53 protein-coding genes and 1 pseudogene are annotated in these 40652 nt (G+C 51.4%); 49 read left to right on the top strand and 5 right to left on the bottom strand.

All coding sequences use genetic code 11. The features are described 5' to 3' along the window. The first annotated feature begins 158 nt into the window (after positions 1–158). The 22 genes and pseudogenes from F556_RS0131780 to F556_RS0131680 all read left to right on the top strand — a co-directional run bounded on the left by F556_RS0131780 (position 159) and on the right by F556_RS0131680 (position 14328). Entirely contained in the window at positions 159–473 is a 315-nt protein-coding gene (locus F556_RS0131780) for a hypothetical protein (protein WP_425414025.1), read from the top strand. 81 nt (positions 474–554) lie between these two features. Continuing rightward, positions 555–812, top strand: coding sequence for an AbrB/MazE/SpoVT family DNA-binding domain-containing protein (locus F556_RS0131775; RefSeq protein ID WP_020621058.1), 258 nt, complete (start codon positions 555–557; stop codon positions 810–812). 526 nt (positions 813–1338) lie between these two features. Beyond that, a complete protein-coding gene (locus tag F556_RS0131770) occupies positions 1339–1734 on the top strand; it encodes a hypothetical protein (protein ID WP_020621057.1) in 396 nt (131 codons plus the stop codon). After that, the gene (locus F556_RS0131765) at positions 1731–2066 is read left to right on the top strand and encodes a hypothetical protein (RefSeq protein WP_020621056.1); all 336 of its coding nucleotides are present in this window, start codon (positions 1731–1733) and stop codon (positions 2064–2066) included. The genes F556_RS0131770 and F556_RS0131765 overlap by 4 nt, the downstream gene beginning before the upstream one ends. Further along, the gene (locus F556_RS0131760) at positions 2063–4036 is read left to right on the top strand and encodes an AAA family ATPase (RefSeq protein ID WP_020621055.1); all 1974 of its coding nucleotides are present in this window, start codon (positions 2063–2065) and stop codon (positions 4034–4036) included. Before F556_RS0131765 ends, F556_RS0131760 begins: the two co-directional genes overlap by 4 nt. Beyond that, entirely contained in the window at positions 4036–4314 is a 279-nt protein-coding gene (locus F556_RS0131755) for a hypothetical protein (RefSeq protein ID WP_020621054.1), read from the top strand. The genes F556_RS0131760 and F556_RS0131755 overlap by 1 nt, the downstream gene beginning before the upstream one ends. After that, positions 4311–5390, top strand: coding sequence for a recombinase RecT (locus F556_RS0131750; protein WP_020621053.1), 1080 nt, complete (start codon positions 4311–4313; stop codon positions 5388–5390). The genes F556_RS0131755 and F556_RS0131750 overlap by 4 nt, the downstream gene beginning before the upstream one ends. After that, positions 5387–6094, top strand: coding sequence for an MBL fold metallo-hydrolase (locus F556_RS0131745; RefSeq protein WP_020621052.1), 708 nt, complete (start codon positions 5387–5389; stop codon positions 6092–6094). Before F556_RS0131750 ends, F556_RS0131745 begins: the two co-directional genes overlap by 4 nt. Then, positions 6091–6306 carry a hypothetical protein gene (locus tag F556_RS0131740; protein WP_020621051.1) on the top strand — a complete coding sequence of 72 codons (216 nt, stop codon included), beginning with the start codon at positions 6091–6093 and terminating at the stop codon, positions 6304–6306. Before F556_RS0131745 ends, F556_RS0131740 begins: the two co-directional genes overlap by 4 nt. After that, on the top strand, positions 6299–6907 hold the full coding sequence (locus F556_RS0131735) for a 3'-5' exonuclease (protein WP_020621050.1): 609 nt from the start codon (positions 6299–6301) through the stop codon (positions 6905–6907). The genes F556_RS0131740 and F556_RS0131735 overlap by 8 nt, the downstream gene beginning before the upstream one ends. Positions 6908–7071: 164 nt before the next feature. Next, positions 7072–7338, top strand: coding sequence for a hypothetical protein (locus F556_RS0131730; RefSeq protein WP_020621049.1), 267 nt, complete (start codon positions 7072–7074; stop codon positions 7336–7338). Positions 7339–7360: 22 nt separating this feature from the next. Continuing rightward, a complete protein-coding gene (locus F556_RS36820; RefSeq protein ID WP_020621048.1) occupies positions 7361–8257 on the top strand; it encodes a helix-turn-helix domain-containing protein in 897 nt (298 codons plus the stop codon). Continuing rightward, a complete protein-coding gene (locus tag F556_RS0131720; RefSeq protein ID WP_020621047.1) occupies positions 8244–8597 on the top strand; it encodes a hypothetical protein in 354 nt (117 codons plus the stop codon). The genes F556_RS36820 and F556_RS0131720 overlap by 14 nt, the downstream gene beginning before the upstream one ends. Beyond that, entirely contained in the window at positions 8584–10020 is a 1437-nt protein-coding gene (gene dnaB / locus F556_RS0131715; protein WP_020621046.1) for a replicative DNA helicase, read from the top strand. Before F556_RS0131720 ends, dnaB begins: the two co-directional genes overlap by 14 nt. After that, positions 10020–10181, top strand: coding sequence for a hypothetical protein (locus tag F556_RS38210; protein ID WP_020621045.1), 162 nt, complete (start codon positions 10020–10022; stop codon positions 10179–10181). Before dnaB ends, F556_RS38210 begins: the two co-directional genes overlap by 1 nt. Then, complete coding sequence (locus F556_RS0131705) at positions 10162–10689, top strand: crossover junction endodeoxyribonuclease RuvC (RefSeq protein ID WP_020621044.1); 528 nt, start codon at positions 10162–10164, stop codon at positions 10687–10689. The genes F556_RS38210 and F556_RS0131705 overlap by 20 nt, the downstream gene beginning before the upstream one ends. A 5-nt stretch (positions 10690–10694) precedes the next feature. Further along, entirely contained in the window at positions 10695–11762 is a 1068-nt protein-coding gene (locus tag F556_RS36815) for a hypothetical protein (protein ID WP_020621043.1), read from the top strand. A 57-nt stretch (positions 11763–11819) separates the two neighbouring features. Further along, positions 11820–11990, top strand: a pseudogene (locus tag F556_RS39320) (zinc-finger domain-containing protein); the annotation flags it as partial. 279 nt (positions 11991–12269) lie between these two features. Then, positions 12270–13136, top strand: coding sequence for a hypothetical protein (locus F556_RS0131695; protein WP_245583179.1), 867 nt, complete (start codon positions 12270–12272; stop codon positions 13134–13136). Then, positions 13136–13366 carry a hypothetical protein gene (locus F556_RS0131690; RefSeq protein WP_020621041.1) on the top strand — a complete coding sequence of 77 codons (231 nt, stop codon included), beginning with the start codon at positions 13136–13138 and terminating at the stop codon, positions 13364–13366. Before F556_RS0131695 ends, F556_RS0131690 begins: the two co-directional genes overlap by 1 nt. 2 nt (positions 13367–13368) lie before the next feature. Then, positions 13369–13962: an HNH endonuclease signature motif containing protein gene (locus tag F556_RS0131685; RefSeq protein ID WP_020621040.1), complete on the top strand. Its 594-nt coding sequence runs from the start codon at positions 13369–13371 to the stop codon at positions 13960–13962. An 18-nt stretch (positions 13963–13980) separates the two neighbouring features. Next, on the top strand, positions 13981–14328 hold the full coding sequence (locus F556_RS0131680) for a hypothetical protein (protein ID WP_020621039.1): 348 nt from the start codon (positions 13981–13983) through the stop codon (positions 14326–14328). A 253-nt stretch (positions 14329–14581) separates the two neighbouring features. Here F556_RS0131680 and F556_RS0131675 read toward each other — a convergent pair whose 3' ends face one another. Together F556_RS0131675 and F556_RS0131670 are read right to left on the bottom strand one after the other, a co-directional pair. Then, positions 14582–15031, bottom strand: coding sequence for an RlpA-like double-psi beta-barrel domain-containing protein (locus F556_RS0131675; RefSeq protein WP_020621038.1), 450 nt, complete (start codon positions 15029–15031; stop codon positions 14582–14584). Between the two features lie 46 nt (positions 15032–15077). After that, the gene (locus F556_RS0131670; protein ID WP_157273037.1) at positions 15078–15647 is read right to left on the bottom strand and encodes a hypothetical protein; all 570 of its coding nucleotides are present in this window, start codon (positions 15645–15647) and stop codon (positions 15078–15080) included. 354 nt (positions 15648–16001) lie between these two features. Between F556_RS0131670 and F556_RS0131665 the strand changes: the two genes are divergently transcribed. From F556_RS0131665 to F556_RS0131660, 3 genes are all read left to right on the top strand, one after another. After that, a complete protein-coding gene (locus tag F556_RS0131665; protein WP_020621036.1) occupies positions 16002–16439 on the top strand; it encodes an ArpU family phage packaging/lysis transcriptional regulator in 438 nt (145 codons plus the stop codon). Between the two features lie 254 nt (positions 16440–16693). Beyond that, entirely contained in the window at positions 16694–17278 is a 585-nt protein-coding gene (locus F556_RS38205; RefSeq protein WP_157273036.1) for a zinc metalloprotease, read from the top strand. Between the two features lie 18 nt (positions 17279–17296). Further along, a complete protein-coding gene (locus F556_RS0131660; RefSeq protein WP_020621035.1) occupies positions 17297–17866 on the top strand; it encodes a hypothetical protein in 570 nt (189 codons plus the stop codon). A 395-nt stretch (positions 17867–18261) separates the two neighbouring features. Here F556_RS0131660 and F556_RS0131655 read toward each other — a convergent pair whose 3' ends face one another. Together F556_RS0131655 and F556_RS0131645 are read right to left on the bottom strand one after the other, a co-directional pair. After that, complete coding sequence (locus tag F556_RS0131655; RefSeq protein ID WP_020621034.1) at positions 18262–19476, bottom strand: AlbA family DNA-binding domain-containing protein; 1215 nt, start codon at positions 19474–19476, stop codon at positions 18262–18264. Positions 19477–19695: 219 nt separating this feature from the next. Then, on the bottom strand, positions 19696–19893 hold the full coding sequence (locus tag F556_RS0131645; protein ID WP_020621032.1) for a hypothetical protein: 198 nt from the start codon (positions 19891–19893) through the stop codon (positions 19696–19698). Positions 19894–20219: 326 nt separating this feature from the next. Between F556_RS0131645 and F556_RS0131635 the strand changes: the two genes are divergently transcribed. The 5 genes from F556_RS0131635 to F556_RS35830 all read left to right on the top strand — a co-directional run bounded on the left by F556_RS0131635 (position 20220) and on the right by F556_RS35830 (position 23572). Then, a complete protein-coding gene (locus F556_RS0131635) occupies positions 20220–20717 on the top strand; it encodes a YfbU family protein (RefSeq protein WP_020621030.1) in 498 nt (165 codons plus the stop codon). A 196-nt stretch (positions 20718–20913) separates the two neighbouring features. Continuing rightward, positions 20914–21447 (top strand): ParB N-terminal domain-containing protein, encoded by a 534-nt coding sequence (locus tag F556_RS0131630; protein WP_020621029.1) that lies wholly within the window; start codon positions 20914–20916, stop codon positions 21445–21447. Next, positions 21444–22478, top strand: coding sequence for a DNA cytosine methyltransferase (locus tag F556_RS0131625; RefSeq protein WP_020621028.1), 1035 nt, complete (start codon positions 21444–21446; stop codon positions 22476–22478). Before F556_RS0131630 ends, F556_RS0131625 begins: the two co-directional genes overlap by 4 nt. 131 nt (positions 22479–22609) lie before the next feature. After that, positions 22610–22822 carry a hypothetical protein gene (locus F556_RS0131620; protein ID WP_020621027.1) on the top strand — a complete coding sequence of 71 codons (213 nt, stop codon included), beginning with the start codon at positions 22610–22612 and terminating at the stop codon, positions 22820–22822. Positions 22823–23047: 225 nt separating this feature from the next. After that, positions 23048–23572 carry a hypothetical protein gene (locus F556_RS35830; RefSeq protein ID WP_020621026.1) on the top strand — a complete coding sequence of 175 codons (525 nt, stop codon included), beginning with the start codon at positions 23048–23050 and terminating at the stop codon, positions 23570–23572. On the opposite strand, the gene F556_RS0131610 is transcribed toward F556_RS35830, so the two are convergent. Beyond that, positions 23569–24132, bottom strand: a complete 564-nt coding sequence (locus F556_RS0131610; protein ID WP_020621025.1) for a hypothetical protein — start codon at positions 24130–24132, stop codon at positions 23569–23571. The two genes, F556_RS35830 and F556_RS0131610, sit on opposite strands and share 4 nt — an antisense overlap. A 417-nt stretch (positions 24133–24549) precedes the next feature. On the opposite strand from F556_RS0131610, the gene F556_RS0131605 reads away from it, so the two are divergent. The 19 genes from F556_RS0131605 to F556_RS0131515 all read left to right on the top strand — a co-directional run. Further along, positions 24550–25164 carry a hypothetical protein gene (locus F556_RS0131605; protein ID WP_020621024.1) on the top strand — a complete coding sequence of 205 codons (615 nt, stop codon included), beginning with the start codon at positions 24550–24552 and terminating at the stop codon, positions 25162–25164. 137 nt (positions 25165–25301) lie between these two features. Continuing rightward, positions 25302–25802 (top strand): hypothetical protein, encoded by a 501-nt coding sequence (locus F556_RS0131600; RefSeq protein ID WP_020621023.1) that lies wholly within the window; start codon positions 25302–25304, stop codon positions 25800–25802. Between the two features lie 35 nt (positions 25803–25837). After that, entirely contained in the window at positions 25838–27631 is a 1794-nt protein-coding gene (locus tag F556_RS0131595; protein ID WP_245583178.1) for a phage terminase large subunit family protein, read from the top strand. A gap of 6 nt (positions 27632–27637) precedes the next feature. After that, on the top strand, positions 27638–27913 hold the full coding sequence (locus F556_RS35825; protein WP_157273035.1) for a DUF6148 family protein: 276 nt from the start codon (positions 27638–27640) through the stop codon (positions 27911–27913). A gap of 17 nt (positions 27914–27930) precedes the next feature. Beyond that, positions 27931–29586: a phage portal protein gene (locus F556_RS0131585; protein ID WP_020621020.1), complete on the top strand. Its 1656-nt coding sequence runs from the start codon at positions 27931–27933 to the stop codon at positions 29584–29586. Next, positions 29564–30688, top strand: coding sequence for a head maturation protease, ClpP-related (locus tag F556_RS35820; RefSeq protein ID WP_020621019.1), 1125 nt, complete (start codon positions 29564–29566; stop codon positions 30686–30688). The genes F556_RS0131585 and F556_RS35820 overlap by 23 nt, the downstream gene beginning before the upstream one ends. Positions 30689–30691: 3 nt before the next feature. Continuing rightward, positions 30692–31066, top strand: a complete 375-nt coding sequence (locus F556_RS35815) for a head decoration protein (protein ID WP_020621018.1) — start codon at positions 30692–30694, stop codon at positions 31064–31066. 15 nt (positions 31067–31081) lie between these two features. Beyond that, complete coding sequence (locus F556_RS0131570) at positions 31082–32227, top strand: major capsid protein (protein WP_020621017.1); 1146 nt, start codon at positions 31082–31084, stop codon at positions 32225–32227. 10 nt (positions 32228–32237) lie between these two features. Next, on the top strand, positions 32238–32567 hold the full coding sequence (locus tag F556_RS0131565; RefSeq protein ID WP_020621016.1) for a hypothetical protein: 330 nt from the start codon (positions 32238–32240) through the stop codon (positions 32565–32567). Continuing rightward, the gene (locus F556_RS0131560; RefSeq protein WP_020621015.1) at positions 32557–32871 is read left to right on the top strand and encodes a hypothetical protein; all 315 of its coding nucleotides are present in this window, start codon (positions 32557–32559) and stop codon (positions 32869–32871) included. Before F556_RS0131565 ends, F556_RS0131560 begins: the two co-directional genes overlap by 11 nt. Continuing rightward, entirely contained in the window at positions 32868–33431 is a 564-nt protein-coding gene (locus F556_RS35810) for a phage tail protein (RefSeq protein ID WP_020621014.1), read from the top strand. Before F556_RS0131560 ends, F556_RS35810 begins: the two co-directional genes overlap by 4 nt. Positions 33432–33433: 2 nt before the next feature. Beyond that, on the top strand, positions 33434–33964 hold the full coding sequence (locus F556_RS0131550) for a hypothetical protein (RefSeq protein WP_020621013.1): 531 nt from the start codon (positions 33434–33436) through the stop codon (positions 33962–33964). Next, positions 33942–34319, top strand: coding sequence for a hypothetical protein (locus F556_RS36810; RefSeq protein WP_020621012.1), 378 nt, complete (start codon positions 33942–33944; stop codon positions 34317–34319). Before F556_RS0131550 ends, F556_RS36810 begins: the two co-directional genes overlap by 23 nt. Continuing rightward, positions 34319–35761, top strand: a complete 1443-nt coding sequence (locus tag F556_RS0131540; RefSeq protein ID WP_020621011.1) for a phage tail sheath family protein — start codon at positions 34319–34321, stop codon at positions 35759–35761. The genes F556_RS36810 and F556_RS0131540 overlap by 1 nt, the downstream gene beginning before the upstream one ends. 16 nt (positions 35762–35777) lie before the next feature. After that, the gene (locus F556_RS0131535; protein WP_020621010.1) at positions 35778–36293 is read left to right on the top strand and encodes a phage major tail tube protein; all 516 of its coding nucleotides are present in this window, start codon (positions 35778–35780) and stop codon (positions 36291–36293) included. Between the two features lie 14 nt (positions 36294–36307). Further along, on the top strand, positions 36308–36640 hold the full coding sequence (locus F556_RS0131530) for a phage tail assembly protein (protein ID WP_020621009.1): 333 nt from the start codon (positions 36308–36310) through the stop codon (positions 36638–36640). A gap of 303 nt (positions 36641–36943) precedes the next feature. Continuing rightward, the gene (locus F556_RS0131525) at positions 36944–39934 is read left to right on the top strand and encodes a phage tail tape measure protein (RefSeq protein WP_245583177.1); all 2991 of its coding nucleotides are present in this window, start codon (positions 36944–36946) and stop codon (positions 39932–39934) included. After that, on the top strand, positions 39927–40133 hold the full coding sequence (locus tag F556_RS0131520) for a tail protein X (protein WP_020621007.1): 207 nt from the start codon (positions 39927–39929) through the stop codon (positions 40131–40133). Before F556_RS0131525 ends, F556_RS0131520 begins: the two co-directional genes overlap by 8 nt. Further along, positions 40133–40652: phage late control D family protein (locus tag F556_RS0131515; RefSeq protein WP_020621006.1), on the top strand; the 520-nt coding region annotated here is incomplete at its 3' end. The genes F556_RS0131520 and F556_RS0131515, both read left to right, overlap by 1 nt.

The raw sequence follows: 40652 nt of genomic DNA, 5'->3' as shown, positions 1-40652 counted from the left end.
GAGGGCAAGGTCGAGCTGACGGATAACGGATATCAGCTGACGGAGCGGGGGCGGGCGGCAGTGATGCCGGAGCTCAGGCGATACGAGCACCGCCCGGCCATGGCCATGATGATTGAGCTGCACGTACTTAACCAGCATCAGCATTCAGTGTGGTAGCTATGATAGATGATCGGGTGCTGGACAGGCTAGGAGATTACTTTGTCACTCATCGCGTGGGTGCTTGCTATCGGTTGACATTCGGCCAATTCGTAGAGATGGAGCAGGCTGGCACTTGGCAGCCGCACATGGGCAACAAACACTATGATTTTGAGGCAGCACGCCAGCGGATCGGCGAGCTGACGGCTCTTTACCGGAGCGCGGCCAGGCTTGGCGATAAGGATGCGCAGCAGGAACTGAGAACGTTGGTGGCAGAGATCGAGCGTGAGATCGCGGATGCACATGCTTCCGCAGACAGCAAAATAGCCGTCGGCTAGGACGGCTAAATCAAGGACTTACAAAATTTGATTGCTCCTATGATACCACGCGGCGTGGGGGAGCACAAGGGAGAACTGAATATGAAAGCAACTGGTATAGTTCGCAAAATCGATGAGCTGGGTCGTGTGGTCATCCCGAAAGAGATTCGTCGTTCTTTTAACATTGCTGAAGGAGACCCGATTGAGTTTTTTGTCGATGGGGATCAGAGAATCATCCTTAAGAAGTATCAGCCCGGCTGCGTCATCACCGGAAGCCTGGAGGACCTGGTCAGCTTTGGTGGCAAGATGTACAGCCGCGATGCGATCCGGCAGCTTGCTAGGGCAGCCGCTGAGTCCTGACCGCCTGACGAGTCCGCAGCGGAGCGGACGAAACGCCGGGAGGCGTCGCGGGTAACCGCCGTGGCTTTGGCCACGTTGCTCTTTGAAAATTGAATAGGCTCTATGAGTGGTGGCGGAAAAGGGATCGCAACGCCTGTGCGGTAGAAGTAGGGTGCAAATCCCGGCGTTTAAGTTGCTGGCCTGAGCCTGCTATAAAATCCAATTCGGCTTTGCGGTGAAGTCTGGTCCGGGCATTGAGCCTACCGGCGACCAACGAACAACTACGTGCAAACCGTAGCGGGGTGCAAATCCCCGCCCACTCAACTACATAAGGGAGGAGGATGGAGTTTGGGTGAAGCAGCTGATGCAGTGTTGGAAGGACTGTTTTGCCAGTGCTGCGGGGAACTGATTGACGGCGATGAGCCGGGATACCCCCGGAACTGTGATGATTGTTGAAATAAAAAATAGCCCTTCGCGAGAGGGCTACTTTAAACCATGAACTGCTCCTAGCATACCACGGTATGCCTAGGGCGACAAGGAGGAACCCATGTTTAGAGAATTGCTAGAAGCACTTCAGCCAACAAGAACGGTAGTTCTTTGCAAGATCGAGGAGCCGGTGCTGTCACAGCTGCGCATGCTGGGGAAGGGTCTCATGTTAAATGAGCTAAACTCAAAGGCTGCAGTAGCGGAACATATGTTCAAGATGATTGAAATCGCTGATGCTGATCAACTGTTTAAGGACGGTGATTCGTTTTACAAATCGTTGAAGGTTCCATATTTCACAAGCCCAAGGGGAAAAGAGTTGCTAGAAGAGAACGAGCGACTTACTAAGGAAAGGCAGCAGAAGATGGAGGCGTATCTGCACAGCAAGGATATCTCTCCAGGCCGTGAAGTCACTTTTAATCTTCAGGCTGGTCAGCTCACCGAGGAGGTGCCCCGATGACCATGACCAAGAATGAGCTTGTCGCGAGACTGTTGTCGTTGCCGGATGAAATCGAAACTGCTCAGGTGGATGTTCTGGCTATGCATCAACAGGTGCTTGAAGCTAAGGATCTGCTTCAAGAAAAAGAAGATTCATTGCTCCTTCATAACAAACTGGATGGAAAAAATGCTGAGACCAGGGCAGCACAGGCACGACAATTCACTGGCCACGAGAGGGAATTGCTTTCCGGCTGTGAGCTGCAGTTGAAAAACACTGTATCCCGTCTTGAGCGCCTGCAGATCCAGTTTAAGGCATACCGGGCAGTTGCTGGCCTTATCCAGGTGACGCCATGAAGCAAATCGTACTGGAGCGCTTGACGCTTCGAAATTTTAAGGGATTCCGAGAGCTCGTCGTTACGACGGGCGCCTCGGATCTTGACGTTTACGGGGATAACGCCACTGGCAAGACGACCATCTTCGATGCCTTCACTTGGTCACTTTTTGGCAAGGATAGCCTGAATCGAGCTGACTTTGAAATTCAGGAGCTGGACGAGATCGGCCGTATCCGGCAGCGAAAACTGGAGCACGAGGTCGAGTGTGTTCTAACAGTCGACGGGCGACCGAAGACCTTCCGGCGAGTCTTCAAGGAGAAATGGGTCAAGAAGCGTGGATCCATCAAGGCCACCTATAGTGGCCACGAGACAATTTACCATCTCGACGGCGTGCCGGTCAATAAAAGCGAGTATGAGGCTGAGGTGACCTCCATCATTCCGGAGGAGTTGTTTAAACTCATCACCAACCCATCATATTTCAACGAGGTCCTTAGAAAAGACGACCGTCGCCGGATCCTCATGGAGATCTGCGGGGAGATCCCCGACGTCGAGATTCTGCACAGTAAAAAGGAGCTGCAGCCGCTCGAGAAGATCCTGCAAGAGCGGTCGGTCGAGGATCATAAAAAGATCGTCGCCGCCGCCCTTAAGCGGATAAATGGAGAGATCGAACAGATCCCAATCCGGATCAGCGAAGCTCAGCGTAGCGTGCCTAATGTGTCTGAGCTGAGTGAGGAACTGCTGCAGGAGGACATCGCGTCCCTGCGCGGCCAGGTCACGGAGCGTCAATTGGAGCTGATGGCCGTCCAATCAGGTGGCCGCGTCCAGGAGCTGAAGCACCAATGGACCCAATTGGATGGGCAGATGGTCGATATCAAACGTCGCCTGCAGTCGGATGTGCTCGATGAGATTGCCAAGCAGCGCGATCATGTCGCTGTCCTGCACCGCCAGCTCGATGAGCTTCGGCGGTCAGCGGATGACCGTCAGTACAAGATCCGAACAAACGAGCAGCGCATCACTGCTCTGGATGCGGAGCGCAAGCAGTTGGCCGATCAGTTTGCAGCTGTCAAAGCAGAGCCCTTTGAGCATACCGAGAGCGACAGCTGCGCGGCCTGCGGACAGCTGTTGCCAGAGGACCTCCGACAGGAGGCACATGCCAAGGCGCTGGCAGAGGCCAACCGTCGCAAGGCAGAGCGGCTGACGAGCATCCAGTCCCGGGGTCGTGCAGTCAAGACGGAGGCGGATCGGTTGAGCGAGGAGGTCATCCAGCACAGGGAGGAGTTACAGGCCAACACGGCCAAGGTCCAGCCCCTACAGGAGCAGGCTAAGGCGGCGGAAGTCGAGCTCGAGCGCCTGCGCGGTGGTGTCCAGGATCCAAACAAGGATCCAGAGTACCGCCGGCTGTCCGCAGAGGCCGATGGTATCGCCGCTCAGATCAAGGGGCTGCGGGAGAGCACTCGGCAGGAGCAAGAAAGACTGCAAGGCGTCATCGACAACCTGCAGGCCGAGATTCAGACGTATGAGGCCGACCTGGCCAAGTTCGAACAGGCGGCCAAGCAGCTGGAGCGGATCGCCGAGCTCGAGGAGCAGGAGACGAAGCTGGCTGCCGAGTACGAGCGCCAGCAGCATGAGCTGTTTCTAGCAGAGGAGTTTATCCGGACGAAGGTCAGCCTGCTGCAGTCCCGCATCGATTCCAAGTTCCGTTTGGCTCGGTTCCGGCTGTTTGAGGAACAGATCAACGGCGGGATCAAAGAGGTCTGCGACACGCTGTATAAGGGCGTGCCGTACGATGGCGGGCTGAACAAAGCTGCCCAGAACAATGTCGGTATCGATATCATCAACACACTTTGTGAGCATTACGGGGTCACGGCACCGATCTTTGTAGACAACGCCGAGTCTGTTACCAAACTGCAACCTACAGACTCGCAGGTCGTGCGCTTAATTGTTTCAGAGGACGACAAAAGGCTCCGTTTCATCAGCAGGGAGGCGATCTAATGAAATGTCCACAATGTAGTAACACCGAGATCCAGAGCACGGATAAGTTTTGTAAGGTTTGCGGTCTTAAATTTGGTGAACCACTGACTTGCATCGGATGTGATAAGCATCCGGACGAGATCGAGGAGTACATTGAGGCGGCTGAGCTTAACGACATGACCCCCGTTGAATACGTGCTGGAGGAGGAAGGTACGTACAACGGGTTTGAGCCGGAACGCTTTTACTGCACAGAGTGCTACATCAAAGCGGGCATGCCGCTGAATGGAGGCCAAGAATGAGCGAAGAAGAGAAGCAACAGCAGCAGTATAAGGCTCTCGCTAAGAAGGAACTGACCCAATCAGAGCGCTTCATGAATATGGTTGTGGCGCAGTTCTCGGCGGGCGTGAGTGAAGTGGCTTTGACTCAGTTCCAGAAACGCCTGGCTCAGAATTACTTTATCTCCCTGGACTCCACGCTCAGAGCCGCGGAGGAGAAGCGACTTGCAAAGTCGGAGAGAAACCGAGATGCGACTCCGGTGACCTGGCAGAACATCAACATGGAGAAACTGGCCCGGGATGTTGTGACCTACGCGCGAGTAGGCTTCGATCCTGCCCAGAAGAACCATATCAACATGGTTCCCTTTAAAAATAAAAGAACCGGCCAATATGATATTGGTTTTGTCGAGGGCTACCGCGGCATGGAGCTCAAGGCGGTCAAATATGGTCTGGATGTTCCAGACAAAGTGATAGTCGAGTTGGTTTACTCGACGGACAAGTTCTTCCCCATCAAGCGCGACGCTCGAAACGAGGTTGAGGGCTATCATTTTGAAATCACTAACGCATTCAAACGCGGTGAGATAGTTGGCGGGTTCTATTATCACTCATTTTCACAGGCGCCACACAAAAACAAGCTGGTCATGCTTAGCATCGAGGAAATCCTTAAGCGACGACCCAAACATGCGTCCCCTGAGTTTTGGGGCGGTGAAAAGGACGTTTGGGAGAAGGACGAAGATACCGGAAGAAACAAGAAGACGGGCAAGGAGAAGGTAGAGGGCTGGTACGATCAGATGTGCTTGAAGACGGTAATTCGGGCTGCCTACAACGATATCACGATTGACAGCCAGAAGATTGATGACGATTACCTCCGCCTGAGCCAGCTTGAGCAGGAGTACAACATCCAGTCCGTAGAGGACGAGATCGGAGAGAATGGCAACCGGCAGCGGATTGATATCACGCCGGAGGGTGAGGACGATGACCCGGAACCCGCGTCCGATCCGGAGCCGCCGCCAGCATCCGATAAAGGCAGCGATCAGAAGAAGCCCGCAGCAGATGCGCCGCCACCAAATCCGGATGAAATGGATCTCGACTTCGAGTGATTGAGATCCTGCCACTGGGAAGCAGCAGCGCCGGCAATGCCTACCGAATCACGGACGGGCATACCACGCTGCTCCTGGAGGCTGGGTTGCCGTATAAGGAGCTGCAGCGGGCGCTCTCCTTCCAGGTGACCCAGCTTGCCGGTTGCCTGGTTACACATGATCACGGCGATCACAGCAAGGCCATCAAGGACCTGATGCGAGCAGGCGTCCGGATTTATACCGGACAAGGGACAGCGGACGCCCTGGGGCTGTCCAGTCATCGGCTGCATACCGTGCAGGCTCACAAGTCATTTCGAATCGGCACCTGGACGATCCTGCCGTTTGACGTGGAGCATGATGCGGCGGAGCCCCTGGGCTTCCTGCTGGCCAACCGTGACGGGGACAAGCTGCTCTTTTTGACGGACAGCTATTACTGCCGATACCGGTTCGGTGGCCTGACTCACTTGATGGTCGAGTGCAATTACGCCCTGGACATCGTCCAGGAGCGTGTCGAGGCTGGCCAGCTCCATCCGGCGCAGATGCACCGGCTGCTCCGATCGCACTTTGGCTTGGATCACGTAAAGGATTTTCTACGAGCCAACGACGTATCTAAGGTCCAAGAGATATGGCTGCTGCATCTTTCGGACGGCAACAGCGACGAGGAGCGTTTCCGGCGCGAGGTGCAGGAGGTCACCGGGGCAGTGGTCCGGGTGGCCAAGCGATGACAGAGCCAATTTATGACGAGTTCGGTGTGCCGCTGACTCGCTCCGGCGTGAGCGAGCGGATTTGGGCGCTGTACCACACCGACCCAGAGGCGTTTAAGCGCGAGGTCAAAGAGTACTTTGCACGTGGTTACGAGGGCTGGAGCGTACGCAAGGCAAATTACCAGCAGCGCATCATATGGCTGCGAGACGATAGGAGTCGATCCAATGCTTGATGATATTACTGTTTTTGATTTTGAGACTACGGGCCTTAACCCTGCTACTGACCGCGTCATTGAGTTGGCAGCGATCCGCTGCATCGATGGCCAGATCGTAAGCCAATTTCAAACGCTCGTACAGTTCGACGGCGAGCTACCGGCCAAGATTACTGAGATTACGGGCCTGACAAATGCGGACGTGGCCGAGGGGATGCCGGAGGATCTGGCATTCAAGATTCTGCGCAACCTGGCCAAGGGTAGCCTGCTGGTTGCGCATAACGCGACCTTCGACATGGCGTTCCTCCATTACTGGCTGCAACGTTCCGGTCGTCCAACCTTCAGCAATCATTTTATTGATACCTGTACGATCGCGCGTGACCGGCACACTTTCCCGCACAAGTTGACAGACATGACCGAGCGCTACGGCATTACGCTCACTGGGGCGCACCGAGCGCTCAATGACGTCATCGGTGCCTGGGAGCTGCTCAAGGCTATGCACGAGAGAGAGCCGGTTGATGAGTGGGTTAACAAGCTGGCCTATGTCAGCAAGTACGGTCCGCCGGCATGGGCGCCTGAGCACGCCGAGCTAATACCCGTCAACCTACGTTATGCCGGTTGAAATGGTGGCGCTGTGACGGCGCCAAACTTGAATGGTTTCTATTACGAGACGTCTACTAAAAAATTCGTCTCGTTTTCATTGGGGCGGCGCTTCTACGAGATTCATGCTTCCCGCTGCCGGCTCTCGAAGGAATGGCAACAGAAAATTATGAGGGAGAGATCGATATGAGCAAGATGACGATGATGCAGCACTGGATGGATGAAGCGATGGCTCAGGGGCCTGAACAAGCCAAGGCGCTGCTGGAGGATATGGCGAAGGGCCTTGGTATCCAGGTTACAAGACTGGCAGCAAAGGAAGAACAAATGCCTGAGCTGCTTTCAGACACGATTAAGCAAGTAGCTTCTGGCGTCACGGCCGGAATGATTGTCCATCACGGACAGGTCGGTCACATGCACGTACAGATGTATTCTGTTCGCGAGTCCCAGCGCTAATCAAGATATAGGGGATGTTTGTATGTCTCAAGACAGCTATCCTTTTCCGATGTACTCCGGACTCCTGGATCCCAAACATTATAAGAACATAGGCAGCGCAATATGGTTATTCCTGTGGTGCGTCAGCTCCACGACGAAGGATGTCGAAAAGGATGGAGTATCTTGGGGCATCGTCCTCGGGAATAAGCCTATCAAGCGTGAGGAGATCTCAGCGAAGTTTGATGTTACCGAAAGAACTGTTCAACGTTGGATCGACACTTTAGAGCAAGAAGGCTACATCAAAATTACGAGAGCTCCCTATGGGATGATTTTCTCAGTCAGAAACTCGAAAAAGTTCCCTGATCGTTCGGACAAAAATGTCCACTCTCTGGACAAAAATGTCCAGTCTCTACCCCAAGAGAGTGGACAAAAATGTCCAGTCTCCCAAACAGAGTGGACAGAAATGTCCAGTCTCTCGGACAAAAATGTCCACTCTAATAAAGATATTACAGTAGATATTACAAAAGAAGAGGTGGAGGTGGTAGACGAAGCTGATATGACGAAACAGATACAAGACATTGGAAATCACTTCTTGAAGCGTAGAGGTAGAGGGCTCGAATTGAGCTTGACCGACTACGAAGAAGTAAAGCAGCTGGTGGCTGATGGGGTGCCGTCCCCATTTATTAAGACCTGCATTGATCATTGCTTTGACAATTTCAGGCCACGCCACAAACGTGACAGTATTCGGAGCATATCGTTCATCATCCCTCGCATTTATGATGCTTGGGAGGTACAACGATCGTCCAAAGCCATAACCGGTGCGGTGCCGCACGTGCCGGTCGCCCCTGGCTCTCCGAAACGCACTAAACAGCAACAGCAACAGTTTGATGAGCTGGATCGGCTCATTGCAGAGGAGGAGATGAAGCGTGGAACTGATTGAGGTCGCTAAGCTTTACAAGCACATCAAGAAGCATTTCCCCTTCTTCGATGCCACAACCGACAAAGTCCGTGAGGACCACGAGCGCTATCTCAAGTCCTTCCCAGCAGAGGTAGCCTGGTCTAATATCGATCACCATATTCAAGTTGAGATCGTAACCCCAGGGATCGCACATATCCGCGGCCGCCTGGGCGATCAGATCGACAGCCAACGGAGCAAGCAGGCAGCTGCCGATCATTTGAATCGACTGGAGAGCTGGCGACAACTTGACCAGCCTCCGCCGCCAAACTACTGGCAAAACATTCGCAAGATGATTAAGGGGGCAGGCAATGCTGACGATTGAGGATCTGCCCCAGATTGATATCCCCCGCGATCTGCAAGCCGAGGAGGCAGTGATTGGGTCTGCCTTACTTGACCCTGATGCATTTGCTGTGATCGAGGAGATCCTGCAGGGCGGGGAGTTCTACGAACCAGCTCATGGCCGGATTTTCCGCGTCATGCGGCACCTGACCGAATCAGAGATTCCAATCGATTTGGTTTCGGTCACTTCCAGGCTCCAGGACACGGAGGAACTCAACAAGGTTGGTGGAGTGACGTACTTGTCAACCCTCCTAAACGGAGTGGCCACAACCAAAAACGTCGATTTTTACGCTAGACGGGTGGCGGACGTGTACCTACGACGGCAAGCGATTGAGATGGCGCTCAGCCTGGTCAATGATGCTGCTAGCCAGCAGGACGTCTCCGACTTCTTGGTCAAGGCGGACAAGAAAATGTCCAAGCTCTCCGAGCAAGCCGTGCCTGCGACGGAATTTACGCCGGTCAAAGAGGTCTTGGTGGAGGTCATGGATGAGGCCGAGCGGCTTTACATTGCCAAAGACAACAATCAGGGCATCACCGGCATTCCTTCAGGGTTTGCGGACCTCGACAAAATGACGTCCGGTTTCCAGCGTAATGATTTAATCATTGTTGCTGCCCGACCTTCGGTGGGCAAGACAGCCTTCGCGCTCAACGTCGCTCAGAATGTCAGCATTCGTGTAGGCGAGACACTGGCTATATTTTCGCTGGAGATGTCCAAGGCGCAACTGGTTAAGCGGATGATCTGCGCGGAAGGCATGGTTGATGCGAGCCGTATGCGATCGGGAGCTTTTGAGGGTGAGGATTGGGAGAAGATGGCTCAGGCTGTTGGCCAACTATCCGACGCTGCTATGTTCATTGACGATACGCCGGGAATCACCGTCCACGAGATCCGCGCTAAGTGTCGGCGGCTCAAGAAGGAGCAGGGACTTGGCATGATCCTGATCGACTACCTGCAGCTGATCCAGGGGCGCGGCCGTCGCGGCGCTAACCGGCAGGAAGAGGTTTCCGAGATCTCACGGACGTTGAAGCAGCTTGCCCGTGAGCTGGAAGTACCGGTCATCGCCCTGTCGCAGTTGAGCCGCGGCGTCGAGCAGCGTCAGGACAAGCGCCCGATGATGTCTGATTTGCGCGAGTCCGGATCTATTGAGCAGGATGCAGATATCGTATCCTTCCTGTACCGTGACGACTACTACGACAAAGAGTCGGATAAGAAAAATGTCATCGAAATTATCATTGCCAAGCAGCGGAACGGTCCGGTTGGCACGGTAGAGCTTGCGTTCCTGAAACAATTCAACAAGTTTGTTAACCTGGACCGCACTCACTACAGCACAACTCCCCAGCCGGAAGAGCCGGCGGAGAAGTCAGGTAGCCGGATCCCGGACATGCACCGCGGAAAGGGGAAGGCCTGATGAAAAAGCCGATTGATGCATTATTCCAGACCAAGCGACGGGAAATTATCTTCGACCGTGGCCGGGTGATCGGAGAGGTCTACACCCTGCCGCCAGAGAGCGTCAAAACCCCCTCAACAAATAACGACGGAGGGCAAGACGATGAAACTCCTGGGCATTGACCACGGAACCAATCATGCCGGTTGGGCGACGATGCAGAATGGACGCCTCACAGGCTATGGCCTGCGGAATTATACCAAGATAGAGATGCCCATAGTGCTTGATGCTATTTACCAGGACTCATATCGGATGATAAAGCAGGAAAGTCCAGATTTCGTTGTCCTGGAAAGGCCGGTTCATTTTCGGAATTCGGGAATCGTCATTGCTCTGGTCGGTGCCTATTCGATGGTGACGCTCGCTGCGCTCCATCTCGATGTAAAGGTCGAGAGCATTCGACCTACCGAGCTAAAAATGCAGACTGGAAAGGGAAACGCCGACAAGGAGACGGTCGCCCTGGAGATGGCCATGACCTACGACATTGACATTGATTCGATTGCCATTCCAGTTCACTACACCAAGAGTTGTCCCAAAGGCAAGTACAAGGTGGGTGATATCAAGGATCATTTGTTTGATCCCGCCGATGCTATAGCCCTTTGCTCAGCATTCCACAAAAAACAATCAGGAGCGTGATCAGCATGGCATACACAGATTTTCGAGCCAACCTCAAAAAAATTAACCTCAAGCCTAAGGGTGTCAAAGAGATCGTCTTGGAGGTCTCGGACGATGAGCTTTACGGAAAAATTGACAAGCTCGCCGCATTGCTCGACAGCCGCGTCTCGATCGCTGTCGATTCCGAGTCGGTCAGGTATTCAGTCCCAGTCCACGCTAAGACCAAGGAGCCTATCCACAAGTACGACGTCGATCATCAAGGAGTCGTCACCAAGGTCGTGCCGGAAGGTGAGCAAGCTGAGCTGGATCTGGGCATTCCGCATCCGTCCGAGCCGATCACGGAGATCCCCGAAGAAATCAGCAAGGAAACCGTTGACGCCTTTATCATGGAGTTGCTTGCCCCTAGCTATAACGATCTGGATTATCCGTTTGTCGCTTGGATCCTGCAGCTAAATGATGGCCACACATACCTCAAGATTGCTCAGGATAACGAGATGCCTTCCGGTAAGCTCATTGAGTTAATTGATGAGTACCGTTCCCGGGTTGCTCCGCTGGCTGCCAAATGGGCCGAGTGGAAGAAGACGCAGCCTGTTGCACCGGCACAGCAGCAAACGGATCCGGAAGGTTCCAATGCGGAGGAACCGGGCGAGTCGCTCCAGGAAGGTGACGACGCTGGCCAGCACCAGGAACCTACTGATTCGGGTGACGACATCGAGCTCGAGGACGGCGAGGATACCGACCAGGGCGAAGATCAAACTCCACCATCGGACGTGGAACATGACGACGATGAGCTCTCCGATTGGGAGCAAGAAGTCCTGCAGGGGAATGAGCCTCAGTCCGATAGTCAGCCACCGGAGCCACCGCAGGAGGATAAGCAGCCGGTCGAGCTGAGCAAGGACGAGATCGAAGCTATTATCCTTCGCGATCGTCCTAAGTATGATGAGATTCCCTACGACTTCCCAGCCTTCCTGGAGCGCCGCAAAGCCGGCGAGACATGGATGAATATTGCTCAGAATCTGGGCGTCAGTTCAAGTAAAGTGTCGTCTGAATGGAAGAAATACAAGGAACTCGTAAGCAAGCAATACGGAGCATAACACACAAGCCCGCCGCTCTCCGGCGGGCTTTACTACAAACGTAAAGGGTTGATTATCATGGCGCCAGAATCGCGCGCGGAGGTTGTGCATGCAATCAGCGACTTGCTGGACAGCCATTGCAAAGTTTGTGAGGCCAAGACGGAGCATCACCGTAAATATGGCGGGAATACTTCGTTTATCACGCATCATTGCTCCAAGTGTCCAATCGGGATCGAGCTAGCTGATCTAGGCAAAAGGCTTGGAAATCACGTTAGATCACGTAAGAAAATCAGCCAAGATGAACAAAGCAATTCTGCGAAGCTGCCAGATCGGGACACTCTTCTCTCCCTGCTGGCTGCCGGGAAGACACTGATTCAGATCGAAGACGAACTTGATTTAACTATAGGGTCTCTCAACTACAGGGTGGATAAGTGGGGGCTGCGCGGAATTACTCCTGCCGAGGCTGCTGGAATGCTTGAAGAACCTTCCGTCCCCCGGGAAACCAAACGTGAAAGGAAGAAAACGACCATGGAAAAGACGATAACCAAAGAGCAGTACCTTGCCCGTCGCCTTGATGGGGAGAAACGGACAAATATTGTTCGTTCAATGGGTGTCCCAACACAGAAAGCCTATAACATGCTGAAGGAGTGGGGCATCAAGGAGATTGACGCGGAGGAGCGCGAGCTGGAGATCTACGCTGCCGGCCTGGCCAAGGCTACACCGGAGCCTATCCCCGCCCCTGTTTCTGATGGAGCTGATCTTGCGGGGCAATTAGAGCCGCAGCAAGATGACCTGGCTCTCCTGCAGGAGGAGCTGCAACAGGAGCGTGAGGCTCACGGTAGATGCATGCAGCAGGCCGACGACTTTGCTGCTTCACTCTCCGATCGTGATCGTCTGGTTGCTGAGCTGAGGTCCAAGGTTGCAGATCGCGACAGCCGGATCGCCGACCTGGAGGCAGAGGTCGACCGGCTACGTGTTGATGCCGTGACTGCCGATTCTTCAGATCAGAGATTGCTTGAGCTGCAGGCGGAGTACAAACGCTTGGAGGCTAAATTCCAGGACGTGTACCTCGCCAATATCGACCTGCAGAAGCAGGCCGCCGGATTCATCCAGCTGCGTTTGCCTGTCATCCCAGCGGACGGACCCAACGTGCAGCGAGCGATGATCTATGAGCTTATCGAGACACTTAATAAGAGTGTAGAGCCCGCCGTCATCGAGCGCGGGGACATCATGCTCCGGATGTTTGAGCTACTGCAGCAGATGGTAGCCTTCGTTACCGCTGACATGGCTGAGCTTCTTCCAGGGCAGGATCTAACTGTGCCAGCTCAGCGCTTCTTCGAATATCACAATGCCAGATACATCCAAGCTACAGCTGTTCAGAAAGAGGTGTCGTGATGAGGAACACACTCGGGGATCTGAACAATCACCTTTTCGCCCAACTGGAACGCTTGTCAGATGAGGATCTGTCCGGAGAGAAGTTGACGGAGGAAATCAACAGAGCTAAGGCTGTGACCGGGGTTGCTTCTCAAATCATTGCCAATGGCTCGCTGGTTCTGGATTCGATCAAGCTGGCTGATGACAAAATTAATGCCAACACAGCGATTCCGAAGATGCTGGAGGGATAGCCATGTTTCGATTTTCTCCGGAACAGCGCGATTTTATTAAAACCCATATCAAGGGCAGAACAGTGCCAGAGCTTACGATAATCTTCAATAAACACTTTGGAACGGAGCTTAAGCAATCGCAAATGCGAGCATTCAAAACGAATAACCGACTGACGAATGGCGTCGATTCGACATTTAAAAAGGGTTCCGTGCCTGCGAACAAAGGAAAAAAAGGAATGACGACCGGTGGCGTGGCAACCCAGTTTAAGAAAGGAAACAAGCCGCACAATTATAAGCCTGTTGGATCCGAAAGGGTGAACGGCGACGATTACGTAGATATAAAGATTGCTGATCCAAACAAATGGCGTGGAAAGCATCTGATCCTTTGGGAGAAGCACAACGAGAGACCAGTCCCAAAAGGTCATGCAGTAATTTTCGGGGATGGGGACCGGCGTAATTTTGCGCCGGGCAACCTCCTGCTTGTGTCCCGTAGCCAGTTGGCTATCCTCAACAAAAAAGGGCTCATCCAGGGCAGTGCTGAGCTGACAAAGACGGGGATCATCATGGCTGATATTTACAGCAAGATCGGACAACGAAGAAATAAGCGAAAATCATAACCTGAGAGGATGCGTGGTATGAAGGCCATAGCTGAGACATCACATAAAGTCGAAATTGAACGCGTGTCTGATAACCGGGTTGAGCAGATGAAATCATATTTTGTCAGCTTGAGAGATAATCAGGAACATGATCCCTACTTCATCCATACATTGCAGCACGTGCTAGCTGGCTACCATGCGGCCTGGGACGAGGTCGAGCGGCTCCGCGAGCAGCTGGCAGAGGGGGCGGAGGCGGCGCAGCGCGCCATCGAGCAACTGAAGCAGGCGTCGGAGGTCTTACGGGCGCTTAAACAAGACAATCCGATAATGACACAGGCCCGACGCTACATCGCGGGCCAGCAAGGGCCGGAGGCGAGCGAGTCATGATCTGGATCATCTTGGCTGCCATCGCAGCGATCGGTCTGGTGGCTATCTCGGGCGCCTGGTAGGGAGCCGGAAGCCCAAATGCCCGTATTGCAAGTCTCAGCATATCAATGTAAGTCTGAGCAGGTAAAAGTGATGTGCATGACATGCAGGCAATTTTGTTCAGCTGAGAAATGAAAAAGAACAAGCCAACCAGAAATCTTTCTGGTTGGCTATATAGACTGAAGATGTAGTGGCCATATAATTTTCAATTTTGTTACCATGTCACATAGTAATTTACTTTCTTTTTGCCAAAGTTCACAGCAGCATCGTAATTTGTGTGTCCTGGAGAACTCCCGACGCCGAAGTAGATATCAAACCAGGCTGACGACAGCCCTCGGTTTAAATAAACATCACCCATATCAGAGACAAGAAATGTACTTTTAAACCCTCCGGGGGTAGAAACACCATTACCACCTACTGTAATTATTGCACCATAAGGGAATTTCAAACCTGAGTTTGGACTGCCTCCGATCTTGGGATGAACGGCCGCTGTCACATATTGGCTCGGTGTAGTGCCTGAGTAAGTCAAAGATCCTGAAGGGGCCACATAAGCTGTCACATCTTGGTTAAAATATGTTTCTGTTGTAGCATTTGCTAGGCTTATTGGAATTAAGGTAACACTCAAGGCAATAAGAGCGACTGCGAAGCTTTTTATTTTTTTCATTATATACCTCCTGATTAATGTAAGAGTTTTATTCTCGCTTCTATACTTATTTCATAACTTGAAGAGAAGTAGGGTTAATAGATTCTCCTGTTTGTCCATTAAAATATAGTTTTTTTAACAGGCCTTCTTTGTCAGCTCCTACAACTTCTATTAGATCAAAGTCAATACCTCTAGATAATATAAAGTGGTATCCAGTTGCCCAGCCTTTAGCAGGCATTAAATCGCTTTGTACTTTTTGTATAAGTGCTGAACTGTCAAATTTAATCGCATCTATTGAATCAATTACTTCATTAATGCTTGTCATGTCAGTAGTGGGTATTGTATTAATAATTTCTCTATCGTGAAGCGTGTAGATGATTGATTTTGGAGATCCAGGTACAGCAAAAATCATGTTCCAATATCTTCTTTTGCCGTCGATTCCTTGTTCAGGACCAAAATCGCTATCTACACTAGAGATTAGATATAATTTAGCTTTTGGATCCCAGTGATTTGCTTTTGAAAGTCCTATCTTGTACGCGTCTAGCAAACTAATTTCAAAATGCTCATCATTGTGAATACCGGCCTGTTCGCTATCAGTCTTATAGAGCCAAATTCCATATGTTATTACCGTGATCATAGCTACAGAAATGAATAACAATACATGTTTCCTATATTTTTCTGACAGTAGGTATTCACACTCCTTCTCGCTTTGATATTTTAAGATTCAGGGTAACGGTGTGTATGCAAAGTATATAGAATTTATACCTAAAATTGGTATGGGTATTTGTATCGATAATATCGACAATTTATTTCGGGATGTTTATGTGTCGAAATTTCGTAAAAAAAAGTATTCCCGCGATAAATGTTATTGGTTATACCTCTAGAGCTATTAACTAACGAAAAGAGCCCCCACACCTTGGCCGGCCCGTGGGGGCTGTTCATTCATTTAAACCCACCACTATAATATCATAACGAAAGCGGTGGGGGTAACATGCAAAACAAACAGGACATCTACAAGGTAGACGAGGCGGCTACCCGGGCAGCGGTCGAGAAGTATCTCCTGCAGGCCAGGGAGTATGCCATTACTGAATACATCCCAGAGGAAGCGAGTGTCACAGCTTCCTACAGCAGCATGCCCCGCAGCAACACCAACGTTACCAGTGACCAAACAGGAGAAATAGCCAGTACTAACGTTGATGAACCAGAGCGGCGGCGGCAGCATGTCCAGCGTGCAAACCAAGCAATTAATAGGCTTGGTGCCAGGCAGAGATCTCTGATCAGTATGCGATACATGGACGATGATAACGTTTTGGATATCGACGTTGCTTGTGAAATGGACATGAGCCCTCGGCACTATAGACGCATTAAATCACTGGCACTCTATCGGCTAGCCACAACTCTAGGACTGATCGTCATAAGTGACGATTAGTCTCTTTTTTTGCAGATATAATCAAAATGCAAATTATGAAATTCAATTTTCTTCATCGCTATCCTTATTTATAACAATAAACAAAAAAATTATAAAACAAATTTTAATGCTTGAATTAGCCTTTTTATTCGTATATAGTAATCTTGTGGTTTTGTCTAGGAAGATTATTCCTAAATGGAAACTGCATTTTTTTTGTGAAGGGAGAGAAATTTTTTAATTGAATTTAGAATAATTGATAAGGGAGAGATCAAATTATGAAAAAGCGAGTTTTGTTGATAACAATTTGCGGGTTGTTATTATCTTCAGTCGTTGCGTTTGCGCAAATAAGGTTATATCACAATATCGGATTTGGAAACTCGGCAAAAAATTTAGTTGTCTGGAAAGATGCATCTGTATCCACTTACGGATACAATTTATTTACAGATAACGGTATGTCCGGTTGGAAGAATATTTCTTCAAACTTAGATTTCACAGTATCAACAGCTTCTACCCCTCCAACTTACTTTAGTGTTCCGATTTATGTAGGTCAAACAATTCCTGGTTGGGATGTCACTGGTGTTGTGGATTATCACACTTATCAATTTTGGGGATGGAGCGAAGTAACTGAAGATGCCTATAGGGATAGAGCACGTATACGCATGGATCACACAAATTTACAAAGAGCTCAGTACTCTCAAAGACAGTATATTTTTACTCATGAATTCGGTCATGCCTTTGGTCTCTTCCACAATAATGGTGCAGGCGTTGCGTCTGTAATGAGAGATCATACGGTGAATTTTAGTCATAACACTCCTCAAGCTGCTGATAGAGCGACTATAAGAGCAAAGTACGGAAATTAAAATTAAGGAGGGACTTTTATGAAATCTAAAAAAACAATAATTACTACCTTTGTAGCAGTAGCATTGCTAGTTTCAGGATATATATACGCCGATAGTAAAGTAATCAGTTCAAATATAAGTGCATTTTCTTTTTATCATAGTACATTGGATGAATTGGAAGATCGTACTGAATTAATTGTCAGCGGTAGCCCTATATCTAGTAAGAATCACGTAACTTACGATGAAGAAGGATTTAAAGATGAATCATTTACAATTACTGATTTCAAAATTGAGAAGGTGTATAAAAACAACTTGAAAAATGGCTTAAATATCGATGATGTAATAAAAGTTGCTGAGCCGATTTACATTGTGGATAGAGGACTAGTGCCTGGGAAAATTGAATTTTCACCAGAGGGATATAATAAAATGGATGGTGAAAGTAGATATTTATTAGTATTAAGACCGGATTTAACATATCCTGATCTTAATGTAATTGTCGGTACAAACCAAGGTATCTACAATATTGATAATGATGCAAACATAATGAGTAGAACTGACAATGCCGTTGGATTTAAACAGGAACTCATAGAAAAGTACGGAGTAGAATAATATGAAGAACCCACGCTCCAGCGTGGGTTTTTTATTTTTATTTTGTAGTAACAGACTTACCAAAGGGACATTATGCATAATGAAACCAATCTAATATCAAGTCAATGTTGCAGAATCTTTAGTAGCATATGGTGATCTCGAAGTTGGACGAGTTGGAGAGCTGCAGACACCATGTTGAGTATAAAAAAAATGCTATTGATCGCCTGGGCGCCAGATAGAGGCATTTGATCTGCATGCGCTACATGGACGACGACGTTCTCGATTTGGACGTTGCGGCTAAACTATATATGAGGTTGAGACACTATCGCCGGATTAAATCGGTAGCCATTTTCCGCCTAGCCACATCATTGAGAACTGCTTGTTCTTATGGACGAGTAGTCCATTTTTTATAATCTTTATCTACTCTTTACCCATTGGCCTTGGGCATTATAACTATTTGAATTGGGGTATCCAGCAGCGTTCCACATCGCATCAAAAGCAGGCTTAATGACTATTGATAGTTCATTAATATCTGTTGGATAGGATTCTATAAGAACTTCGGGTAACAATAAATCTTGTTCTTCAATGAAAATATGATTAGGTCTAAAATATGATTGAGGTGTAACAAAATTGAAGCCCTTAACACCCAGCAAACTTATCATAATAACTAAAGGTGGACTTATTCCAAAATTCGGGAGGGCATTTAGATATCGCATAACCTTATCGAGAATTTGTTCTTCAATGTATGGTGCTGGGAGAATTTTGTTGCCATTCTCCTCTTCACGAAGGATACCTCCAGACTCAACTGATTCTATCACACCTCGTCTGTTCAAATGGACATACGTATGTGGAGCATTATCCCCTGGCCATGCTGAAAACGTTATAAAACCTTCGAAATTATACTTATAGTCTAGTCCAGTCGTAAAGAAGGGCCATAGGTTTGAAGAGTGATCAGGAGCTATGGATAAATCAATCGATTCCTCTCCAAATGAACTGAAAGGCACTAAATGTACTGCGAGTATAGAATTATTGAACTTTAATTCTGTGTATCCAGCATTATTTTTTAATTTTGAAATACGAGAAACACGTAGATCACGTACTTTTTCCGAAACGCCGGCTGAAGCAAGAAAAGCGGAGCGAATTTCTGTTATATCCATTGGATGTTTTCCTGCAGAGTTTCTTGTATAAAACCTTTGAGTTCCACCCATGTGAACCATATGAGGGGAGTTGAGACTGTTAGGAATTCTGATTAACAAAATATACTGACCTGACTCTAATATTATTGCTTTTATTTGAATACCAAAAATACGAGGTTGAATGTTTGCTCTGATTATATCTTCCATTTGTCTTATAAGGGTGTCAGGGTTGTCAATGGAAACACCCAATAACTCATCGGGTCTGCCGGTTGGTTGATTGTTGTTGCGAATCTCCGATATGCCATATATTAACTCACCTCCGCCAGAGTTCGCGAACGCGGAAACATCATATAAAAATTCGCGTCTATCATCACCTGTATTTCCAGGTAATTGCTCTTTATAATCAAGGACACGACTTTCTTGGACTTGAGAATTAATGAGTTGTTGGATATCGGCTTCATTAATTTGATCTATTAGCTTACCTATAAGTGACAAGATTAGCACCCTTTCCAAATTAGTGATTTTTGTATATTGACACAAGTAAATGGCCGCTTTATGGCCGCTCTATGTCCGTCCACGTGCAAAAAACCATGTTATGATGTTATTGTCCGGTAGCTGAGCTGAACACCTGGAACGCCAATGCGAGCAGCGTTATTGCAGTGGCTGCAGCAGCTACTCTGCCGATAATCGGCTTCGTTATGTAATACATGAGCTTCATTCCTCCTGTAGTATATAGAACTGGTATTGGCTCTTAACGTAATAGACACCGTTGATCCGTGCCGCGTCCTTGATGTGTCGCTCGATCTGGCCGCCGTAGTCTTCCAGTCTATTGCCGTCCCAAACTTCCACCTGTAGCTGGCGGAGGAAAGCATCATTGATGTCGGCGGAAGTTTGGAGCTGTACCTTTTTCATTAAAGCCACCTCATGCTTTTTATTTACTGAGAGGAATACAGCGGAATGCAAACTGTCCAAACAATTATAGCGAAACATAAGGCAGCAGTAATTTTAAATCTCTTATCCTGAAGTAAAATTAACATAAAAATGAATGACACAATTGGAATCACAAAAACGGCAACCCAAGAAAAGATCCCTACCAACTACATTTCCTCCTTTTAATACGTTGAAGTCGCGGATGAATGAAGAATCTTTCTTTCCATCCGATCCACCTCTTACTATTCATATCACATATTGTCTGATATTGGTAGGCGGTGTATGATAATAGTGAGGAGAGTGATAGAATGCTGTCTAAGGCAGAAAGGGTAATTTTAGCAAATCAATATGAGATTATGAAAGCGTTGGACTCTGAAGCTTCAGATTACTACGAATCGAAAATTGCAATTCTCCGCGGGGGCTATTCTCGTTATTATGGAGAAATACTTGATACTGTTGATGACGATTTTCCAGAGGAGATCAGTGATGAAGTAGTAAATATCCTTAGGATGTTTAGATCCTTATTATTCTCTTACCAGGATTTGAGTGATGAAGAGAAGTCTGATGTTCTTCAACGTAAAATCTCTTTCAAAGGATTTGATGGTAACGAAGAAGGGGATCACTATAACTTTTGCAAATATTTGTTGAATGATGCTGATAGCTTTCATGAACTACAAACTTCCAAAGGTTACAATAGCCATAGAAATACACTTCCGGGGTATAGAAGAATGCTTCGCAAGTGGGAAGAACTCAAGAAGAAAGACAATTTAAGCTTTAACGATATCAATCATATTGTTGAAAACTAAAGTTTGTAGGCGCTTATATTACAATGTTTAATGCTGAAAGGCGGTTCAAAAGTGTAATTGATAAGATGGATTCATCTGGCTCCCCCGGGGAATGTAGGACCTTCGAAATATATGATTACGAGAAGTAACATGGAAAGCACCTGCGGGTGCTTTTTTCTTTGCAATAATTCCAACTTAATTCAAGGAGTGAATGATTATGCGCATCGTGACCATACCCATTGAACAGATTAACGCTGCAGCCTACCACCCACGTGCGGACCTGCAGCCTGGCGATCCAGAGTACGAGCAGTTGAGCGAGAGCATCGAGGCGTTTGGGTATGTCGCCCCGATCATATGGAATGAGCGCACCGGCAACATGGTCGGCGGACATCAGCGGCTGAAGATCCTGCGTGCGCGTGGGGACACAGAGGTAGCTGTATCGGTGGTTGCACTGGATGAGCGACAAGAGCAGCTGCTCAACTTGGCACTCAACAAGGTCCAGGGAAGCTGGAATGATGAGTCGTTGGCCAGCTTGCTACAAGAACTGATGGAGACTGGCGATGACGTCGAGTTGTCCGGATTTAAAGATGAGGACATCAAACTTCTGCTCTCTGAATTTACGGAACCACCTGCGGATCAGCTCGGCGACTTTAAGAACAAAGAACTGGATGTCGCTGATTTTGACGAATCAAAGTTCGACTGTAAATGCCCGCGGTGCGGATTCGTGTTTAACAGGGATGATCAGTCATGAAGCGTCCATCTTGGAACTGGCGCCTGAGTGACTTGGCCAAGGTCAAAAAGAATGACTTGAAGGTGTTCAGCTGCTTCTCTTGTGGTGGCGGATCGACAATGGGATACAAACTTGCCGGGTATACGGTGTTGGGGAACGTCGAGATTGACCCGCAGATGATGAAAATCTATCAACAGAATCATAACCCTCGTTTCCCTTTTATGATGCCGATTCAGGGGTTCTTGAAGCTGCCTGATGAGGAAATCCCCTCAGAGCTTTTTGATTTGGACGTGCTGGACGGTTCCCCACCCTGCAGCGTCTTTTCTGTTTCAGGGGATCGAGAGGACAAGTGGGGGAGTGAGTTTGCCTTCCGCGAAGGCCAGGCGGTGCAAAGACTGGATGATCTTTTCTTCGATTATCTTGACGTGGCAGACCGGTTGCGGCCCAAGGTCATCGTTGCGGAAAATGTGAAAGGGATGATCCTGGGTAACGCCCGTGGCTATGTGAGCCTGATCTTATCCCGTTTTAAAGAGATGGGATACAGAGCGCAGCTTTTCCTTCTCAACTCGGCCACAATGGGCGTCCCGCAAAAGCGTGAGCGAATCTTTTTCATTGCTGTGCGTGAGGATCTCAACGTGCCGCCGTTGCAGCTGGATTTCAATGAGGATTTGATTTTTTATGGGGATGTTCGTAGTGGCGAAGGCAAGCTGCTCAATCTGGATAAAGAAACGTTCAAACGGTGGTCCAGGAAGCGCCCGGCTGATTTGAGCATGGGGGATATAACGGAGCGTGAGAAGGGCAGGGCGAGTGACTTCAATACAATCATCTTGAAGAACAACAAGGTTCCCAACACGCTTGCCAGCTCATCGTGGTTTCTTCGTTCCGACGAACCATGCAGGATCAGCGACATGGATTCGATCCGGATCCAGACGTTCCCAGAGGATTACGACTTCATGGATGCTGGCGTCTCCTATGTCTGTGGGATGAGCGTCCCACCCTTGATGATGCACCGAATTGCAGAGCAAATCCATCTGCAGTGGTTCCCAAAATAAAAAGAGAGGCGCGACAACGCCTCTCCCACTCACCAGGTTGCCCCGGCTGAGATAGCGGCCCGCCGTGCACGGCTTTTTGCGAATATCCGCTATCTCGTTTTCCATCATACTGGAAAGTCGAGGGAACCACAATGGGAACAAAAAGTGACGATTTATTGTTGAAGCATGAAATAGAGGTTATCAACGGCATTATTGATTCCAAGGAACAATATCGCAAAATCGTAAAGGCAGCCATTACTCGGTGGGTTCGGGATTTTCAAGAGAACCGCATCGAGATCAACACGGTCGACGATCTCCGCAAGCTCATTGAGCTCGACATCAAGCTGCAGAAGGATAATTTTTAACGCTTTTTGTATTATTATCATTGATCCATTCCGCAGAGGGCTATAAGGCCCCCTTTGGAATGGGTCAAAATATTATATTCTGACCCACATGAAAACAACTTTTGCTCCCATAAACTCGAAGGAGAAATAGACAGTTGTCATGTGGCACACTCCTATTCAGTTATTTGCTTGCACCTTTTCAATATATGCAACTAACCATCAAAGAATGTGTATGGAGGTGGCAGATTGAACAACACGACGGAAGCATCCACCAACACGAAACGGCGGCGAGGGCCACCATTAGGAAGCAGAAACGCCCTGGGCAACCGCGGCGGCAAAGGCGGCCCTGCCGGAAACAAGCACGCACTGCGGACAGGAGAGCATGAGACCATATGGTTCGACACGCTCGATTCGGATGAGCTGGATCTGTTGCCCGATCTGGTGACGGATCCGCTTCGGATGGTCGAGGAGGCAATCGTCTTATTCACGATCCGCGAGCGAAGGATGATGCAGCGTATCAAGCGAGCAGCTGACGGTCTCTCCGACAAACAGCGCCGCGTGCTGCAGGGGCTCCGGACGGTCAAGGATGCGATTCCGCGATCGGACGGCACTGGTAAGGTTACCGTTGTCACCCGCGACGCACTGGTCACAACGTCCATTGAGGAGACGACCTTCAGGCGAATAGAGGACGTGATTCGACTCGAGGAGGCGCTGACCCGCATCCAGGAGAAGAAGTTGAAGGCAATTGATTTAAAGGCCAAGTTACTTTAAGAGCGTTCTTTTTCAACTTCATCAATGATAACTAAATGCTTCTTTCTTAAAGACGCACGTTCGTGAGCGAATCCAAAGTGAATAATAGCACATAATGTTGTACCAGCAACGAGCGTAAGGAAGTTTCCTGATTGAGAGATTATAGTATTGAATGCGGAAATAATCATGCTTACATCGTCAACCCATCTTTGTAGATCAACTTTTAGCTCATCATTTTCATATACAGCTAACAATGAACTTAGAAGGGCTGCAATAACTGCAATTAAAGCTATCCCTGTAGTAAAGAGCAACTTGGCTAGCGCATCAATAGTTTTTTCGAATACGCTACCTTCGTTCAATGACCTTACACCAATCTTTACGAGCATGAAATCTGCTTTGCTTAGTTCTTTATAAGCTAAAATGAGCCTATGCTCTGTTATGTAGAACGGACTTTTAGAGGATGTGATAGTTAAAGGTTTGTTAAGCATTTTTTTGTTATCAGATGACTTGTGTAATTCATATACAAAAAACAAAAAAATTACAATGGCTCCAACAACCCAATAAATCCAATTTGCGATCATTTTGACCCACCTTTCGTCTGTTGATATTTATCGGAGTTTGCCACGGAAACTTAATATCTAAAACAAAGAGAAATTGAGTTATAATGAACAAATTTACATCTGGTGGCTATTTTCTTATTAAAACGACTGAACATTATAGTTGCAAAGGTTATGTGTAGCTGAGTATAATGCTCTTGTCTCTTCTATGTTCTAAAGTTACTTAGTACGTATGCTTTTAAACACGAGCGCAGCAATGTGCGCGCCTGAGACGATTTATGTGATTAATCAAAATTAAGATCAACCACCACCTCCCGCATCTTTTAAACACCGCCTTTGTCACATAGTACGTATACAGTAAATCCTATATGCAGAGTCACTCATGATTGTTGGGTGACTCTTTTTTGTTGTCATTTATTCAGGAAGGATGGTGATTACGATATGACGATTGCTTTCTTTGCGAAGGCAGGCATGCACATCAATGATTGGGTGAAGGTGAAGCTGACTGATGCCGGCATTGAGATCCTACGACAGCAGCATGAAATGCTTCACCATCGGCTCATGCAGCAGACTGGCAGGACAAGCCAACCATCCAACCTGCGTACGGATGAAGACGGCTATGCATCGTTTCAGCTGTGGGATCTGATGGCACGCTTCGGTCCGTTCATTGGATTGACCAAGGCTGAGCCATTCGAGGGAGAGTTGATTGTCCTGGGTGCATCGTTTATTGATGATGGGGTCAAGCGTACCATCGATACATCACCAGCTGCAGCAGAGCGGCCAAGGCCCCCGACCTACACCGCTGAGCCTGGCACGTTCCACTGTTCACGTTGCGATCGTAAGACGCGTAACCATCGCTTCTGTGCTGAGCGTGGCTGTGTCGAGCAATCACCTCGTGGTTGGTATCACGAGGACGCTGGAGGCACTTCGAAGCCGTCTATTGTGGAGTGGGGATGTACCGTTCGGGCAATCCTTGACCGGCTCTGCCGAGGGCCCACGGGTCCTTCTGGGGGTCCGGGCGAGGTACGGGTGCTGGCGACCCCGAAAACGGTCTAGTTTTTATTTTGAAAAATTTCTTCCTGTTCCTCTACCAGAGACAGGAAAAAATACAGATTGGATCTGTACCTTCATTAGAAGCTATTTCGGCTTTTTTCGTTGCAGTGTCAGTCAAAAGAGGAGGTGAGGGAACGGCGATGGCAAAGAAGACTGAGGAACAGCAGCCGCTATCTGAGCTGGTTATCAAACAGACGGAGCTTGCTGCCATCGTCGGTAAAACGCCGCGGTGGATCCGGCAAATGACTAGCGAGGGTATCCTTAAGCAGGTCAGCCGGGGCAAGTACGTGCTGTCGGATGCGGTCCAGGCGTATATCGAACACGCAGAGGGCGGCAGACTGGAGGACAACCGGCCACGCCTAAAGGATGAGCAAACGGAGCTGACGCGCATCAAGAAGGAGATAGCGGATCTTGAGCTGAGCCAGTTGCGCGGGGATCTTCACAAGGCGGAGGACGTGGAGAAGTTTGTATCAAACATGATTCTATCCGTCAAAACCAAGCTGCAGTCGATTCCGACCAGGCTGGCTCCGCAACTGGAGAATGAATCAACCAATGTGATCGAGGCGGCCATCCGGCGGGAGATCAACGCGGCGCTCAAGGGACTGGCGGCCTATGATCCAACTGGAGCGAGTGACGGATAATGGTCCAACCTCACACACAAAGCCTGTTCAGCAAAATGATGAAGCTCTGGGAGCCGCTACCGGAGCTGACGATCTCCACATGGGCTGACGAAAACCGTATCCTGACGACCGTGACGAGTGCGGAGCCTGGACCGTGGCGGACGGATCGCGCGCCATTCCAACGCGAAATCATGGATTCCATTAACGACCCGGACACAGAAGAAGCGGTCATCATGGCCAGTGCGCAGCTGGTCAAGACAGAATTTCTGCTGAATGCGATCGGATTTTACATTGACCGGGATCCTTCGCCGATTATGCTCATGCTGCCAAACGAAAGCTTGATCGACTACTTCTCGAAAAAACGGCTTGCCACCATGATCGACGCAACGCCAGTCCTGCGAAATAAGGTCAGCGAGGCCAAGAGCCGGGACAGCAGCAACACGATCGCGGAGAAAAGCTTCCCGGGTGGATATATTGCGATCGTTGGAGCGAACTCGGCGGCGTCGCTGTCCAGTCGTCCGATCCGGATCCTGTTGTGCGATGAGGTGGACCGGTACCCCGTCTCTGCTGGCAAGGAGGGCGACCCGATCGCGCTGGCCATGCAACGGACCGAGACATTTTACAACCGCAAGCATGTATTCGTTTCGACGCCGACAATTAAGGAAGCGTCGCGCATCGAACAGCTTTACAATGACAGCACCATGGAGCGTTGGAATCTGCCCTGCCCCAGCTGCGAGGAATTGCAGCCGATCGAGTGGAAGCGAATGAAATTCACCTATGAGAAGACCGACTCAGGCGAGTTCCTTGTCACCGAGGCCCTGCATGCCTGCAAGCATTGCGGGGCCATGCACGCTGAGAAGGACTGGAAGCGCGGTACCGGCAAGTGGATTGCACAGAAGAAGCACACATCACGCCGCGGCTTCCACCTGAACCGGCTGATCAGCCCATGGTCCACCTGGCGGGACGTCGTGCGATCGTTCCTCATAGCCAAACGCGACGGCGTGGAGACGTTGAAGGTCTGGACAAACACCGTCCTTGGCGAAACGTGGGAAGCTGAAGGCGAGAAGCTCGAGGAGCAAGTCCTGCTGGATCGCTGCGAAGAGTACCCGGCTGAGGTGCCGGATGAAGTGCGCGTCCTAACGGCGGCCGTCGACGTTCAAGGCAACCGTCTCGAGGTCGAGGTGATCGGATGGGGGGCGGGAAAAGAATCATGGGGCATCGTGTACCATGTGATCCCCGGGAATCCTCGGCATCCGCAAGTGTGGAAGGATCTCGACGCGTTCCTCGCCAGGACTTGGAGCAACCAGGACGGTCGCGGCTTTGGTATTGCGATTACGTGCATCGATTCGGGTGGCCACCACACGCAGGAGGTCTACCGGTTCTGTGCTGCCAGGGAAGGCCGGCGCATATATGCCATCAAGGGCCAGGGCTCCGATAAGGGTGAATACATCCCATTACTGAACGGACACACCAGAACCCCCCGGGAACGGGCGGTTCTTTTTCGTTTGGGTGTCGACGAAGGCAAGGCCAAGGTGTTCGACAGTCTGCAGGCCACGATGGACAGCCCTGGCCACTGTCATTTTCCATTGGGCCGTGGCTACAACCTGGATTATTTTCTTGGTCTGACTGCGGAGAAAAAGGAGAAGCACAAGCGAATGGGCGTCACCTACTTCCGGTGGGTCAAGATTCGCGAGCGAAACGAGCCGTTTGACTTGCGGGTCTATAACACGGCAGCGCTTGAGATCCTCAATCCTCAGTTGGACGTTCCGGTCGAACCTGCGGTGCCGCCGTCAGCTGCGCCACGGAAGAAGCGACGCCCGCAGTACACAAAAAAAGCGAATGTGTGGTGATGAAAAGTGCGATGTGATCCAAGGCAACTGAAACGATGGAAGGAAGAACTGGCTGGCGTGATCTTGCGGCTGGCTCAATACCTGGCTGCTGAGCAAGCCATCCTCACCGGCGCCCAGGAGTACCGGATCGGCTCCCGGTCACTCCGGCGAGTTGATCTGAAAATGATCCTCGATGAAGCGGACCGGTTGCGCAAGCGCCGTGACGAGCTGGAACGCGCCATAGCAACGTGCCGGAGTCCAAGCAAACGGACGGCATTCCGTGTGATTCCGCGTGATCTTTGAGAGGGGGGATGTGACTTGTGAATTTTATTGATCGTACCATAGCCTATTTTGCCCCTAATCGGGCTCTGAGGCGTGCCGGTGCCAGGGCCAAAATGAACATGCTGCAGCAATTTTCAAACAGCGGCTACAGTCATAACGGTGCGAGTCGGCGCAAGAAGTCCATGCAGGGATGGGACAGCAGCAGCCGCAGCCCGCAGGAGGACATTGGCCAGAATTTGCAGTTGCTCCGCGAGCGCAGCCGCGACTTGTACATGAGCGGCGGCATCGGGGCGGCGGCGCTGAAGAAGAACCAGTCGAACGTGCTGGGATCTGGCCTCACACTCAAGAGCCAGTTGAACCATCGGATGCTCGGCTTGACACCAGAGCAGGCGAAGGAGTGGGAAGACAAGGTCGAATTTGAGTTTGGACTGTGGGCCAGTAGCAAGATTGACCACACGGGTCTGAATGACTTTTACGATGCGCAGCGGATCGCCCTCACCGGTTGGCTAATGAACGGCGACTCGCTGGCGATGGTCAAGTACGCGGACACTCCGGAGCTGCTGAACCCTTACCGGCTTCGTCTGCATCTCATTGAGGCGGATCGGCTGAACAATCCGGACTCCATTAGTTCACCGTCATCCCTTGTGCATGGGGACGTGCAGCAGATTACCCACGTCGAACTGCCGGGAGGCGGAACCATCCAAAACGGGGTGGAGATGGACCCATCCGGGAAGGTCATTGCCTACTGGATCAGCAATCAATATCCGCAGTCTGGATTGATGTCCCGCAAGCCAATGGATTGGGCGCGTGTCGATGCGATGAATCCGGTAAGTGGTCTGCCGAACATGCTGTTCATCATGGACGCCGAGCGGGCAGAGCAGTACCGCGGCGTTCCGTACTTGGCGCCGGTGATTGAGCAGGTTAAGCAGATGAACCGGTACACGGAAGCGGAGATCTCCGCAGCCATCATTAACAGCTTCTTCACCGCGTTCATTAAGACGTCGTCTCCCGAAGCAGGCAACCCGTTAGGCGAAGCCATTGATGAAGAGGATCGCCTACAACTATCGTTAGAGGAGCGGCTGTTGAGCTACGAATTGGGTCCAGGGACGATCAACGTCCTGGGGGAAGGCGAGGACGTTGCGTTTGGTGAGCCGAAGCACCCTATATCCGGGTTCGATTCCTTCACGAAGTCGATGGCTCAGCTCGCTGGCGCATCGCTGGACATGCCTTATGAGGTAATGCTCAGCGTATTCAACAGCAGCTATTCCGCAAGCCGAGCGGCGTTGCTGCAGGCATGGCGGTCATTCCGGGATCGTAGGGACTGGTTTTCTCATGACTTCTGCCAACCCGTCTACGAGACGTTTCTCTTTGAGGCAGTTGCGACCGGCCGCATCAAGGCACCGGGTTTCTTCCGCGATCCGATTCGTCGGAAGCTCTGGAGCCAGGCGATTTGGGTCGGCCCGAGCCCTGGTCAGATCGATCCGCTCAAGGAAGTCCTGGCGGCCGAGAAGAAGATTGCCAACGGCTTCTCCACGCATGAGAAGGAAACGAGTGAGCTGACCGGCATGGACTGGGACAGCAACGTCGAGATTCTGCGGCGGGAGTGGGAAGCCCGCAAAGATTTGCCGCGTTCTGATGGCAGTTTACCAAGTGAAGGAGGTGATAATGAAAATGCCGACGAGAATCGAAGTTAGAGGGGTCATCATCCCGAACGATTATCAGTGGGTGTATGACCTGTTTGAATGGGATGCGACGAGTCCCGGAAAGGTAGGACGTGCGCTTGCTACGGCCAACGGTGATGAGCTGGAGGTCATCATTAATTCAAACGGTGGAGATGTGTTCTCGGGATCTGAGATATACACCATGCTGAAGGATTATCCGGCGAACGTCGTCGTGAAAATTGTTGGCGTTGCGGCCAGCGCGGCCAGCGTCGCCGCGATGGGTGGCGATACGGTCATGATTACGCCGCCTGGCCAACTGATGATTCACAATGCGAGCACAGAGACCCGGGGTGACAAGCGGGACCATCAACATACGGCGGAGATGCTAAAAACCGTCGATGCGGGTATCGCTAATGCATACCGTCTCAAAACAGGGATGTCGCAGCAGGAGCTGACCACGTTGATGAACAAAGAGACGTGGATGAGCGCCCAGGATGCACTGAAATACAAGTTTGCCGATGAGGTCATGTTTGATCCGGAGAACCAGCTGAGTGCAGTCGCGGCGGTTACTGGAGACATGATTCCATTGGAGGTCCTTGAAAAAATCAGGACCCAATTTGCCAATTTTAAAACAGAAGGAGTGGGTAGTAAAATGCCAGGAGAAATCCAAAATCAAGGTGGGACTCAGCAAGCGACTAACCAGCAGCAATCCCAACCACAGGCACAACAACCGGCCCAGCAGCCAACTCAACAACAATCGCAGGCGAGCAATGTTTCCCAGCCGGATGTTGTCGCTCAGGAGCGCGCCCGCTTGAAAGCAATCGATGAGATTGCAGTCGGGATCGATCCGGACCTCGTCAATGAAGCCAAGTATGGTGACAATCCGATGTCTGCAGAACAATTGGCCTTCCGTGCGATGAAGGAAGGAAAAATGCTGAACACGGGAACCTTTGACGCAGCGATCCAAGCGAACAAAGCTGCCGGCACTGACAACGTCAAGGCGCAAACCAATGAGCAACAGCAAGGTCAGGACAAGGAGTTCGACACCGACAATCTCAAAGACGTGAATGCGATGATGCGTATGTTCGCGGGCCAATCGCAGGCTACACGTCAACAACAAATGGGGGGGCAATAAGCTATGGCAGATTTCAAAACGCAGAATTACAGCAGCATTGAGGTTCATCCGCTGTTCGCCGGAACAGAGGTTTCATATCTGACGACCTCTGGCACGGTAGCAGCTGGCCAAGGTGTGCTTCTCCGTGGGGCGGTGCTCGGCCGGGTGACGGAGGACGATGAATACAAGTTGGTAGACGGCACGGCGACCGACGGCAGCGAGGTGGCGCTCGTTGTCCTTTCCGAGGAAGTCGATACCACCGACGAGGCCGTCGAAGCCGTCTTCTATAAGCGAGGCCTGTTTCGTTACCAGTCGCTCTATGTAGCGGATGGTGACGAGGTCGTCAATCACCAGCAAGAGCTCGAAGCCGTCAGCATCTACTTCAAAACGGATTACTAAGAGAGGGGACCAACCATGAAAATTAAGCAAAGCCAACTGATGAACCGTGCTGGCGCCCGTCGCCCGCAAAACATTGCTACGACTCAAGGCGGGGACTTCAACATTTACGAGCCGCAGTCCACAATGCCGGCGTTCCAGCGCCGTATGCCGGTGACAACCTGGATTCGGGACACGTTTTTTCCGGGTGTTCATACCTTCCCTACCAAGCATGTGTTGATGGACTTCTATAAAAATCGGCAGCGGGTCGCGCCGTATGTGGCTGAGAACTCCAAGTCCATCAATATCAAGCGCGACGGCTTCCGGACAGATATCTACACCGCTCCCTTCATCAACATTTCGCGTCCGTATGATGTCGATCTGCTGCAAAATCGGCAGTTTGCCGAGCAAGTATTCAACAGCCCAACGACGCCACAAGATCGCGCAATTGCATTGATGCAGCGCGATTATAACGAGCTCGACGACATGATTACCCGCCGGGAGGAGCTTCAGGTCGCGGAGCTTCTTCAAACGGGTATTGTCACAATCACAGGGTATGTGGATGACACTGCTACTGTGGTACGCACGGATCGCATCGACTATGGCTTCGAGAATATCATCAACCTGACGGGCACGTCACAATGGGATGGGGCGAACCCCAATATGCTTGGTGATCTCGACGAAGCAGCCGCACTCGTGCGGTCGGCGGGCTACAACCCCGACTTTGCGATGTTTGGCAAAAATGCGGCATGGAACTTCTTGCAAGACGAGAAAATCCTGAAGCTGATGGACTATCGCCGGGCTGATTTTGGTAGCCTCGCGCCGGATGAGCGGTTGGTCAACGGTAATGGGTATACCTACCTGGGCCGTCTGCGCAAGCCGGGCATCGATCTGTTCCAGTATGACGCCTTTTACTATGACGACACGACGGAAGACCTGCATCCCTACATTGATCCGGACCGTGTTGTCGTCGGTTCGCGCAACCTGGGCGAAATGCTGTACGGAGCCATCACGCAGATCCCGGAAAACTCGGACAACTTCGTTACGTATGAGGGTTCGCGTGTGCCCAAGGTGACCATCGATCGTAACTCCGATACCAAGTCCCTGCTGCTCAAGTCTCGTCCGGTACCACTTCCATACGACGTGGCAGCATGGGCAGTCATCAATACCAAAGTCAAGCCGTAGGAGGGATAACATGTATCAAGTAATCAAAGGAATCGTGAAGCATGAGGGGGCCTCCTATCGGAAAGGCTCCCTTTTTGATGCTCCTCATCGTGACGTTGGACACTTGCTGAAGGATCGTTACATCCAGAAGTACGAGCCGCTGGTTGAGGAAGGGGATTCCGATACATTCGATGAGGAGTTGGAATTCTTGCCAACGCCAGATGTGTTCGCGAAGCTGTCTGCAGCCAAGCAGCGCGAAATGCTGAAGGATGCCGAGCTTGAGCCTGCAGGTAATGCGGATGAGCGTGTGTCGCAATACACGCTCTATTACGCGACTGTGGGTGAGGAAGATGGGGTTTAAAGAGCAAGTCGCCCTGGATAATCTCGCCGTTTTCGTCAATCCGGAAGAATTCGGCGAGCTGCACGATTTGGATGGAATCATGGTGTTGTGCGTCCTGGATGAGGATGCCTTCATCGACCGGGCCAATGACTATGAGGAAGGTGTGTTCCGTAACCGCATGGTCCTCTATGTCAATCTCTCTGAGCTTGGATATGTGCCGGAATATGATCAAATGATTGTCGTCAACGGGTCGCCCTACATGGTTAGGCTGGTCAAGAATGAGATGGGCATGTTGACCGTCACGCTGGAGGGGAACCAGACATGATCAAGTTCTCCTCGACGCGCAAGGAGTTTAAGCAGGCTACGGTCGCATTGAAGTTTGTTCAAAACAACATTCCAAAAGCCTTCAGCGCTGCAATGAACCGGGTCTCCCAAGGCGTCCGGACAGAAGCGGTCAAGAAGGTTCGGGAGATCTACCATGTCAAAGCCGGAGACGTGCGGCAGACGATCCGCATCACCAAGGCCAGCGCGGCCCGCCTGGAGATGATCTTCACCTCGCGTGGACCGAGCATCCCGCTGATCAAGTTTAAGACGACGCCATCCAAGGTGCCCCGGAAGCAACCCCGTGTGCTCCGGGCAGCCGTCAAGAAAAAGAGTGGAAAGAAGCCGATCCCCGGTGCGTTTGTTGCGGAAATGCGTAGCGGACACCTCGGGGTATTTGAGCGTGCCGGCAAGAAGCGGACGCCCATTAATCAGTTATTTGGTCCGGCGATCCCCGTCATGCTCAGCGAGCCAGGCGTTGCCGAGCACCTGCAGACAGAAGCGCAGCGGCGCATGGCGGAACGGATCGACCATGAGGTCGGCCGCGTGCTGGGGAGGATGTAACGATGACAGCAGCTATGTTATTGCGGGCGCTTGTCGCCTATTTGAAGGTGGCGGTTTCAGACTATGCGGCCGCGCAGGCGGACGGTGGGCGCTACACGGTGCCGCGTGTGTTTGATTGGTACCTCCCGTTTAAGGATCCGCGCAAAGAGGAAAAGATTGATTTTCCTTACATCGTCGCTCGCATCATGGACGGCGAGGATCCGGAGAGGGAGCCACAGGATGCTACGGGTTCCACGGTCCACGTGCACCTAAGCTTTGGCGTGTATCATCCCGGCACGGTGGACGAGGCTGGTTTCATCCATCCGGACGGAAATTACGATCTGCTTAATTTGATGGAACACGTCCGGATGGCTCTGCAGCAGCAGCCGCTGCTTGATCAGCGGTACCGGCTGGAGAAGCCATACAACTGGGACATCCCAGACGGTCAGCCTTATCCATTGTGGGTTGGCCAGGCGGTGACGCGTTGGTCCGTCCAGAGTGTCACCGAACAAATACAAGGAGTTGATTTGCATGGAAGCCAATGGACCAGATGAAACGAAGGAAGAAACGAAAGGGCAAAAATCTAGGGCGGAACGAAGGCAGGCTGAGTCTGTCCCAGTGACAGCCCCCACGCCGGAACCAGCAGCGGAACCAGCAGCGGTACCGGCGAAAAAGCAGTTGGATCAGCTCATTTATACCGGCCCTAACGTTGGCCGGGGGCATTTGCAGCAGTATGCCGTCTTCCGCGGTGGGATTCCGGCGCACGTCGCCCCGCTGATCGAGCAGCATCCGGAGATCCGCACGCTGCTTGTGCCGATCGCGGAGCTGTCCAAAACGCAAGAAAAAATCCAGGTGAAGGGAACGCATGAGCACAAGGCGTACCGGATCCTCGAAGGAGTGACAATTTAATGGCCTACAACCATGGGGTGTCTGTCATTGAGCGGCCAACGGCTCTCACGCCGCCCGCCTCTACCGGATCCGTGCCGGTTGTCATCGGTACCGCGCCGGTCAACCTGTCGCAACGAGCGACGGCGCCGGTCAATGAGCCGGTACTCTGCTTTTCCTACGATGAGGCGGTGGCTGCTTTCGGTTATAGCAACGACTGGCGTTTTACCTTGAGCGAGGTGATCTATTCCCACTTTGCTCTTTTTGCGATGTCCCCGATCGTGCTAATTAACGTCCTGGATCCGGCAACGGACAAGACGGCGCTCACCGGTGAGAGTGTGTCGATGGTGAACAACCTTGCTGTCGTGGCTGCACAAGGGATCTTGGGCTCATCTGTGGCTGTGAAATCCGCAGATGGTGAGACGACTTACGTCCTGGGTACGGATTATGATTTGGATTACGACGGGGATGGCCAGCTCGTCATTCAGCGTATCACCGGTGGAGCAATCACTGGCAGCTCGGCTACGCTGACAGTCGATTACGAGGAGCTGGATCCGGATGCGGTAACATCTGCCGATATCATTGGCGGCATCGATGGCAGCGGCCAGCCGACGGGATTGGAACTGGTAAACCAGGTCTTCCCACGCTTCCGTTTGCTGCCGGGGATGGTCTTGGCGCCAGGCTATTCTGATGATCCAGGCGTTGCGGCCGTCATGGTGGCCAAGGCAGGCAACATTAATGGATTGTTCCGGGCTACGGCGATTGTGGACCTCGCCGCCGACATGAATTACAGCGATGCTCCAGCCTGGAAAGCCGACAACAGCTATTCGTCGCCGGCGCAGATTGCAGCGTACCCGATGGTTAAGCTCGGGGATTGGACGTTCCATCTGTCCACGCAGGTGGCTGGTGTGTTGGCGGCCACGGATGCGGCCAATGGCGATATCCCGTATGTCTCCCCGTCCAATCAGTCCTTGCGGGCGGATGCGGCGGTGCTGGCCGACGGCACACCAATGTTCCTCGGTCCGGAGCAAGCAGCCTACCTTAACGGGGAAGGCATTGTCACCGCGCTCAACTTTCTAGGCGGGTGGAAGGCGTGGGGCAACCGGACAGCAGCCTATCCAGGCACCACGGATCCCAAGGATGCATTTATCCCTGTTCGCCGCATGATGGACTGGATCCGCAACACGCTGATCCTGACCTACTGGCAGCGTCTTGACGCACCGATCACGCCACGTCTGATTGAAGCCATCACTGACAGCGTCAACTTGTGGCTTAACGGCCTGGCTGCGCAAGGTGCGATCCTGGGTGGCCGCGTGGAGTTTAACCTGTCGGAAAACCCGCAGACAGACCTGATGGATGGCATCATCCGGTTGCATGTCTACGTCACGCCGCCATCGCCGGCACGCTCGATCGAGTTCATCGTTGAGTACGATCCGGCCTATCTGAGCGCCCTGTTCGCAGGGTAAGGAGGAAGAAAAAAACATGCAAATTCCAGAGAGATTATCCAATTTCACGGTGTATCGCGAGGGCTCCGAGTACCTCGGCGTGAGCGATATCGTGCTGCCGACACTCGAGTCCATGACCGACACGGTCTCCGGCGCTGGCATTGCAGGCGAAGTCGATAGCCCAACAATCGGCCACTTCGGGAGTATTACCGTTACGCTTAACTGGCGCACGGTCCAGCAGAGCACGATCCGTTTGCTGCAGCAGCGATCGCACGCCCTGGACTTCCGGGGCGCGGTCCAGGTGTATGACTCCGCCAGCGGGACGTACCGCTCGCAGGCTGTTAAAGTGACAGTCAAGGCCGTGCCCAAAGGCGGCACGATTGGGAATATGCAACCGTCGTCGACAATGGGCAGCAGTAACGAGCTCGAGGTCACGTACCTCAAGATCACCATTGATGGCCGCGAGCTGCTCGAGTTGGACAAGTACAATTTTATCTACCGGGTCGACGGCTTTGATGCGCTCGCGCAGATGCGCCAACAACTTGGATTGTGAGGGGAGACCAAACGATGACAGATCAAGTAAAAACCGAAGAGGATGTAACCACCGAAACGCCCGCCACCAGCATCTACACGCTGCGGCGGGCGTGGTCGTTTGAAGGCGGGGAAGTGAAAGATCTAAATCTTGATTTTGATCGGTTGACAGGGGAGGACATCATCTCCTGCGAGCGACAGTACATGCAACTGGAAGGTGCGTCAATGCTCTTTAAGGATGCTAACAAGGAGTATCAGGCTTATGTAGCGGCCCGTGCTGCTAAGGTACCCGTCGAGTTGATCCGCGCATTGCCGGCAAAAGATTTCTCCATGGTGACCTTGAGGGCTCAGCGTTTTTTGCTCGGATAGGATTAAATGGCCAGGTCGACGTGCGCGACCTGGCCGCATCGCTGGCCATGATGACGTACACGCCGATCCCGTACTTCCTTTCTTTGCCTCTGCGCGAGCTGACGGACTGGATCGTGCGGATGAATAAGCGACGGAAGGAGGATCCGAGCCGTGGCAGGAAGAGGTAGAGAATACGAGGTATCCTTCAAACTGGACGCCGAGCTGGAATCATCCTTCAAGCGCTCGTTCGGCCAAGCGGCCGATGGGCTGGAGAACATCGATCGGGAGCTGCGGGAGCTCTCCCGATCAGGAAACTTTGGCAAGATGTCCCGGGAAGTAGAGCAATTTGATCGCGAAATCCGAAACGCCGAGAAGGGTAGTCGAAATTTTGGCGATACACTCAAGCGCGTTGCGGAGTATTCCGGAGCTTTCGCCATCGTTCAAGGCGTGGAGGATAGTATCAAAAACATCGGCTCTGCCATTTTGGAGTTTGACGATTCAATGGCCCAGCTCGAAGCCTCAACCGGCGTCAGCAAGGCCGAAATGGCCGAGATGGAGCAGATAGCAAAGGATCTCTACGAAATACCTCTTGGGGAAGGCTTTGCTGACATTTCCAACTCGATCGCCACTGTTCGCCAGGTAAGTAAGCTCACCGGTGATGAGCTGGAGAACATGAGCCGTGAGGCGATGGTCTTTCGCGAGGTGTTCGGCGAGGACATTAAGGAGTCGGTGAAGGCGTCCGACACCATGATGAAAAACTTTGGCATTACGTCGACGGAGTCATTCAATTTGCTGGCTCAGGGTGCTCAGCAGGGATTGAACAAGTCCAATGAGCTCCTGGACTCGGCCAATGAATATGCACCGCAGTTCGCTGCACTTGGTTTCACGGCCAATGAAATGTTCGACATCTTCGCAGCTGGCCTTGACGCGGGGGCGTTCAACTTGGACAAGGTTGGTGACTCGGTTAAAGAGTTCAATATCCGCTTGAAGGACGGCAGCGACGCCACGTATGACGCCCTAGCTGAGCTGTTTGCGCCAGATAACATCGTCGAGTGGACTGACGCTCTCACCAAGGGCGGGAAGAAGTCCACGCAGTATCTGGAGCTCGTCAGCAAGGTTGGCAAGGAGACGGCCGACATCATGGTTGGCAAGCTCAAAAAGGGCGGTAAGCAGGCTAGCGATACCTTTACCATCCTGGGCAGCATCATGGGCGAAGGAGCCAACATCCTGGAGGGTCTGTCCTCCGGATCGGTCAAGGGTAGCGATGCCATGCAGATGGTTATTACCAAGCTGCAGGAGATCGAGGATCCACTGGCGCGTAATCAGATCGGCGTCGCGTTGTTTGGTACACAGTTTGAGGATGTGGAGCAGGCAGTCATCAATTCAATGGGGAGCGCGCGTAGTCAGTTTGATATGACCAAGGCGACCATGGAGGAGATCGAGGCGATCCGCTTTGATACCATTGGCAAGGATTGGCAGAGCTTGGGTCGGCAGCTTATGACGGAGCTGGTGCTTCCGATCGCGGAGGATCTCATGCCAACTCTTGAGCGTTTGGCTGATTGGGCTGTCGACAACAAGGATCTCATCAAGTTTCTGGCCCTGGCCACACCTGCAGCGCTGATCGGAAAAAATGCCTTGTCCATTGCAAGTGGCTTCTTCCAGGTTGAGAATGCGGCGGGCAAGGCCGGGAGGGGCGTTGGCGGGGCAACCACAACGCTTGGTAAGTTTGGGACCGCGCTCGGCTTTTTCACTAATCCCGTTGGGATCGCAGTCGGAGCGGTTGGTCTGTTGACGGCGGGTGTCCTCGCATACAAGGAGCACCAAGATAAGGCGCGCGAAGCTCTATTAAATATGGATGAATCTTTAAATGAAGCATTCAGAGATTTTTCGGCAGTCAGTGAACAACGAGACCGGACAGCAGAACTCACGACAGAATATGATCGTTTGAACGCAAAGATTAAAGACTCAGCTACCCCAGCTGTTGAATTGGAAGAGGCTCGACGGAAAATACAACTCGTTGAACAGGAACTTATTGCCCTTAACCCTGAAATACTGAGGGCGGAAGACGCTAAATCGGACCGCTTTCGTGAACAAATAGACTTGGCAAACGAACTGCAGGATGTTCGATGGAAAATGGAAAAACGTGATCTTGAAAAAGAGGTCATGGACGGTCAGTATAAGCTTCCTCAATTGCAAAATGAATACGAAAAGCTTATTGCTGAACATGCCAAATACGAAGAGTCTTATGCACAAGCCCAAGAAGCGTTTTTACAATACAGCAAGTTCGTAGAGCGGCAGCAAGACATAATTGCAACAAGTTCATCAGATGTGGAACAGGCTGAAAGGCTTAGGGATCTAGCCCGTGAAATAAGCGAAGCCACGGGACATGACTATAGTGGGAACTGGGCGAATCTCGCAGTTGAAATGAAGTCATTATATGAGTCGAGCGATAAATTTTACAACAAAATGACTGATGCTGAATCCGATATAGATGATGCTTTAGCCAGCTTCCAAGCAATATATGATTCCCAGCAAGCTCTCATTGAGTTAGACTTGGGCGGGACTCTGGAAGACCAGGCAGCAAAGTTTCATACTTTGACGGAAGCTGAGAAAACGAGGTTTAATGAGGCGTTTGTCTCCTTATCTAATCTGAAAACGGAATTAAACATGCTCCCTACAGAGAAGACAGTGAACGTTACTGTCGCATACCAGAATCTTGGCATTTCGCCACATATGACACTACCTAAAGCGAAGGGATATGCCGAGGGAGGCATTGCAAGCGAGCCGTCTATTTTTGGTGAGGCTGGCCCAGAGATGGCCATCCCACTAGACGACAGGCCGCGTTCCCACTGGCTGCTGGATGAGACGAACCGCCTGATGGGTCGTAACCCAGACGGCAGCCGACCCGACGCGGGAGCAGTCGATAACTATCCCGTCTATTCGGAGGTACCGCGCGAGCTTTGGGTCCAACACACGTTGGATCCGCAGATTCAGGAGCTTCTGGAGAGCAACAATCGTCTAAGTGACTTCGGGGTACAATCCACGGATGTTGGACCAATGGAGCTGCAAGTCAATGAGTCGCCTAACCAGCGTCTGTTGGAGGCTGCGACTCAGCTGATGGAGAGTGCGTTCTCCCCAACACGGGGGGATGCCGGAAATACAACAATCACCTTTGCCCCGGTCATCACCGTACCCGGTGGCAGCCAGGGGGATGTGGATCGTGTAGCCCAGGCCGTGCAACCGACCTATGAGCAGTTCAAACTATATATGCGTCGCCTGGCGCAAGAGGATCGGAGGTTGAGTTTCCATGGCTGAGTATATCACTCTGCAGGGTGACACCTGGGACGGCATATGTCACAAGCTATACGGCAGCAGTCGGCAGATGACGGAGCTGATGCAGCTCAATCCCGCGCACCTGCGGGTCGTCATCTTTTCGGCGGGTGTTCGGCTCCGGATTCCGGCGGAGGCGGAGATCATTGATGACGAGCTGCCGCCGTGGAAGAGGGGGCAGTGATGGCCATAAGACAAGCAATACCGGTAATTGTTTATCAAGGCGTGGATATCTCTCTGGATATCGCGCCTTTTTTGATGTCTCTGAGCTATACAGATGCGGGCAACGGGCGGGCAGATGATCTCCGGATCGAGTTGGAGGACCGGGAGGGCAAATGGAGGGGGCCGTGGCTGCCACAGCGGGGTGAGCGCATCAAGGCGTCGGTGGATCTGCTGCACTGGTATTCTGGCGTAACCAAGCGGACGCTGCAGTGTGGCACCTTTGATGTGGACACGGTGTCGCTGGGCGGTCCGCCGGACGCAGTGACGATCCAGGCTGCTTCCTTCCCTGGTAACTCAAGGCTCAAAGATGAGCCGCGGACCAAAGCCTGGGAGAAGGTGACGCTGAAGCAGATCGCCACGCGCATCGCCCAGACTGCGGGCATGAAGCTGCTGTTTGAAACGGACGACATCACCTATGACCGTCTCGACCAGTCGCAGGAGACGGATCTCAGCTTCCTAAGTCGACTGATCGAGCAGGAGG

The sequence above is a fragment of the Paenibacillus daejeonensis DSM 15491 genome, assembly GCF_000378385.1.
GTDB classification, from domain to species: domain Bacteria; phylum Bacillota; class Bacilli; order Paenibacillales; family Paenibacillaceae; genus Paenibacillus_D; species Paenibacillus_D daejeonensis.
This window is presented reverse-complemented; position numbering and strand designations above follow the sequence as displayed.

Excerpts from the sequence above, each read along its gene's own strand:
- F556_RS0131780 (WP_425414025.1), top strand. The coding sequence starts at position 159 with ATGATAGATGATCGGGTGCTGGACAGGCTAGGAGATTACTTTGTCACT.
- F556_RS0131775 (WP_020621058.1), top strand. The coding sequence starts at position 555 with ATGAAAGCAACTGGTATAGTTCGCAAAATCGATGAGCTGGGTCGTGTG.
- F556_RS0131770 (WP_020621057.1), top strand. The coding sequence starts at position 1,339 with ATGTTTAGAGAATTGCTAGAAGCACTTCAGCCAACAAGAACGGTAGTT.
- F556_RS0131765 (WP_020621056.1), top strand. The coding sequence starts at position 1,731 with ATGACCATGACCAAGAATGAGCTTGTCGCGAGACTGTTGTCGTTGCCG.
- F556_RS0131760 (WP_020621055.1), top strand. The coding sequence starts at position 2,063 with ATGAAGCAAATCGTACTGGAGCGCTTGACGCTTCGAAATTTTAAGGGA.
- F556_RS0131755 (WP_020621054.1), top strand. The coding sequence starts at position 4,036 with ATGAAATGTCCACAATGTAGTAACACCGAGATCCAGAGCACGGATAAG.
- F556_RS0131750 (WP_020621053.1), top strand. The coding sequence starts at position 4,311 with ATGAGCGAAGAAGAGAAGCAACAGCAGCAGTATAAGGCTCTCGCTAAG.
- F556_RS0131740 (WP_020621051.1), top strand. The coding sequence starts at position 6,091 with ATGACAGAGCCAATTTATGACGAGTTCGGTGTGCCGCTGACTCGCTCC.
- F556_RS0131735 (WP_020621050.1), top strand. The coding sequence starts at position 6,299 with ATGCTTGATGATATTACTGTTTTTGATTTTGAGACTACGGGCCTTAAC.
- F556_RS0131730 (WP_020621049.1), top strand. The coding sequence starts at position 7,072 with ATGAGCAAGATGACGATGATGCAGCACTGGATGGATGAAGCGATGGCT.
- F556_RS36820 (WP_020621048.1), top strand. The coding sequence starts at position 7,361 with ATGTCTCAAGACAGCTATCCTTTTCCGATGTACTCCGGACTCCTGGAT.
- dnaB (WP_020621046.1), top strand. The coding sequence starts at position 8,584 with ATGCTGACGATTGAGGATCTGCCCCAGATTGATATCCCCCGCGATCTG.
- F556_RS38210 (WP_020621045.1), top strand. The coding sequence starts at position 10,020 with ATGAAAAAGCCGATTGATGCATTATTCCAGACCAAGCGACGGGAAATT.
- F556_RS0131705 (WP_020621044.1), top strand. The coding sequence starts at position 10,162 with ATGAAACTCCTGGGCATTGACCACGGAACCAATCATGCCGGTTGGGCG.
- F556_RS36815 (WP_020621043.1), top strand. The coding sequence starts at position 10,695 with ATGGCATACACAGATTTTCGAGCCAACCTCAAAAAAATTAACCTCAAG.
- F556_RS0131695 (WP_245583179.1), top strand. The coding sequence starts at position 12,270 with ATGGAAAAGACGATAACCAAAGAGCAGTACCTTGCCCGTCGCCTTGAT.
- F556_RS0131690 (WP_020621041.1), top strand. The coding sequence starts at position 13,136 with ATGAGGAACACACTCGGGGATCTGAACAATCACCTTTTCGCCCAACTG.
- F556_RS0131685 (WP_020621040.1), top strand. The coding sequence starts at position 13,369 with ATGTTTCGATTTTCTCCGGAACAGCGCGATTTTATTAAAACCCATATC.
- F556_RS0131680 (WP_020621039.1), top strand. The coding sequence starts at position 13,981 with ATGAAGGCCATAGCTGAGACATCACATAAAGTCGAAATTGAACGCGTG.
- F556_RS0131675 (WP_020621038.1), bottom strand. The coding sequence starts at position 15,031 with ATGAAAAAAATAAAAAGCTTCGCAGTCGCTCTTATTGCCTTGAGTGTT.
- F556_RS0131670 (WP_157273037.1), bottom strand. The coding sequence starts at position 15,647 with ATGATCACGGTAATAACATATGGAATTTGGCTCTATAAGACTGATAGC.
- F556_RS0131665 (WP_020621036.1), top strand. The coding sequence starts at position 16,002 with ATGCAAAACAAACAGGACATCTACAAGGTAGACGAGGCGGCTACCCGG.
- F556_RS38205 (WP_157273036.1), top strand. The coding sequence starts at position 16,694 with ATGAAAAAGCGAGTTTTGTTGATAACAATTTGCGGGTTGTTATTATCT.
- F556_RS0131660 (WP_020621035.1), top strand. The coding sequence starts at position 17,297 with ATGAAATCTAAAAAAACAATAATTACTACCTTTGTAGCAGTAGCATTG.
- F556_RS0131645 (WP_020621032.1), bottom strand. The coding sequence starts at position 19,893 with ATGAAAAAGGTACAGCTCCAAACTTCCGCCGACATCAATGATGCTTTC.
- F556_RS0131635 (WP_020621030.1), top strand. The coding sequence starts at position 20,220 with ATGCTGTCTAAGGCAGAAAGGGTAATTTTAGCAAATCAATATGAGATT.
- F556_RS0131630 (WP_020621029.1), top strand. The coding sequence starts at position 20,914 with ATGCGCATCGTGACCATACCCATTGAACAGATTAACGCTGCAGCCTAC.
- F556_RS0131625 (WP_020621028.1), top strand. The coding sequence starts at position 21,444 with ATGAAGCGTCCATCTTGGAACTGGCGCCTGAGTGACTTGGCCAAGGTC.
- F556_RS0131620 (WP_020621027.1), top strand. The coding sequence starts at position 22,610 with ATGGGAACAAAAAGTGACGATTTATTGTTGAAGCATGAAATAGAGGTT.
- F556_RS0131610 (WP_020621025.1), bottom strand. The coding sequence starts at position 24,132 with ATGATCGCAAATTGGATTTATTGGGTTGTTGGAGCCATTGTAATTTTT.
- F556_RS0131605 (WP_020621024.1), top strand. The coding sequence starts at position 24,550 with ATGACGATTGCTTTCTTTGCGAAGGCAGGCATGCACATCAATGATTGG.
- F556_RS0131600 (WP_020621023.1), top strand. The coding sequence starts at position 25,302 with ATGGCAAAGAAGACTGAGGAACAGCAGCCGCTATCTGAGCTGGTTATC.
- F556_RS0131595 (WP_245583178.1), top strand. The coding sequence starts at position 25,838 with ATGATGAAGCTCTGGGAGCCGCTACCGGAGCTGACGATCTCCACATGG.
- F556_RS35820 (WP_020621019.1), top strand. The coding sequence starts at position 29,564 with ATGCCGACGAGAATCGAAGTTAGAGGGGTCATCATCCCGAACGATTAT.
- F556_RS35815 (WP_020621018.1), top strand. The coding sequence starts at position 30,692 with ATGGCAGATTTCAAAACGCAGAATTACAGCAGCATTGAGGTTCATCCG.
- F556_RS0131570 (WP_020621017.1), top strand. The coding sequence starts at position 31,082 with ATGAAAATTAAGCAAAGCCAACTGATGAACCGTGCTGGCGCCCGTCGC.
- F556_RS0131565 (WP_020621016.1), top strand. The coding sequence starts at position 32,238 with ATGTATCAAGTAATCAAAGGAATCGTGAAGCATGAGGGGGCCTCCTAT.
- F556_RS0131560 (WP_020621015.1), top strand. The coding sequence starts at position 32,557 with ATGGGGTTTAAAGAGCAAGTCGCCCTGGATAATCTCGCCGTTTTCGTC.
- F556_RS35810 (WP_020621014.1), top strand. The coding sequence starts at position 32,868 with ATGATCAAGTTCTCCTCGACGCGCAAGGAGTTTAAGCAGGCTACGGTC.
- F556_RS0131550 (WP_020621013.1), top strand. The coding sequence starts at position 33,434 with ATGACAGCAGCTATGTTATTGCGGGCGCTTGTCGCCTATTTGAAGGTG.
- F556_RS36810 (WP_020621012.1), top strand. The coding sequence starts at position 33,942 with ATGGAAGCCAATGGACCAGATGAAACGAAGGAAGAAACGAAAGGGCAA.
- F556_RS0131540 (WP_020621011.1), top strand. The coding sequence starts at position 34,319 with ATGGCCTACAACCATGGGGTGTCTGTCATTGAGCGGCCAACGGCTCTC.
- F556_RS0131535 (WP_020621010.1), top strand. The coding sequence starts at position 35,778 with ATGCAAATTCCAGAGAGATTATCCAATTTCACGGTGTATCGCGAGGGC.
- F556_RS0131530 (WP_020621009.1), top strand. The coding sequence starts at position 36,308 with ATGACAGATCAAGTAAAAACCGAAGAGGATGTAACCACCGAAACGCCC.
- F556_RS0131525 (WP_245583177.1), top strand. The coding sequence starts at position 36,944 with ATGTCCCGGGAAGTAGAGCAATTTGATCGCGAAATCCGAAACGCCGAG.
- F556_RS0131520 (WP_020621007.1), top strand. The coding sequence starts at position 39,927 with ATGGCTGAGTATATCACTCTGCAGGGTGACACCTGGGACGGCATATGT.